A 57,127-nucleotide genomic window follows, 5' to 3' on the forward strand; every position below is an offset into this window, starting at 1 on the left:
CGCCGATGGTACTGCGACCGGGAGGTCGTGGGAGAGTAGGACGCCGCCGGACATTCACACTGTTAAGGGCCACCCCACTAGGGGTGGCCCTTAACATTTGTGGAGGGTCGGCGGGTGCCGACCAGGACGTCACCTCCCGCTGCCGGCGCGGTAACGTTTGTCCGATTACTGCTCTTCAGCATCGTTAGGAGTCACCGTGGCGACGCCACCTCGCAATCCTCGGTCCGGATCAGGGGACCGTCGCGGTTCGTCCGGAGGAGCCGGCCGCTCAGGCGGGTCCGGTGGCGGACGGTCAGACTCCGGTCGTTCGAACTCGTCCGGTCGTTCGGGCTCTGGAGCTGGTCGCTCGGGCTCGGGTGGTGGGCGTTCGGGGTCTGGGAGTTCGGGGTCTGGGGCCGGTCGGTCCGGGTCCGGAGCTGGGCGTGGTGGCTCTGGGGCGGGTCGTTCTGGGTCTGGGGCTGGTTCTGCTGGTGGCGGTGGTCGTGGAGGTTCTGCGGGCCGTAGCGGTGGGGCGCCGGGTCGGCGGGGCGGGATTGCCGGTGGGCGTTCGGGTGGTTCTGGCGGTTCGTCGTACCGGGACCGGGATGAGAGTTCCTCTGAGAACAGGCGGGGGTTTGCCGGCTCTCGGGGTGATGACAAGTCTGCGCGGGACCCGTTCGGTGGGCAGATGTCCGGGCAGGGCGATCGCTCTGGTGGGTACCGTCGCGATGATCGGGGCGGTTCGGGGCGTGGGCCTGGTGCGGGACGCGGCGTAGCCGGCTCCCGGCGAGACGACCGCGGCGGACGGGACGACCGCGGCCGCGACGATCGCAGCGGCTACCGGCGTGACGATCGCGGTGGAGATGACCGCGGTGGGTTCCGTCGGGATGACCGTGGTGACAGCCGTGGTGGTTACCGGCGCGATGAGCGTGAGGGCGGGCGGGATGACCGCGGCCGTGATGACCGCGGTGGGTATCGGCGTGATGACCGTGGCGGTGACAGTCGGGGTGGGTACCGGCGGGACGACCGTGCGGATGGCAGGCGTGACGAGCGCGGGCGTGATGACCGCGGTGGGTTCCGGCGGGATGAGCACGGCGGTGACAGCCGTGGTGGGTACCGGCGCGATGAGCGTGAGGGCGGGCGGGATGACCGCGGCCGTGACGATCGCGGTGGGTATCGGCGCGATGAGCGTGGTGGGGACAGCCGTGGCGGGTTCCGGCGGGACGAGCGTGCGGGTGGAGAGCGCGGCGGGTTCCGGCGGGATGAGCGTGGGGAAACTCGGCGGGATGGTGGGGAGTCGCGGGGGCGTGGGCCTGCTCGGGCCGGTGGGCCTGGGCGGGGGGAGCGTGGTGCGTTCCGGCGTGATGAGCGTGGTGGGTCCGGTGGGCGCGATGAGCGGCGGGGTGGGCCTCGGCGGGAGGAGCGCGAGGAGCGGGTTGGGCCGCGGCGCGACGATCCCAAGATTCCGGAAGGGATCACGGGTGCTGAGCTCGACCGTGGGGTGAAGGCTGAACTGCGGTCCTTGCCGCGGACGTTGGCCGACCTGGTCGCGCAGCATCTGGTGGCGTCTGGGCGTTTCCTCGACGACGATGCGGAGCTCGCGTACCAGCACGCCCGGACCGCGCGGCGATTGGCGGCTCGGCTCGGTGGTGTGCGGGAGGCCGTGGCCATCACGGCGTACCTGGCTGAGCACTACGACGAGGCGTTGACCGAGTTCCGCGCCGTACGGCGGATGACGGGAAACCACGAGGTCATCGCGATGATGGCTGACTGTGAGCGGGCGCTCGGGCGGCCGGACAAGGCGCTGGCGCTGACCAAGGACAAGCACGTTCATGACGTGTCTGAGGCGACGCAGGTCGAGCTGCTGATCGTGGCGGCCGGGGCGCGGCGCGACAAGGGTCAGACGGCGGTGGCGGTCCAGATGCTCGAGGTGCCGGAGCTGACGAAGCGGACGCGCGCCGAGTGGCTGCCGCGGTTGCGGTACGCGTACGCCGATGCGCTGGCGGAGGCTGGGCGGACCGATGACGCGCTCGTCTGGTTCCACCGCGCGGCCGGCGTCGACGGCGACGGTGTGACGGGTGCGGCTGAGCGGGCTGCCGAGCTCGAAGGCCTCGAGTTCACCGATCTCGACGAAGACGACACGGTCGTCGACGACGAGTACTTCGAGGACGAGACCACCGACACCACCACCGACACCACCACAGACGAAGACGCGGACGAAGACGACGACCTGGACGCGGACGCCGAGGACGTGGACCTGGAGGAGGACACCGACGAGGTGGACGACCAGGACGACGACCAGGACGACGTGGTTGATGGTGGGGAGAACAAGGGCGGCGGCGAGTAGGGCGTGGTTGGTGTGGTGGAGGGTGAGGCGGTTGGGGTGCTGGTGGGGGCCGCGCTCGCCAAGGGGGCGCGGCGGCTCGAGAAGTCTGTCGGGATGGTGGAGAACTCCGAGGACGACGCCATCCATCAGGTACGGGTGTCCTGCCGGCGGCTGCGAAGCGATCTGAAGCTGTTCCGCAAGCTGCTGGCCGGCGACTGGGCGACCGAACTGCGCTCCGACCTGGCTGCACTCGCGCAGGCCTGCGGTGAGGCCCGCGACCTCGAGGTGATCGCGGCACTCGTCCGCGAGACCGCCACCAGCGAGGACAACCAGGAACACGTCGACACCATCCTCACCACGCTCACCCTCGGCCTGGAACGCGCCGCGGCCCGCTCAGCCGAGGTCGTCCTGGGGGAGTCCACCAAGGACCTGCTCACGACCATCGACGCCGTCGCAGCAGCCCCCGACCTCAACGCCAAGGCAGAAAAGCCCAGCAGCGAGGTCCTACCGCAGCTCCTCCGGTCGGCCACCGAGAAGTTCACCCAGGCAGCCGACAAGCTCAAGCCCTGGACCTCTGACGACGACTGGCACGAGGTACGGCTGCTGGCGAAGCGAGTCCGGTACGCCGCCGACACCAGCGCCGCCGTACTCGGTGACGAAGCCAGAACGACCGCAGCGCACGCAGCGACGTACCAAGAGCTCTTGGGGCAGCATCAGGACCACTGCGCCGCGGCTGACGCTCTGACAGCCATGGCGGTCGACGCAGCGGCTCAAGACGACCCAGAGCTCTCTTTCACGCTAGGACGGCTCACAGAGCGCCACAGGGCCGCCCGCAAGCCCCTGCGCGAACAGTTCCTCAGCCTGTACCACCGGCCCTGACCTCACAGCGTCCGGAACAGCAGCCCTACCCGCGGCTTCGGGCCGAACGACGTGGCCTTCTGCGGCAGTACGACGCCTTGCGCGGCGGAACGCAGTACCTGGTCCATCCGGGGTGCTGCGAGCTCCACAGCGAGCTGCTGAGGCCCTGCCAGCGCCAATGCGTCTGACAACGTGTGGTGAAAGCTGAGGTCGTCCTCGACCACACCCCACGCCGGAAACAGCACCTCGTGCAGCAACGCGACCGTGGGCACCTCGGACTCAGTGTGGAGAGTCAGCCAGCTGGAACCGTCCGTGACCGAGATGCGGTCCGGGTCGCCCTCTACTCGACCAGGCTGCATCTGCCAGCCGGCCGGCGTACGCGACTGCACAGTCATGAGGTCCAGACCCGGTACGACGCGGTGGATCGGATCCAGCGTCAACGGGTGCCGGATGTAGTCGACCAGCATCGCCAGACCGACCTCTGCGGTCTGCCGGTACGGCTCGCGCAGCTGACGCTCCAGGTACGCCGCATACCGGTGATGACCGTCCGCGATGACCGCCTCGTGCTTGGCCAGCTCCAGCTCGATCGTCTCGAGCACCTCTGGGTCGTCGATCCGCCAGATGCGGTGCTCGGCGCCGTTGTAGGTCTCGGCCTCCACCCACGGCTCACCGGACCGCGCCGCGTCCACGGCATCACTGGCCGCGCCACCGTCGGCGTACGCGAGCAGAATCGGCTCCAGGTCGGCGTCTGTCGCCTCCATGAGCTGCAGCCGGTCGTCGACCCAGTGCGGCATCACCTCTTCGTGTGGGAGCACTACTTGCCGTGCCGGGTCCAGCCGCAGCAAGCCGACCAGTCCGCACAGTACGGCGCTCCCCAGACGCTGCTCGTAGACGTAGAGCGCGGGCTGCTCGTCCTGTACCACCACGCCGTCCCGCTGCCACCCGGCGAGCCGGTGCGCAGGTTCGTTGTACCGGGCGGGGCCGAGGCCCGGATCGCGTGGAAGGATGAGCCTCACCATGTTGTGCAGATCAGAATCAGTCAGCCGCCGGACGATGGCGGGTTCCAGCACGTCGTACGGCGGTGAGGTGACGGCGCCGAGCGCGCTGACCTTGCCCGCCACGAACCGCCAGGCACGCAGTGGGTCGAGGCTCAGTACCCCCCGAGGATCCAGCATGCGCGGAATCGTACGGGGTGAAGCGTGAGCGCGGAACGCACAGCGCCGGAGCCGCTCTCGGCGTGTGACGAACCGCTCGCGACCCGGTACGACGTGGCGCTGCTGGACCTCGACGGCGTCGTGTACGTCGGGCCGGATCCGGTCCCGGACGCGCCGGAGAACCTCCGCAAGGCCGCCAAGGAAGGCATGCGGCTCGGGTACATCACGAACAACGCGAGCCGGCCGGCGGGAATCGTTGCCGAGCACCTCGCGTCGTTCGGGCTGGACGTGATCGCCGAGGACGTGGTGACGTCGGCGCAGGCGGCCGCGAAGCTGATCGCGAGCGAGTTCCCCAAGGGGTCTCCGGTGCTCGTGGTCGGCGGCGAAGGGCTGGTCGTCGCGCTCGAGGAGTACGGCCTGACGCCGGTGCGGAGCAGCGACGCGCGGCCGGTCGCCGTCGTTCAGGGATTCCACCCGGACGTGAACTGGGTGATGCTCGCCGACGGCGCGCACGCGATCCACGAGGGCGCGAAATGGTTCGCGACCAACCTCGACCTGACCATCCCCACCGCGGCCGGCAAGGCGCCGGGGAACGGCACGCTGGTGCAGGCGGTCCGGGCCGCGGTCGACGTGGACCCGGTCGTCGCCGGGAAACCCGAACCGCCGCTGCTGGAGACGAGCATCGAACGGCTGGAAGCCAAGCGCCCGTTGATGATCGGGGACCGGCTGGACTCCGACATCGAGGGTGCGAACGTCGTCGGGATCGCCAGCCTGTGGGTCGCGACCGGTGTCAACGACGCGTACGACCTGGCGCGGGCGCCGAAGCACCAGCGTCCGACGTACATCGGCGCCGGCCTCGGGGCGCTGGCCGAGAAGCACGCCGGCGTGACCGTCAGCGGCTCGAAGCACACGTCGGCCGGGTGGACCGCCGAGGTCGTGAACAACGCGGTCACGGTGAAGGGCGAGGGAGCGCCGTACGACGGACTGCGCGCGATCCTGTCCGCGGTCTGGGCTGCCGTCGACGCCCCTGCCGAACCGCCCAAGCCCACCAAAACCACGCGAGGCCGCCGCCCCCGCCCGAAGCCGGCTCCCACCGCCGAGTCCATCGCCCTGGACGCCGCCCTGCACCGCATCGGCCTCGACAAGTAGCCCCGGCGGGGGTGGGGTGGTGTTGCGGCGCGGAGGCGATACCGTTGCTGGGGACGATGCGAGGAGGCAGTCATGGTGATGGACGCACTGCGCGGCTACGTACAACTGGCGAACGGGTTGACCGAGGTCACCAAGCAGAAGGCCCAGGCGGCTGCGAAGGCGTTGCTGCAGCAGACCGGCGCGGATGCCTTGACGACCAGGGCGAGTGACCTGGCCGACGAGATCGTTGCCACCAGCAAGAGCAACCGTCAGCTGCTGCAGGCGATCGTGTCGAACGAGGTCGAAGGCGCGGTGGCGCGGCTCGGATTCGCCCGCTCGGAGGAGGTCGCGGCGCTGACCCGGCGGGTGAAGGCGCTCGAGACCGAGCTCGCCGAGGCCCACGAGGCCGCGGCTGAGCCCGCCGCTGAGCCGGCTCCTGTGGTCGACGCGGCGCCGGGGGCCGCCAAGAAGGCGGCGAAGAAGGCTGCTGCCAAGAAGGCCGCCGCGAAGAAGGCTGCACCGGCCAAGAAGGCTGTGGCGAAGAAGGCTGCGGCGAAGAAGACGGCGAAGAAGGTCTGAGATGACCGAGCATCCCGGCGAGCAGTTCCCACCGGACGTGGACCCGGACGTCGAGCCCGGCTTCGACCCCTACCAGGGCGAGGAGAAGCAGACCCACCCCGACTACGACACCGAACCCGGCGCCCAGGACACGGCTCAGGAGTCGGTGGAGCATCTTGATCCGGCGGCGGTCGAGTTCGGGCCGGAGTTTGCGCGGGCGCCGGGGCAGGAGCACGAGCATGCCTTCGTGGCCGAGTCCGCCGAGGACCCCGCCCATGAGGACGAGGGCGGGCATCCGTTGGTCGAGGAGACGATGGCTCGGCTGGACGAGTTGCGGGACAAGCCGGTGAGTGAGCACGGTGAGGTGTACGCGGACCTGCACGAGCGGCTGCAGACCGCCTTGGTCGAGGCCGACGCCGAGCAGGGCGACCGGAGCTAGCGACCTCCGAGTGGCCAAGGGAGTCAAGCGGTCGCGGCTCGATGCCGAGCTGGTACGGCGTGGGCTCGCGCGCTCCCGTGAGCACGCGAGCGAGCTGATCGCGGCCGGCAAGGTGAAGGTCTCCGGGACCGTGGCCGGCAAGCCCGCGACCGGTGTCGGTGCGGACGCCCCGATCGTCGTCGACACGTCCGAGCACGAGGACCCCGGGTACGCGAGCCGCGGTGCGCACAAGCTGATCGGCGCCCTCGAAGCATTCCCAGCCGTCCAGGTCACAGGCCGCCGTACGCTCGATGCCGGTGCGTCCACCGGCGGATTCACCGACGTACTGCTGCGCAACGAGGCCGCGCACGTGATCGCCGTCGATGTCGGGTACGGCCAGTTGGTGTGGGCGTTGCAGACCGACGACCGGGTCACGGTGATGGACCGGACCAACGTGCGCACGCTGACGCTCGACGACATCGGTGGTGAACCGGTTGATCTCGTGGTCAGCGACCTGAGTTTCATCAGCCTCACGCTGGTGCTCCCGGCGCTGCTCGGCGTGGTGAAACCGGACGGCGAACTGGTGCTGATGGTGAAGCCGCAGTTCGAGGTCGGCAAGGATCGGCTGGGCAAGGGCGGCGTGGTCCGCGAGCCCGAGTTGCGCGCGGACGCGGTGCGCACCGTCGCCGCCAAGGCCCACGACCTGGGCTGGGGAATCGCCGGCGTCGCGGCCAGCCCGTTACCTGGACCGTCAGGAAATGTCGAATACTTCCTGTGGATACGACGAGTTGCACCGCCTCTCGATGAGACGATGCTGCAAACCGCGATCACTAGCGGACCGCAATAGAGGAGGCTGGGGTGGCTGAGCGCGAGCCGCGGCGCGTGCTGCTGGTGACGCATACCGGCCGGGAGCAGGCGGTCGAGGTCGCCCGGGACGCGCACCGGTTGCTGACCGGCGCCGGGATGCTGGTGCGGCTGCTCGGCGGTGAGGCCGAGGAGCTCAAGCTCGACCCGGTGGAGATCGTCGACGACCCGGAGAAGGCGGCGAACGACGTCGAGCTGATCATGGTGCTCGGCGGCGACGGCTCGATCCTGCGTGGCGCCGAGCTGGCGCGCCCGCACGGTACGCCGGTGCTCGGGGTGAACCTGGGCCACGTCGGGTTCCTGGCCGAGGCCGAGGTCGACGACCTGGAGCGGATCGTCCAGGTGGTGGTGGACCGCACTTACGCGGTCGAGGAGCGGATGACGCTGGCCGTCGATGTCCGGCTGGACGACGACCTGATCTTCGAGACCTGGGCGCTGAACGAGGCGAGTGTCGAGAAGGCGGCCCGGGAGAAGATGCTCGAGGTCCTGGTCGAGGTGGACGACCGGCCGCTGTCCCGCTGGGGCTGCGACGGCGTCGTGGTCGCGACCCCGACCGGGAGTACGGCGTACGCGTTCTCGGCCGGCGGACCGATCGTCTGGCCGGAGGTCGAGGCGATCCTGCTGGTGCCCCTGAGCGCGCACGCGCTGTTCTCCCGGCCGATCGTGGTGGCGCCGACGTCGCGGCTGTCGATCGAGCTGGTTCCGTCCTGGCACGGGCGCGGCGTGCTGTGGTGCGACGGCCGGCGGATGGTCGAGGTGCCGCCCGGCGCCGAGATCCAGGTACGGCGGGGTTCGACGCCGGTCCGGCTGGCTCGGGCCCACGAGGCGCCGTTCACCGACCGGCTGGTGGCGAAGTTCGACCTCCCCGTGCTCGGCTGGCGTGGGGCCGCAGAGCGCAAACGCAACGGAAACGGACACTGACAATGCTTTCGGAGATCCGCATCACTGGGCTGGGCGTGATCGAGGACGCGACGTTGGACCTCGACCCGGGCTTCACCGCGGTCACGGGTGAGACCGGTGCCGGCAAGACGATGGTCGTGACCGGGGTGAACATGCTGCTCGGCGGCCGCGCCGACAGCGGTCTGGTGCGGCACGGGACCCGGCGGGCGCGGGTCGAGGGCCGCGCGAGCGCCGTACCGCGGGCGATCGTGCAGCAGGCCGAGGACCGTGGCGGCGAGCTGGACGACGACGAGCTGCTGATCGCGCGGGAGCTGTCGTCGGAGGGCCGTTCGCGGGCGTTCCTCGGCGGCGCGTCGGTCCCGGTGTCCGTGCTGGGCGAGGTCTCCGGGGACCTCGTCGCGATCCACGGGCAGGCGGACCAGTGGCGGCTGCTGCAGCCGGCGCGGCAGCGCGAAACGCTGGACACCTTCGCCGGTAAGGCGGTTCTGGTGCCGTTGCAGGAGTACGCCGCGGCGTACAAGCGGCACCGCGAGGTCGAGGCCGAGCTGACCGAGCTGACCACCCGCGAGCGGGATCGTCTCGCCGAGGCGGATCTGCTGCGGTTCGGTCTGGACGAGGTCGCGAAGGCGGAGCCGTTGCCCGGCGAGGACACCGAGCTCGCGGCCGAGGAGGATCGGCTCGCGTACGCCGACGGTCTGCGTACGGCGGCCACGACCGCGGCGGACGCACTGGCGTCGGAGGACCTCGACTCCACCCGGCCGAACGACGTACTCGGCCTGCTGGCGTTGACGAAACAGGTCCTGGACGGCGAGCGCGAGCACGACGCGAAGCTCGCCGAGCTGGCCGACCGGGCGGGCGAGCTCGGGTACCTGGCGGCAGATCTGGCGCAGGAGTTGTCGTCGTACGCCGCCGATGTCGACACCGATCCAGCGCGGCTGAGTGTGGTGAGCGAGCGCCGTGCGTTGCTCACCAACCTGGTGCGCAAGTACGGCGCCGATCAGGGCACCGTGGACGAGGTCATCGACTGGACGAAACGGTCGGCCGAGAGGCTGGCCGAGCTCGACGGCAGCGACGAGCGCGTCGAGCAACTGACGGGCGAGCTGGCCGAGCTGGACGCGAAGCTCGCCGACCTCGGTCAGCAGATGCGGGACGCCCGGATCGAGGCGGCCGCGCGGCTCGGCGTCGCGGTGTCCGAGGAGCTGACCGGGCTGGCGATGCCGCACGCGAAGCTGTCGGTCGAGGTGCACGAGACCACGGCCGGGCCGTTCGGCATCGACGAGGTCGAGTTCTGCTTTGCGGCGAACCCGGGAAGCCCGGCGCGTCCGCTGCAGAAGGCCGCGTCCGGCGGTGAGTTGTCCCGGGTGATGCTCGCGCTCGAGGTGATCCTGTCCGACACGCACCCCGTGCCCACGTTGGTGTTCGACGAGATCGACGCCGGGATCGGCGGCCGCGCCGCGGTCGAGGTCGGCAAGCGGCTGGCCCGGCTGGCCGAGAAGGCCCAGGTGATCGTGGTCACGCACCTGCCGCAGGTGGCCGCGTTCGCGGACCGTCATGCGGTCGTCCTGAAGAGCGACGACGGGTCCGTCACCACGAGCGGTCTGGTCGCTCTCGACGACGATGCGCGGCTGAAGGAGCTGTCCCGGATGATGGCCGGTCTGGAGAACTCCGACGCCGCCCAGGCCCACGCCGAGGAGCTGCTCGCCCTCGCCGCCGAACGTCACAAACCGCGCCGGAAGTCTCGTTCCAAAGGATGAAATGACCCACAGTCACTGTTAATTCAGTGCGTGAACGGCGGCCGGGCCGGGTAAATGAGCCGGGAGAGGGCTCTTGACATGGCAGGATGAGGGTGCGATGAAACTGCCCAGCCTGCGGAGAGCACGACCCACTGAACTGCCTGGAGTCACCGGGGTGGTCCGGCTGGATCGACGTACCAAGAATCTCACCAAACGGCTCAAGCCGGGTGAGATCGCCGTCATCGACCATGTCGACCTGGACCGGGTCAGCGCCGAGGCGCTGGTCGACTGCCGGGTCGCGGCGGTGGTGAACGTCGCCGACTCGATCAGCGGCCGGTACCCGAACCTCGGTCCCGAGATTCTCGTCGAGGCCGGGATCCCGCTCGTCGACGGCGTCGGCCGCGAGGTGTTCTCGGTGCTGCACGAGGGTGAGCAGGTCCGGCTCGACGACGGCACGCTGTACCGCGGCCACGAAGCGGTCGCGAAGGGCATGTCCCAGGACAGCAAGTCGGTCGCGGAGCTGATGGACGACGCCCGCGCCGGGCTGTCGACCCAGCTCGAGGCGTTCACCGCGAACACGCTGGAGTACCTGCGCCGCGAGAAGGACCTGCTGCTCGACGGCGTCGGCGTACCGGCGATCCACACGCCGATGGAGGGCAAGCACGTCCTGATCGTGGTCCGCGGGTACGACTACCGCGAGGACCTGGTCGCGCTGAAGTCCTACATCCGCGAGTACCGGCCGGTGCTGATCGGGGTCGACGGCGGCGCGGACGCGCTGGTCGAGAACGGGTACGTCCCGGACCTGATCCTCGGCGACATGGACTCGGTGAAGGACGAGACGCTGAAGAGCGGCGCGGAGGTGGTCGTGCACGCGTACCGCGACGGCCGCGCGCCCGGCGCCGAGCGGCTCGAACGGCTCGGCGTGGAATCGATCGAGTTTCCGGCCACCGGCACCAGCGAGGACATCGCGATGCTGCTGGCCGATTCCAAGGGCGCCTCGCTGATCGTCGCGGTCGGCACCCACAACTCGCTGGTGGAGTTCCTCGACAAGGGGCGCCCCGGGATGGCGAGCACGTTCATCACCCGGTTGCGGGTCGGTGCCAAGCTGGTGGACGCCAAGGGCGTCTCCCGGCTGTACCGCAGCCGGGTCTCGACGTTCCAGGTGGTCGCCTTGATGGTGGCCGGCCTGTTCGCGCTCGGGATGGCGATGGTCGCCATCGGGGCCGATGACGTCGTCTGGTCGATCCTGCGGGCGCGCTGGGGCGACTTCGTCTACTGGATCCGGGAGCTTTTCACGTGATCGACTTTCGCTACCACATCGTCTCTATCGTGGCGATCTTCTTCGCCCTGGGCGCCGGTGTGGTGCTCGGCGCCGGACCGCTGAAGGGCACCGCCAGCGAAGTCGTCGCGAGTCAGGCCGAGAAGGACCGTCAGCAGCTCGCCGACGCACGGGCCGAGCTGGTGCAGGTGAAGGCGCTCGACAAGTACCGCGACGACTACGTCGCCAAGGTGACCGCCGGGATGACCACCGGCAAGCTGACGAACAAGAAGATCGCGATCGTCACGATGCCGAACGCGGACAACGACCTGACCAACAGCGTGCAGGACGAGGTCGAGAAGGCCGGCGCGGTCGTCACCACGAAGGTCGCGCTGGACGCGAAGCTCTTCGACACCGGTCAGCGGCAGTTGGTCGAGTCGCTGGTCAACCAGCTGGTCTCCGCGGACATGCAGATCCCGACCGACAGTACGACGTACCAGCGGGCCGGGCTGCTGCTGGCGCGCGGGATCGCGGCCAAGGAGGACGGCAAGACCGGCGACGCGGACTCCACCAAGGTGATCAGCGGAATGACCGGCGCGAAGCTGCTGTCGCTGAAGCCGTCGCAGATCAAGGACCGGGCGACGCTGGTCCTGGTGATCGCGGCGAAGCCGCCGACGCCGCTGCCGGACAACTCGACGTACAACGACAGCGTCGACTTCCTCGAGGGCCTGGACACCGGCAGCTCCGGTGTTGTGGTCGCGGGGACGCCGGCGACCGCGGTCGACGGCGGAATCATCAAGGCCTTGCGGAGTGACTCCGAGGCCACCAAGATCGTTTCTTCGGTGGACGTGGCCGACATCCCCGCCGGACAGGCGACGGTCGTCTTCTCGCTGGTCGAGCAGGCCGAGGGCAAGGCGGGGCAGTACGGCGCGATCAACGCGAAGAACGGCGTCGCGCCGTCGGCCGTACAGACGAAGGACAACTGACGTGGGAATTCTGAGCGCCGCCATCGCGGCGGCCGCTACTGCCGGGCTCGAGCGCGCGGCGGAGAAGCTGCCGAAGGAGACGCGGGAGCCGTTCGAGCGGACCAACCATCGCGGTGAGCCGGTGACGCTGCTCGAAGGTCCGGTGGCGGTGCTCGGTGCGCTGGCCGGTGTCGCCGGGTCGCGCGGCAGCGGCAAGGTGAAGGCGGCCGCGCTGGTCGCCGGCGCCGTGTCGGGTGCGGTCGGTGCGTACGACGATCTGCGCGGGACCACGCAGGCGAAGGGTTTCCGCGGTCACCTGAGCGCGTTGAAGCGCGGCGAGGTGACGAGCGGCGCGGTGAAGATCCTCGGGGTCGGCGCCGCCGGTCTCGCGGCCGCCGCGTTGCTGCCGCGGAAGTCGCGCGGTGTGAAGGCCGTTGCCGGAGTCGTTGCCGACGGCGCCTTGATCGCCGGTACGGCGAACCTCACGAATCTCCTCGACCTGCGCCCGGGGCGCGCGCTCAAGGCCGTAGCCGCGCTGAATGCTCCGCTGGCTGTGGTGAACGGTCCGGCCGGTGCCGTCGTCGGCGCTGCCGCGGCGTCCGCCCCGTCGGATCTCGGCGAACGCTCGATGCTCGGCGACTGCGGCGCGAACGGCCTCGGCGCGATCACCGGCACGGCGCTCGCCGCGTCGCTCCCGCGCCCGCTGAAGACGCTGGTCCTGGCAGCCGTCGTCGGCCTCAACCTGGCCAGCGAAAAGGTCAGCTTCACCAAGGTCATCGCCGACACCCCGGTCCTCGACAAGATCGACCAGTGGGGCCGACGCCCCAGGTGAACAAGGACGGCCCACCCGACGCCGGGGGAGCCGACGGCTCGTCCACCACGCCCTCCGCGCAGAGCAGTTCCTCGGGTGGGTTCAGTGGCGCGCGGATCGCGCAAGCCGCGTTGCTGGTTGCCGCTGTCACGGTGCTTGCGCGCGTAGTTGGCTTCGGGCGCTGGCTTGTTTTCTCGAAGACTGTCGGTGCGGGGTGTTTGGCTGAGGCGTACACGACGGCCAATCAGCTGCCCAACATTCTCTTCGAAGTGGTGGCCGGTGGGGCGTTGGCGGGTGCTGTGATTCCGGTGCTCGCAGGTCCGGTAGCCCGGGGAGATCGGGCCGCGCAGGGGCGGATTATTGGGGCGTTGCTGTCTTGGTCGTTCGTGCTGCTGGCCCCGGTCGCCTTGCTGGCTTGGGTTCTGGCGGGGCAGTACACCGACGCGATGCTCGACCCCGGCGCCGACTGTGCGAGCTCCACCGCGACCGCGACCAGGATGCTGGCGATCTTCGTCCCGCAGGTCTTCGGGTACGCCGTAGCTGTCATCGCGACCGCGGTTCTCCAGTCCCACAAGCGTTTCGCGGCCGGCGCCTGGGCCCCACTCATCTCGAGCCTGGTCGTAGTCGGCACGTACTTCCTCTTCGCCGCAACAGCACCCAACGCGGACTCGGCCTCGCAAAGCGCCACCGACCTACTGGCCTGGGGCACCACAGCCGGTGTCCTCGCACTAGCCCTAACAGTGCTCGTCCCCATGCTCCTGCTCCGTCTACCGATCAGACCCACCCTCCGCCTGGACCCAGGCGTCGGACCGGTACTCCGGAAGCTCGCACTCGCCGGCCTGGCCGTCCTGGTCGCACAACAGCTCACCTTCGTAGTCACGACGTACCTGGCCAACCACCGCGGCGTAGCAGGCAGCATCGCCGTCTACACCTGGGCCAACGCCGTATACCTCCTGCCGTACGCAGTGCTGGCCGTGCCAATCACCACAGCGGTCTTCCCGCGACTGGCAGTAGCGTTCGAGGCAGGGGAGGGCTTCGACCACTACGCCGCGGCGTCCACCCGCGCGGTGATGCTGGCCGGTGGCGCCGGCGCCGCACTGCTCGTCGGTACGGCGGTACCGGTCGCCAGGATCTTCGCGTACGACGACGGCGCGGTGCAGGAGGCCAAGGCGACCTCACTGGCCAACGGCCTCCTGGCGTTCGCACCAGCCGCCATCGGGTTCGCCGTACTGATGCATGTCGGCCGGGTGCTCTACGCCCGGCACTCCGGACGTGAGGTCGCCGTCGTGACGTCCGCGGCCTGGATACTCGTGGCAGTAGCCGGCGTCATGCTCACAGCTCGGTGGGACGCAGTTCCGGCGCTGGCCGCCGCGATGTCCTTCGGCATGGTCCTGGGCGCGGTGACGCTGCTCCTCGTACTGCGCCGCGAAGCAGGACCAGCTGTACTTGCCGGGGTACCACGCGCTCACCTCACAGCACTGGCAGGCGCTGTGCTGGCCGGTGCGGCCGGTTGGGCGGTCGCACTGCCTTCAGGAGAGGGCGGAGTGGGTAAAGCAGTGGTATTCGCGCTCCTGTCCGGGCTGGCCGCCGTCGTCGTGTACGCCGTGGTCGTGCTTGCATTGGATCGCGCGGACGCTCGCGCACTCGTACGACGGGAGACACCATGAGGATCGGGCTGCTGCTCGCGGAGTCGCGGGGCGGCATCGGGCAGCACGTTGCCTCGTTGGTACCGCGGTTCGTGAGTGCGGGGCACGAGGTGGTGGTGTGTGCTCCACCTGGCACGGCCGAGCATTTCGAGTTCGCCCCGGCGACCGTCGTCTCCCAGGCGGCCGGACTGCGTGACTGCGACGTCATCCACGCGCACGGCTACCGCGCCGGCATGACCGCGCTGCGGGACAGGTCCCGGCTGCGCCCGCTGGTCGTCACCTGGCACAACGCCGTGATCGCGCCGGGCCCACGAGGCCTCGTGATGCGGATGGGGCAGCGGCTGGTTGCCAGAGGCGCCGACCTGACCCTGGGTGCGTCCAGCGACCTCGTGGACCTGGCCAAGAGCCTCGGTGCCCGCAACGCGCAGCTTGCACCCGTGGCCGCGCCGGCGATGCCGCGGATCCGGGCACGGCGAGCCCACGTACGGCGGGAACTCGGACTCGGTGACCAGCCCGTGGTGCTCACTGTGGGGCGTCTGGCGCCGCAGAAGGACTACCCGACGTTGCTGTCCGTCGCGTCCCGTGTCCACGAGTCGACGCCGGACGCGGTGTTCGTGGTCGTCGGTGACGGGCCGCTGCGGGACAACCTGCAGGCGCGGATCGACGCGGAGGGTTTGCCGGTCCGGCTGCTCGGTCATCGCAACGATGTGGCCGATCTGCTCGGTGCGGCCGATGTGTTTCTGCTCACATCGCACTGGGAGGCGCGTGCCCTCGTCCTGCAGGAGGCGATGCAGGTCGGCGTACCGGTGGTCGCCACCGCCGTCGGCGGCATACCGGAGCTGGTCGGGGACAGCGCGATCCTGGCGTTTCCCGCTGACGCGGACGGGCTCGCGGACGGAGTACGGGCCGTACTGGCGGAGCCCGAGACCGCGAACGCTATGCGGACACGCGGCCGGGAGTTGGCCTCCAGATGGATGGACGAAGACGGTGTGGCGAAGAATCTGCTCGACATCTACGCGGGTCTCGTCGCGGCCGGTGGTTGACAAGAGGTAGGCTGGAGACCCGTGGACAGGGCTTCCAATTCGCAGCAGACCAAGCACGTATTCGTCACCGGTGGCGTGGCATCCAGTCTCGGTAAGGGACTGACAGCGTCCAGCCTCGGCAGTCTGCTGACGGCACGGGGCATCCGCGTCACGATGCAGAAGCTGGATCCGTATCTCAACGTGGATCCCGGCACGATGAACCCGTTCCAGCACGGCGAGGTGTTCGTCACCAACGACGGCGCCGAGACCGACCTGGACATCGGCCACTACGAGCGCTTCCTCGACCGGGACCTCTCCCAGGTCGCGAACGTGACCACCGGCCAGATCTACTCGAGCGTGATCGCCAAGGAGCGTCGCGGTGAGTACCTGGGCGACACCGTCCAGGTGATCCCGCACATCACCAACGAGATCAAGGAACGGATGCTCGCGATGGCGGGCCCAGAATCAAGCACTGCCGTCGACGTTGTTATCCACGAGATCGGCGGCACGGTCGGCGACATCGAGTCGCTGCCGTTCCTCGAGGCGGCCCGGCAGGTCCGGCACGACGTCGGCCGCGACAACGTGTTCTTCCTGCACATCTCGCTGGTGCCGTACATGGCGCCCAGCGGTGAGCTGAAGACCAAGCCGACCCAGCACTCGGTCGCCGCGCTGCGCTCGATCGGTATCCAGCCGGACGCGATCGTGTGCCGCGCCGACCGGCCGATCCCGGACAACGTGAAGCGCAAGATCTCGCTGATGTGCGACGTGGACGTCGAGGCCGTCGTGGCCGCGGTCGACGCGCCGTCGATCTACGACATCCCGAAGGTGGTGCACGCCGAGGGCCTGGACGCGTACGTCGTGCGCCGGCTGAACCTGCAGTTCCGCGATGTCGACTGGACTCGCTGGGACGAGCTGCTGCGGGTCGTGCACCACCCGAAGGACGAGGTCACGGTCGCGCTGGTCGGTAAGTACATCGACCTCCCGGACGCGTACCTGTCGGTCGCCGAGGCACTGCGCGCGGGCGGGTTCGACAACGACGCCCGGGTGAACCTGCGCTGGATCGCCTCCGACGACTGCGCCACGCCCGAGGCCGCGGCCCGGCTGCTCGGTGACGTCGACGCGGTCTGCATCCCGGGCGGGTTCGGGGTGCGCGGGATCGAGGGCAAGATCGGCGCGATCCGGTACGCCCGCGAGCAGGGCGTCCCGATCCTCGGGCTCTGCCTCGGCCTGCAGTGCATGGTGATCGAGGTGGCGCGGGACCTCGCCGGTCTCGACCAGGCGAACTCCAGCGAGTTCGACCCGGACGCGGAGCAGCCGGTGATCGCGACGATGGAGGAGCAGAAGCACATCGTCTCCGGCACCGGGGACATGGGCGGCACGATGCGGCTCGGGCTGTACCCGGCGAACCTGGCCGACGGCTCGATCGTCCGTTCGCTGTACGGCGCCCCGTCGGTGCAGGAGCGGCACCGGCACCGCTACGAGGTCAACAACGCGTACCGGGACAAGCTGGAGACCGCCGGGCTGGTGTTCAGCGGGCTGTCGCCGGACAACGAACTGGTCGAGTTCATCGAGCTGGACCGCTCCGTGCACCCGTACTTCGTGGCGACGCAGGCGCACCCGGAGCTGCGGTCACGGCCGACGAAGCCGCACCCGCTGTTCTCCGGGCTGGTCGCGGCCGCCATCGAGCGGCAGCGCGAGTCCCGGCTCCCGGTCGAGGACCCGAAGCCGGTCGCCAAGAAGACCGGTGACAAGCCGGCCGCTGAGAAGGCCAAGGCCGAGACGGTCAAGGCTCGATGACCGACTACCCCGAGCTCCGGTTCGGCGCCGGGCTGGCGGATCAGCCCGAGCGCTGGCCGGTCTCCGCCTCGGAGACCGTGCACGAGACCGGTCGCGTGATCTCGGTACGCCGGGACTCCATCGAGCCGCCCAGCGGTACGTCGTTCGTTCGCGATGTCGTCGTACATCCCGGAGCGGTCGGCGTGGTCGCGCTCGACGAGAACAACCGGATGCTGCTCGTCCGTCAGTACCGGCACCCGGTCGGCTACAAGCTGCTCGAGGCGCCGGCCGGGCTGCTCGACGTCCAGGGGGAGCAATACCGCCTGGGTGGCGAGCGCGAACTGTGGGAGGAGACCGCGACCAAGGCCGCCGACTGGCGGATCCTGGTCGACGCGTTCACCTCTCCCGGCCTGACGAACGAGGCGGTCCGGATCTTCCTGGCCCGCGACCTGTCGCCGGCTCCGGAGTCGTTCGAGCGGGTGCACGAGGAGGCCGACATGGAAACCGTCTGGGCCCCGCTCCTCGACGTCGTGGCCGCCGCCCTGGCCGGCCACCTCCAGAACCCGATCCTGATCATGGGCGCCCTGGCCGCCTGGACCGCCCTCAACGGCCCCGGCTTCGAAACCCTCCGCCCCGCCGACTCCCCCTGGCCGGCCAAGGACAACTGAACTGAAGGGGAGGAGGAGCGGTGGGCGCCGACTCCCCTGGCCGGCCAAGGACAGTTGAGGTTCCGGAACTTCGTGTAGTTCTTGACGTGCGTTCTGTAGTTGGGTATTTGTTGGTGACAACGATGTCACCTCCTCCGCCCAAGGTTGGTCCCGCCCATGCGTCGTTCCGTCCTGTCCTTCGCGCTCACCGGCGCTCTGATCGCCTCTCTCGCGCCTGCGGCTCACGCCATACCCACGCCGGCACCGCCAGGCTCGAGTGACCATCCGACAACTGCCACGCCACCCGATCCAGCGACCGCCGGCTTCCGGGCCGAGGCAGTCGGGAGCACCCGGATCACCAGCAGTTCGTCGGACCCGACCGAGCACGTAGACCCGTTGATCGGCACGACCAACGCCGGAAACGTGTTTCCGGGGGCCGTAGTGCCGTTCGGGATGTTGTCGTTCAGCCCGGAGACCAGCCGGGGCAATGCCTACCGGACAGCCGCCCCGGGTGGCTACCTCTACTCGGCGACCAAGATCCGCGGCTTCAGCCTGACCCACATGAGCGGGACCGGATGCGCGGGCGGTTCCGGAGACATCCCGATCTTCCCGTTGGCAGGTGACGTGACGACATCACCGCAGAGCGACGCGAAGGACGAGCTCTACGCCTCGACCTACAGCCACGCGAACGAGATCGCGAAGCCAGGCTCCTACAAGGTCGGGCTCGACTCTGGCGTAACGGCCGAGCTCGCCGCGACCACACGGACCGGCTCGGCGGCGTTCACCTTCCCGGCCGACAAGGCCAAGACGCTGATGTTCCGGACCTCGAACTCCGAGGTCGGATCGAGCGACGCGCAGGTCAGCATCGACGCGGCGCACCGCACGGTCAGCGGGTCAGTAACGAGCGGGAACTTCTGCGGCTACCTGGCCAGCGTCGGGCAGCGCAGCTACTACACGCTGCACTTCGTCGCCGAGTTCGACCAGCCCTTCAAGAACCAGGGCACCTGGACCGACACCACGGTGACCCCGGGCAGCACGAGCGCCCGCGGCGGTACGACGTACGGCACCGACGGATGGATGCCGCCGAACAAGGGATCCGGTGGGTACGTCGGGTTCGACAGCGACCGGGTGACGATGCGGATCGGCATCTCGTACGTCAGCGCCGCCAACGCGCTCGCGAACCTGCGCGCCGAGAACCCGCGCGGTACGTCGGTCGCCGTCACGGCCGCGAAAGCCAAGCAGACGTGGCGAAAGCAGCTCGACCGCATCGAGATCACCGGCGGTACGACGGACCAGCGCACCACGTTCTACACCGCGCTGTACCACACTCTGCTGCACCCGAACGTGTTCAGCGACGTCAACCGCCAGTACTGGGGATTCGACCAGAAACCGCACTACCTGTCGCGCGGACAGCAAGCGCAGTACGCGACGTTCTCCGGCTGGGACGTCTACCGGTCGCAACTGCAACTAGTTACATTGCTCGAACCCGAGCGGGCCGGAGACATCGCGCAGTCGTTGTTCAACCAGGCCACGCAGAACGACGGCATCTGGGACCGGTGGACGCACGCGTCCGGCAGTACGGCGGTGATGACCGGCGACCCGTCCGCACCGGCTGTGGCCGGCATCTACGCGTTCGGCGGCACGAACTTCGATGCGCGACAAGCACTGAAGTCACTGGTGAAGGCAGCGACCGTACCGACCGCGAAGGACCTCAGCTCGGCCGGTAAGCCGGTCATGTCGATCGGCCAGCGGCCCTCGCTCGACAAGTACCTGGCACTCCACTACATCCCCACGAAGTCCAACGCCTGGGGCGGTGCGGTCGAGACGCTCGAGGACGTGACGGACGACTTCGCACTCGCTCAGCTCGCACAGCGCACCGGCGACAAGGCGACGTACCAGAAGTTCCTCACCAGGTCGCAGTACTGGCAGAACGTGTTCAACCCGGCCAACGGCGGCTACATCCAGAACCGGGACGACAACGGCGCCTGGCCCGCGTTCACGCCGTCGACGTACGACGGGTTCGCGGAGGGGAGCAGTGCGCAGTACAGCTGGATGGTGCCGCACAACCGGGCCGGTCTGGTCGACGCGATGGGCGGCACGGACGTCGTGAACCAGCGGCTGGACGCGTTCTTCAAGAACCCGGACGGGACCTGGGCGCTGACCGGTGCGGGTGAGCTGCACGCCGAGATGGACAACGAGCCGTCGATCAACACGCCCTGGATCTACAACTACACCGGCCGCCCGTACCAGACGCAGGAGACGTTGCGGCAGGCAATGAACCAGCTGTGGAACACCAGCACCGGTGGGATCCCGGGGAACGACGACCTTGGTGCGATGTCGTCCTGGTACGTGTGGACCGCTCTCGGGCTCTACCCCGACGTACCGAGCCGTGCGGAGCTCCAGGTCGCCGCACCGCTGTTCCCGCGGGCGGTGATCCACCGCGACGGCAAGACCATCCGGATCAACGCTCCGGGCGCGGACGCGCAGTACGTGCAGTCGCTGAAGGTGAACGGGAAGAGCTCGGCGAAGCCGTGGCTGCCGGAGTCGTTCGTGCAGCGCGGCGGGACGTTGGACTTCACGCTCGGTACGACGCCCAACAAGACCTGGGGTGCGAAGGACGCGCCGCCGTCGTGGCGGACCGGTGAGATCCCGTTCCAGACCTCTACGGACACCAGCCGCGTAGTGATCGCGCCTGGCACCACCAGTGCACCTGTAGCCCTGCAGGCCCACCGACTGAGTGGAACCGCGCAGGACGTCAGCTACACGCTGGCAACGCCTGCTGGTCTCACAGCGACACCTCCTACCGGCACGTTCCACGTCGACATGGTCGGTAGCGCGTCAGTGACGATCACAGCCGCCGCTGGTACGCCGGACGGCCGCTACCCCGTCACAGTGCAGATGAAGGCAGCTGACGGAACCGCCTTGCCACAGGTCGGTTTCACCGTCGTCGTGGGTCAGCCGAACTCGTTCTTCGTACTCCGTGAAGGCGTGGGCATCTCTGATGACAACAGCGACCACACCGAGGCGGACTACGACGGTGGCGGTGTGAGCTACTCACGTCAGGCACTGGCCGCGGCCGGTCTGACTGCGGGCGGCACAGGTACTGTCCAGGGCCTCAGCTTCACGTGGCCCGACGTACCCGCTGGCGACCCCGACAACGTGCCGGCCGACGAGCAGCTGCTCAACCTGGACCTGCCCGCCGGTACGACCAAGCTGTCGTTCGTCGGCAGTGCCGTCAACGGCAACCAGCAGACGACCGCGACGCTGAACTACGCGGACGGTACGACGTCGCAGATCGACCTGTCGTTCAGTGATTGGACCCTGGGCGGTGGCGGCGACACGCTGCACTACGGCAACGTGATCGTCGCAACCACGCCGTACCGCAACGAATCGGGCGGCGGGAAGGACAACGTCACCACGCACATCTTCGCCACGGCGCCTGTGACGTTGACGCAGGCCCCGGTCAGCATCACGCTACCGAAGAATCGTGATCTGAGGATCTTCACTGTCGCAACTGGAGGGAACGCGCAATGAGGAAAGCCATCGTGATCGCGGCGCTGACCGTGGCCAGTCTGCTGGTCGCCACCGCGCCGGCCGAGGCTGCTGGTACGCCGACGACTACCAACGGGCCGTGCGGCTACACAACGACGCCCGACGACCCGCCGGCCCGTCCGGTGTCGCTGCCGCCCGACCCCGCACACACGCCGGACAAGGGGATCGTCAAGGTCATGGTCGTGACCAACCAGGGGCTGATGCTGCTGTCCCTGGACCGTGCGAAGGCGCCGTGCACGGTGCAGAGCTTCCTGCACCTGGCGAAGAGCAGGTTCTACGACTTCACCACCTGCCACCGGCTCACGCTGTACCCGACGCTGAAGGTGCTGCAGTGCGGTGACCCGAGCGGTACGGGCGAGGGCGGGCCGGGCTACTCGTACAAGGACGAACTGCCCACCGACCTGCCGAACTGGCCGGACGACCCGACCGGGACGCGGAAGGTGTACGCCCGCGGCACGCTGGCGATGGCGAACGCCGGCCCGAACACCAACGGGTCGCAGTTCTTCCTGGTCTTCGGGGACTCGCGGCTGCGACCGGACTACACCGTCTTCGGTTCGGTGGACCGTCTCGGGCTCGCCACGCTCGACCGGGTGGCGGCCGGCGGGATCGCGCCGACCCCCGACGACCCGGCGCCGGTCGACGGCCCGCCGGTGCGCAAGACCGACATCATCGTCGCGCGGTCACTCGGCTCCCGCTGATCCGACGGCCTCGCCGCCGTCCTCCGCGAGGGCGGCGGCGACCTGCCGCGTGGTCGCGGCGAACTCCTCGTCCGGGATCGCGGGCAGCATGTCGTCCCAGGCCGCGATCATCGCGCCGCGGAGCTGCATCATCCCGAGCGGCCGCGCCTGGAACCACAGGTGGAAGTGCTCGCTGCCGTCACCCCAGCGGTTGAAGTGCGTCCGCGCGACGCTGTCGAGGTCCTGGACCGCCTTCGCGACCCGCTGAATCATCGCGCCGAGCGTCGCGGTCAGCTCCGGCGGCAGATTGTCCAGCCGGTAGTGCTCGCGCGGCTCGAGGATCCCGACGAACGGCAGCCCGCTCGGCTTGGGCGCCTTCAGCTTCCACTGCGCGTCCTGCCAGATCACGCCCTGTTCCGGATGCGAGCAGGACCAGCAGTCCGCGCCGTTCGCGCCGCCCCGGGCCGGCTCCGGCAGGATCGGGTCGTTCAGCGGCTCCACCTGCACTTCGCCGTGGAACGGGAAGAACGGGGAACCGATCAACGGTTCGGGAGAGATGCGTTCGCCGTACGGCAGCCGGCGGTGGTACTCGGAAGGCAGCTCGGTCATGGACCGCACTCTGCCCGAGAATCGGGGCATGGAGAAGCCGGAACTGGCGACGCTGCTGGATCTCGAACCGCATCCGGAGGGCGGGTGGTACCGGCAGACGTGGCGCTCGCCGGTCGAGTTCGCACCGGAGGGGTACGACGGAACGCGGGCCAGCGCGACCGCGATCTACTTCCTGCTCGCGCCGGGGGAGGAGTCGCGGTCGCACCGGGTGCGGTCGACGGAGCTCTGGCTGTGGCACTCGGGCGGGCCGTTGACGCTGGAGTACGACGGCCAGACAGTCACCCTCGGGCCGGACGTGCGGGCCGGCCAGCGTCCGCAGGTGGTGATCCCTGCGGGCGCGTGGCAGGCGGCCCGGCCGGTGGGCGACGAGGCCGTGCTGGTGTCGTGCATCGTGTCACCGGGTTTCGACTTCGCCGACTTCACGATGCGGTAGATCCCCTACACCTGCGGTACGGCGGCATCTCCGGTCGTGAGTTCGGGCAGGTGTTCGCGGACCATGTAGCCGCTCGCGCCGATGATCCAGACCGCGGAAAGCAGCAACGGGATCGTGGTCATCAACATGCCACCGGCAACGAACGTGCCGCTGTCGGCGAACACGCCGAACGCGCCGGCGAACGAGACCACGGCCGCCAGCAGGCCGAGGTAGCCGAGCCAGTTCGGCATCAGGTGCGTGCGCAGGACGCCGATCCCGGCCGCGGCCAGCGGCAGGACCGCGGCGAAGCCGATCATCGTCGTCATCACCGCGCTGAGCTCGTACATCGCCATCGTCAACCCGGCGTCCCGGCCGTCGATGGCGAAGGCGGTCGCACCGGTGATGGCTGCGTTGATGAAGATCGCAGCACCCACCAGCACCGACCCGGCGAGCAGCGCCAGGTGCACGTCACTGCGTTCGTCCCGCTCGCGCATCGCCTCGGCGAACGCGGACGCGAACCAGATCACCAACCCGCCCGCTGCCGCCCACATCAGCGCGCTGGTCAGGATCATGCTGCGGTTGTCGCTCAGCCACGCCGTGATCGTGCTCTGCGAGTCGTCGACGGTCGGTGGATTGCCGGGCAGGAACCTGCCCAGGAGTGCCAGGACGACGAAGGCCAACCCGGCGAAGCCGCCCCAACGCAACTCGTGTCGCTCAGTCATGGGGAAACACCTCCAGTGTGCGCACCACGAAATATGGTGCGTCTACTGCTGATGTTCCCTCGTTCCGCGCCGGAATCAAGACCTACCCGAGAACGGTTGCCAGCGCCTCGTAACCGGGGAGGAGGTCGATGCCTTCGTGGCCCAGTTGCTGGATCGCGACGTGGTCCGCGCCGGCGTCCAGATGGGCCTTCAGGCCGGCCGCGACCTCGACCGCGGAGCCGTGCAGGACCATCGCGTCGACGAGCCGGTCGCTGCCGCCGTCGGCGAGGTCATCGTCGGTGAAACCGAGCCGCCGGAAGCTCGCCGTGTAGTTGCTCAGCGCCAGGTACGACGCCAGCCGGTCACGGGCTGTTGCGCGCGCGATCTCCGGATCGGTCTCCAGGACGACCATCTGCTCCGGCGCGAGCAGCACTCCGCCGCCGAGCGTCCGCCTGGCCTCCCGGGTGTGCTCCGGGGTGGTCAGGTAGGGCAGTGCTCCGGCCGTCCTGGCGCCGGACAGTTGCAGCACCTTCGGGCCAAGCGCGGCCAGAGCCCGCCGGTCGGTAGGCACCTTCGCATCGTCCAACTCGTCGAGGTACCCGACGATCGTCTGGTACGGCGACTTGTACTCGCCGGTGGCCTCTCGGTGCCCGATCCCGACGCCGAGCAGGAACCGTCCCGGGTGCTCGTCCTCCAACCGGTGGTACGACGCCGCGACGTCGGCCGCCGGCGACTTCCACATGTTGACGATGCTGGTGCCGACGGCAACCGAACTCGTTGCGGCCAGCAACACCTCGGCGTCACGCAGATCGGACTCCGGCGAACTACCCAGCCACAGCGTGCCGTACCCCGCCTGCTCCAGCCCGGCCGCGAGCTCCGGGCCGTAATGCTGGCCGCCGTGCCAGATCCCGTACCGTCCCAGTTCCATCGCCACTGCGTACTCCTGTTCGTCGGACGTCCCTCACCGTGCAACCCGGGGCGGACGGGCACCGTTCCAAGCATCTCTGACGCCCACGAATGCCCGTCAATGATCGTTGCCCCGTCAGTCTGAGTCAGAGGTGCGCGGCAATCTCCGGAATGCGGGTGCGAAGGTCCGCCAGCCGCCGTACGCCTCGGCCATCAACCGAATCCGCGCGGCCTGGTCCGCCGGGTCCGCCGGGATCGCCAGCGGGGCGGTGTTCCAGGCGGTGAACGCGATGTCGTCGAGTGGTACGCCGGGCCCGGCCAGGTCCCAGTCGATGACGCCGCTGAACCCGTCCGCGGTGCCGATCCAGTTGTAGTACCCGTAGTCGTGCATACAGATGATCTGGTCCGCAGCGAGTTCGGCCGGGCCGGCACGCCACCTGATCACACCGGGTGGGCGGTACGAGGCAACGACCTGGTGATACCCCGCGAGCCAGCGCATCGCGTCCGCCAGCACGCCGTCCGGCACTTCCGGGCCGTACGCCGTACCCGGAAGGTAGTCGAGAACTTCCCGTCCGCGTTCGTCGTGCCCGTGCACCCGCGGTACGCCGGTCAGCCCGGCGCCGGCGAGGTAGTTGAGAAGTCCATGAATCGCAGGGGTCCACGGGCCGGTGGCACGGCGCACGGTGTCGCCGATCCGGACCGCTCCGCCGATGTTTCCGCCCGGGAGTTCCACCTCGTTCTGCATACCGGCATTTTTGCCGGAATGCTTCCATTGGATTAATGCCGGGCTACTCACAGGGTGTCGCGTGACGATCAGACCATCCGGTCGGCTGGTATGAACCCTGCGGGCTTACACTCGGCAGCGACCTAGCGGCACTCCCCTCAACCGCCGGGCCGCGGACACAACGACGTGGGCCGCACTCCTGGAGCGTGAAAGAAGGGCGAGTTGTGAAGGTCGGAGTACCGAAGGAAGTCAAGAACCACGAGTACCGGGTGGCGATCACCCCGTCCGGTGTGCACGAGTTCGTACGCAGCGGGCACGAGGTTCTGATCGAGCAGGGGGCGGGCGCCGGTTCGCTGATCCCGGACGACGAGTTCGTCGCCGCCGGGGCGCGGATCGTGCCGGAGGCGGACGATGTCTGGGCCGACGCGGAGCTGGTGCTCAAGGTCAAGGAGCCGGTGGCGGAGGAGTACCACCGGATGCGGCGGGACCAGGTGCTGTTCACGTATCTGCACCTCGCCGCCAGCCAGGACTGCACCGACGCGCTGCTGAAGTCGGGTACCACCGGAATCGCCTACGAGACAGTGCAGCTGCCGGACGGCACTCTGCCGCTGCTGGCGCCGATGAGCGAGGTAGCCGGCCGGCTGGCGCCGCAGTCCGGTGCGTACCACCTGATGGCGCAGGGCGGCGGCCGTGGCGTGCTGCTCGGCGGCGTGTCCGGCGTACACCCGGCGCGCGTGGTCATCCTCGGCGCCGGTGTCTCCGGGATGAACGCGGCCGCGATCGCGCTCGGTATGCAGGCGCAGGTGCAGCTGTTCGACCGCAACATCGCACGGCTGCGGCAGGCCGACCAGATCTACCAGGGGCACCTGCTCACGATCGCGTCGAACGCGTTCGAGATCGAGAAGGCGGTCCTCGAGGCCGACCTGGTCATCGGCGCGGTGCTGGTGGTGGGCGCCAAGGCGCCGAAGCTGGTCACCAACGACATGGTCAGCCGGATGAAGCCGGGGAGCGTGCTCGTCGACATCGCGATCGACCAGGGCGGCTGCTTCGAGGACTCGCGGCCGACCACGCACGCCGACCCGGTCTACAAGGTGCACAACTCGCTGTTCTACTGCGTCGCGAACATGCCCGGCGCGGTGCCGAACACGTCGACGTACGCGCTCACCAACGTGACGCTGCCGTACGCGATCGAGCTGGCGAACCTCGGGTGGCGGGAGGCGCTGAAGCAGGACCACAGCCTGGCGCTCGGCCTGAACACGTTCGACGGGCACGTCACCTACGGTCCGGTCGCCGAAGCGCACGACCTGTCGCAGCTGAAGCTCGACGAGGTGCTGGTCTGAGCATCACCAGAGCGGTTGGCGCTTACCTGGACCACCTGACGGTGGAACGCGGCCTGGCCGCCAACACTTTGGCGTCGTACCGGCGTGATCTGCGCCGGTACGGCGGCTACCTGGCAAGCGTCGACGTCGACGACCTCGGCCGGATCACGGAGGCCGTGGTCAGCGACTTCCTGATGCGTTTGCGCGAGGGCGACGCCGACCACCCGCCACTGACCGCATCCAGTGCGGGCCGGACCGTGGTGGCGGTCCGTGGCTTCCACAAGTTCTGTGTGCGCGAGGGACTGACCGCAGTGGACCCGGCTGCGGCTGTGAAGCCACCTGTGCCGCCGCAGCGGCTGCCCAAGGCTTTGTCTGTCGACGAGGTGACCAGGATCCTCTCAGCGGCCGCAGGGGCCGAGGCGGAGCCTGCTGTGCTGGCAACACGGGATGCGGCGTTGCTCGAGTTCCTGTACGGCACGGGCGCCCGTATCTCGGAGGCGGTCGGGCTGGACGTCGACGACATCGACCTGGACGCCGGTGCGGTGCTGCTACGCGGTAAGGGCAGCAAGGAGCGGGTCGTACCGGTCGGCACCTATGCCCGCGAGGCGCTGTCGGCGTACCTGGTCCGTGGACGCCCCGACCTGGTGTCACGCGGTCGCGGCACCCCTGCGCTCTTCCTGCACGCCCGCGGCGGCCGCCTGTCCCGGCAAAGCGCTTGGACGGTACTGCGTCGCGCTGCCCAGCGGGCCGGGATCTCGAAGGAGATCTCCCCGCACACGCTGCGGCACTCGTACGCGACACATCTGCTCGACGGCGGAGCCGACGTACGCGTGGTCCAGGAGCTGCTGGGACATGCGTCCGTGACGACGACTCAGGTCTACACGCTGGTGACGGTCGACAAGCTCCGCGAGGTCTACGCCACCTCACACCCCCGGGCGCTCTCCTCCTGAGGGCTACCCCGGTGACCGGGGCGCGTGGACGGTGTGCGATCATCTCGTCACGGGCGGTGATCCGGCGAGGGTGATCGGCCGAGTTCGGAGCTTTGTCGACAAACAGCCCCACCCCGGTGCGGAGTGGCTGGTTGAGAGTGCTTGAATGCACGCTTACAGTCGCTGGGATCGCCCGTATCGGTTGAAAGGTTTGACGAGTCATGAACGAGTCGACATTCCCGGGCACCGAACACGTGATGGGCCACCTTCCGGTATCAGAGCCGGCCGGGCCGGCCCAGCCGATCAGCATGCCACCGACGACCCCACCCAGCAGCCCGCCGCGGCCGGCGCCCACAGCGCCGCGGGGCCTGCCCGACAACTATGCGGAGATGCCGAAGCCGACGGCCAAGCTCACCGCGGAGGACCTCGCACCCGTGAACGACCCGAACGGTCCGCGTCACAAGATCGGGCCGACCGGCCGGCCGCAGCCGGACCTGCCGGTGCCGCAGCCACCGACCAAGACCGGCCCGGCGCAGGTGATCGCGATGTGCAACCAGAAGGGCGGCGTGGGCAAGACCACCACCACGATCAACCTCGGCGCGGCGATCGCCGAGACCGGTCGCAAGGTGCTGCTGATCGACTTCGACCCGCAGGGCTCCGCCTCGATCGGTCTCGGCGTCCAGCCGCACGACCTCGAGCTGTCGGTCTACAACCTGCTGATGCAGCGCGACATCACCCCGGACGAGGTGATCCAGCCGACCCGGGTGGAGAACCTCGACCTGCTGCCGGCCAACATCGACCTGTCGGCGGCCGAGGTCCAGCTGGTCCAGGAGGTGGCCCGCGAGTACACGCTGCAGCGGGTGCTGGACCCGATCATCCCGCTGTACGACGTGATCCTGATCGACTGCGCCCCGTCGCTCGGACTGCTCACCGTGAACGCGCTGACCGCGTCGAACGGCATCGTCGTACCGCTCGAGTGCGAGTTCTTCGCGCTCCGCGGCCTGGCGATGCTCACCGACACGATCGCCAAGGTGCAGGACCGGCTGAACCCCAAGCTGGAGATCGTCGGGATCCTCGGCACCATGTTCGACGGGCGGACGACGCACGCCCGGGAGGTCCTCGACCGGGTGGTCCAGGCCTTCGACGAACGCGTCTTCCACACCGTCATCCGGCGTACCGTCAAGTTCCCCGAGACCACGGTCGTCGGCGAACCGATCACGACGTACGCGCCCTCGTCCCAAGCGGCTACGCAGTACCGCGACCTTGCCAAGGAGGTGCTGGCGCGTTGTCCCGCCGGGTGAGCCTGCCAGGTGCCAGTGAACTCTTCGGGGGTGCGGCACCGAAGCAGACCAGACCCGAGAAGCGCACCACCACCGACGGACCGTCCTCGACTGTGCGGTCCAGTACCGCGGTCGTCGACGACCGGAAGTCGAGTGGTCGGATCCGGCACGACACGAAGATCACCGTGTACGTGACGGAAGAAGAGCTGCTCGGATTGGAACAGACCAGACTCGCGCTGCGCGCGGAGCACGGCCTGACGGCCGACCGGGGCCGGATCGTCCGGGAGGCGATCGACGTCCTGCTCGCCGACTTCGTCGACCACGGGCCGGACTCGGTGCTGGTACGGCGGCTGAAGGCGTCGGAGTGACCGTGTCCTCCTCGGACTCGTTGCCTTTGGACCTCGGAACCGACACTGCTCCGGCTGTTGCTGAGGGCAAAGGGTTCAGTGTTCACCTGGTGAACTTCGAGGGGCCGTTCGACCTGCTGCTGCAGCTGATCTCGAAGCACAAGCTGGACATCACCGAGATCGCGCTCTCGGTGATCACCGACGACTTCATCGCGCACATCAAGGCGCTGGGGTCGGAGTGGGACCTCGACCAGACCTCGGAGTTCCTGCTGATCGCGGCGACCCTGCTCGACCTGAAGGCGGCGCGGCTGCTGCCGAAGGGCGAGGTCGAGGACGACGAGGACCTGGCGCTGCTCGAGGCGCGGGACCTGCTGTTCGCGCGGCTGCTGCAGTACCGGGCGTTCAAGCAGATCGCGGCGCTGGTGCAGGAGCGGATGGCGGTCGAGTCGCGCCGGTTCCCGCGCGCGGTGGGGGTGGAGCCGCGGTTCGCTGAGCTGCTGCCTGAGGTGTTGCTCGGGCTTGACCCGGCTGGGTTGGCGGCGCTGGCGGCGAAGGCGATGGCGCCCAAGGACGACGTACCTCCTGGGGTTTCGCTGGCTCACCTGCACGCGCCGGCTGTGACGGTGCGGGAGCAGGCTGAGGTGATCGTCGATCGGTTGCGGCGGCAGCGGAGCACTACGTTCCGGTCGCTGGTGGCTGACTCGCCGGACACTGTCACCACGGTGTGCCGGTTCTTGGCGTTGCTGGAGCTGTTCCGCGAGGCTGCTGTGACGTTTGATCAGGTCACGCCGTTGGGGGAACTGACCATTCGGTGGACCGGGACCGACGAAGGCGAGATCGCGGTCAGCGACGAGTTCGACGAGGAACAGCAACCCGCCGACGAATCCGGCGAGGCCCCGGTCGTCGAGGACGACACGCACTTCCTCGAACCCGGTGAGAGCCTCACCGACGAATCCGACATCCAACCCCCCGCCCCAGACGAACCCGAGACGGCAACCCAGTGACCAACACCCACGACCCCTCCACCACCACCCCGGCATCGTCCGACGAGGAGGTTGGGGAGGGTTTTACCCCCGAATCGGCCAGCAATCCTCCCCAGCCCGAGGAGGCCGTCGCGACCGAGTCGACCGATGACGCGGGCACCGCAGAGGCGGTGGATGCCGAGAGCGCCGACGCGGTGGAGGAGGCTGCTGACGAGGCGGGTGCTGATGAGGAGCATTTGCCGCCGGGGCAGACGGCGGTGCCGGTGGGGGACGAGGTTGTTGTCGACGACGAGACGATGCGGCGGGCGCTCGAGGCGATTCTGATGGTGACGGACGAGCCGTTGCCGGTGCTGACGATGGCTCGTGCGGTTGGCCGTCCGACGGGGGATGTGGCTGGGGCGCTGGAGGAGCTGGCGGCGGAGTACACCGAGCAGGGGCGTGGATTCGACCTGCGTGAGGTGGGCGGCGGCTGGCGGTACTACACCCGCGTCGAGGCCGCGCCGTATGTCGAACGCTTCGTCCTCGACGGTCAGCAGGCGCGCCTCACCCAGGCTGCGCTCGAAACCCTCGCCGTGGTCGCGTACAAGCAACCGGTCAGCCGGGCCCGGGTCTCCGCGATCCGCGGAGTGAACGTGGACGGCGTGATGCGGACGCTCGTCGCCCGCGGCCTGGTGGAGGAAGCCGGCTCGGATACCGAGTCGCAAGCGACCCTGTACCGGACGACGACGTACTTCCTGGAACGCATGGGCATGCAGTCCCTCGACGACCTCCCCGAACTGGCCCCGTACCTCCCCGACATGGACGACATCGAGGACGAACTGGCCGCCCAAACCCTCCCACCCACCTCAGACCCAGAACCAGAAACAAAAGCAGCAGAAGACGCCGAGCACGAGACAGATGAGGAAGCCACCACACCTGCAACCAGCAGCAGCTCGGCCAAGGGTGGGGACGCGCTGGACGCCGAGGACGGGGCAGGCGAGGACGCCGCCGTACCTGCGACCGACAGCAGCTCCGCCGAAGGCGAAGACGCGCAGGACGCCAAGGATGAGGTGAGTGAGGAAGCCGCCGCGCCCGTGAGCAGCAGCAGCTCCGTCGTGGGCGGGGACGCGCTAAACGCGGAGGACGGGGTAGGCGAGGACGCCGCCGTACCTGCGATCGACAGCAGCACCGCCGAAGGCGAGGACGGGGCGGGTGCGGACGCGGGGGCAGCTGCGGTCAACAGCTCTGTCGGCGAGGGTGAGGTCGGGGACGACGACTCCGCGGACGAGGACTTCGGGGACTCCGAGGACGGGGACTCCGAGGACGGGGACTCCGAGGATGTAGACGTGGAGGCTGGGGTGCGGGATGGGGGATGACGGTGGGGTTCGGTTGCAGAAGGTTTTGGCTCGGGCGGGGGTGGCCTCTCGGCGGAGCGCGGAGATTTTGATTGAGGAGGGGCGGGTCGAGGTCGACGGGCGGGTGGTGACGGAGTTCGGGGTCCGGGTGGATCCTGAGACGGCGGTCATCCGGGTCGACGGTGCGCGGATTCCGCCGGTGAGTGCGCACGTCTACCTCGTGCTGAACAAGCCCCGCGGCGTCGTGACCACGATGTCCGACCCGCAAGGGCGGCCGTGTATCACCGACTTCGTGGAGGACCGTCCCGAGCGGCTGTTCCACATCGGCCGGCTCGACACCGACACCGAGGGTCTGCTGCTGCTCACCAACCACGGCGAGTTCGCACACCGCCTCGCGCACCCGTCGTACGAGGTCTCCAAGACGTACGTCGCCGAGGTCGAGGGCAACGTCAAACCGGCGGTACTGCGCACGCTCCTGGACGGTGTCGAGCTCGACGACGGCCCGGCCCGCGCGGACACCGTGAAGATCGTCTCGACGGTGCCCGGCCGGACCCTCGTGGAGATGTCGCTCCACGAGGGCCGCAACCGGATCGTCCGCCGGATGTTCGACGCGGTCGGTCACCCGGTGAAGCGGCTGACCCGGACCGCGATCGGCCCCGTCCGCCGCGGAAACCTCCACACCGGCCAGCTCCGCGAACTCGACCCACCCGAACTAGGCCAGCTCCTCGACCTCGTAGACCTCTGACACGGTCTACTCGCCGAACAGCTGCTCGTACTCCTGGTTGTCGGCGAAGACCCGCGAGTACGCCACCTCGTTGAACGTCCGCGGCACCTTACCGAGCGCCTTGATCACGGTCGCCGTCCCGTTGGCGTGCCCGAACTCGTACAGGTACGGCGTACCGGTCTCCTTGTCCACGCCCACCACGATCGTGTTGTCGCCGCAGGTGATGCCGTCCGCGACCAGCGCCTCGAACCCTTGCCACGTGGAGCGCCGCACGACCTTCACCACCGGCTTCCCCGTGAGCGGGATCCGGATCGTGTAGAGCGCCCCCAGGCGTGTGCTGGCGAGGAACGTGTCGTACGTCGCGGTCTGGCTGATCAGCGTCATCGTCTTCACCGCGCTGAACCCGGCGTACGTCGTCTTCTGGGCGAACGACGTCCCGTTGACGACGTTCCAGCGCAGGATGGTGTCGCCCAGGACGGCGTACATGTTCTGGCGGACCAGTGTGGTGCCGCGGTTGAAGCGGGAGCTCTCCAGGTAACGGACGTCGCCCCAGCCGCCGCCGATCGCGGTCCGCTTCACGGTGGCCGGATCGACCTCGCCCCAGAACCCGTTCACCGTGTAGGTCAGCAGGTTGAGGGTGGACCCGAGTACGACGTACTGCCGGCGGCTCTCACCGGTCTGGTCGGCGTTCGTCTGGGTGCCGATCCCGCTGGCCACCCGGAGTTGGTTGTCCGGCAGCAGGTCCTTGCCGCCCCACCTGCTCGGGCTGGCGCCCGGCGGGGTCACACCGTACATGGTCCGCAGGATGAGGTCGCCTTCGCTAGTGGTCGAGCCCAGTGACAGCTGGCAGAACCCTGGACCTTCAGTCGGAGCAGCAGTGGCGGGCTCTGCTTGCACGAGCGCTCCGGCGGCCAGCGCCAGTCCGACCAGCCCTGCTGCACGCTTCCTGATCATGTAGTCACTCTCCGTAGAGTTGGAGGTTGGCCTCTGCGCTGCCGGGGTAGCGGCGGAAGTACGTCTTGTCCTCAGGTGCGGCCAGCTGATCCCCGATACGCCCTAGTCCCTTGATGACCGTGGCGGTCCCGTTGGCGTGGCTGACGGCGTACAGGTAGCCGCGCCGGGTGTCCCTGTCGATGGCCAGCAGCAGTGTGCTCTGGGAGCCGCACTTCTCGGCGATCAGCGTCTCGAACGTCTGCCACGTCGACGCACGCACCTTCTTGACCACCGGCTTGCCGCTCAGCGGGATCCGGATCGTGTACAGCGCCCCGCCGCGGGTGTTGGCGAGGAACGTGTCGTACGTCGCGGTCTGGCTGATCAGCGTCAGCGTCTTCACCGCTGAGAACCCGGTGTACGTCGCTCTGCTGCGCCAGACGGACCCCTCCACGGTCCAGCGCGTGACGACGTCGCCCTGCAACGCGTAGGCATTGGAGCGTGTCTTGGTGCCGTAGTAGGTCGACTGCTCCAGGTACGTCTGGTGGATCCAGCCGCCACCCACCTTCGACTTCTGCACCGAGTCAGGGTCGAGTTGACCGCCGACGGTGGCGTAGCTAAACCGGTACAGGTCCGTCCCCATCACCACGTACCCGCGATCGAGCATGGCGACCGGCGGATCCGGCTCCCATCCGACCGAGGTCGCGAGCCGCACCTGGTCGACCGGGAACAACCCCTTCGGCCCGACGCTCGGCGTACCCGCCGTCACCGGTGTGGTCGCGGTGATCTTCTGGAACTTGTGATCGCCCTGCACGGTCACCGTGCCCAGCGTCATGGAACAGGCCGCGCTCGCCTGCCCGGCCGCAGCCTGTACCGGTACCGGCACCAGCGCTGCCGCCGTCATCGCCGCGCCCAGCGCACCCGCGGCGATCCGCCCTCTGTTCATGCAGCCCCCTTCGAGGAGTCGTGTCATCCACTCGATGCCGACTGTCCCGGAAAGGTTAGGAACCGATCGAAGAACTCCCGAACCAGCCGTCGTACGGCGGGTACGCCGCAGCTCGACGCACCGATTAGCTTGGCCCGCGCGGCCGGCGTCATCAGGCCGGCGGACTGCAGTTGCGGCGCGAGTGTGGCGTAGTCCGTCCAGATCCAGTGGTTCGCGTCGGACAGCTGCACACGCCGTACCGGGCCGCCGTGGGAGAGCACCGCCGACCAGGTGCGGTCGAAACGGTCGTCCCGGAACCCGTCCGTGCCGGCGAGCAGCAGCGGCTTGCGGGTGCCGTGCTGGGCGATCGGATAGAGCTCACCGTCGAGTGTGTCCAGGTAGCCCTCCAGATTGGCGGCTGCACGAACCTGTGGGTGCTCCAGGGACACTGCGGCGGTCGCACCACCAGCTGAGTGCCCATAGACACCGACACGACGCAGGTCGATCGACTCGTGCACATCCGACAGGTGGTCGAGTACGAACCGCAGGTCGGCGAAGCGCGTGTCCATCATCAGCCGCGACCGCACTGGGTCCGTCTGCACGTCCGGTCCGATCTCGATGACCCGGAGCCGTCCGTCCGGGAACACCACCTCACTCGCCTCACCCGGGTGGTCAAGCGTGAGTACGACGTACCCGTGGCTGGCCAGCTCCTCGGCCAGAGAGGTGCCGATGGTCCGCGGGTCCGCACCACCCGGGCTGTAGAGCAGCGTGGGCCGTCGTCCGGGCAGAGGCGGCGCGTCGACGTACGAATGGGTCAGGGTGGCGGCCCAGTTCACGCCACTGGTCGGGAGCTCCGGGTGGAGCACACCGGCGTCCAGGCCCTTGAAGACCTCTGCTGCGGCCGGTGCGAGCTGGGGCGCGCGTTGGTACCCGCGTACGACGGTGGCCGGGTAGAAGACCGTTAGCGCGACCTCACGGGTGGGTGCGCCGTTCCACGGGTCGGAGCGGTTCGGGTCGACCAGTGCGCGGGTCGTCGTACCCACGTGCCGGCGGCCGGTGGGAGCGGGCAGTCGGAGTGTCAGGTCGGTCGCCGCGGACGCCGGGAGAGCACCTGTCAGGGCGGAGGCGGCGGTGGCGGTGGCGGTGAGGAAGGTTCGTCGTCTCATGACGACGACGCTGGCACGCTGCACAGCACAGGTCAGCTGAACCAGCAGCATCTCCACCCGGACTTCCAGCTCCGGGTGGAGACGCCGGTGGCGGTCAGGCGCCGGTCAGCTGGGTGCCGGCGTTGTAGTAGCGGAAGTACGAGTCCTCGGCCGGGAAGGTGGTCGGGACCTTGCCCAGGCCCTTGATGACCGTGGCGGCGCCGTTGGCGTGGCCGACGGCGTACAGGTAGCCGGTGCCGGTGTCCTTGTCGATACCGAGCAGCAGAGTCCCGTTGTTGCCGCACTTCTCCGCGATGAGCGTCTCGAAGCCCTGCCAGGTCGAGGTGCGGACCTTCGTCACCACCGGCTTCCCGGAGCCCGTGGGAACCTGAACCGTGTAGAGCGCGCCGCCGTTCGTCGTCGCCAGGAACGTGTCGTACGTACGCCCCTGACCGATCAGCGTCATCGTCTTGACCGAGCTGAAGCCGCCGAAGGTGGTGTAGTACTTCCAGCCGCTCGGGGTGACGGTCCAGCGAGCGATCAGGCCGTCGGTGAACTGGTTGATCAGTGAGTAGACGTTGGACCGGCTGAAGCCCGTCGTGGAGTACCGGCTGAGCTCGACGTACTTGTGCAGCTCGTCCCAGCCGCCACCGACCAGCGTCTCCTTGACGGTGCCCGGTACGACGGAGACTCCGGTGCCGTCGGTCATGTAGCTGGTGCCGTACATGCGCGGTCCGAGAGCCACCAGGCCGGTGCGCTGCTCGCCGGCCGGTACCACGAGCTCAGTGCGCACCGAAGTGGGCAGATGTGCCTGCCCGTCCGGGTAGAGATTCATCGGGCCCAGCCGCCGGACAGTGGCGGAAGGAGCCGCGGTAATGGTTTGCAAGGTGTGGTCACCACCAGGAGTGACCGAGCCCAGCCGCAGCGAGCACACAGCGGAGGGGGTTGCCGGTGCCGCACTGGCGGGTGCAGCCGCGAACCCTGCTGCCAGCAGCCCCCCGGCGGCGAGCATTCGCCCGTATTTGAGCATCTGAAATCCTTTCGTCAGTGGTCACGATGCGGGCGGACACCCGATTGTTGCGGGCATCAAAGGGATAACGCCGTACGACGGCGCGCCTGAGACACCCCCCGGTTGTCGGAAGTGCGCCGTAGTGTGGGTGATGTGAACCGGCGAATCTTCGGTCTGGAGAACGAGTACGGCGTCACCTGTACGTTCCGCGGGCAGCGGCGACTGACCCCGGACGAGGTGGCGCGGTACCTGTTTCGGCGGGTCGTGTCCTGGGGGCGGAGCAGCAACGTCTTCCTCCGCAACGGGGCCCGGCTCTACCTCGACGTGGGCTCCCACCCGGAGTACGCGACCGGGGAGTGCGATTCGGTCACCGACCTGATCGCGCACGACAAGGCCGGCGAGCGAATCCTCGAAGGCCTGCTGGTGGACGCGCAGAAGCGGCTGCACGACGAAGGCATCTTCGGCGACGTCTACCTGTTCAAGAACAACACCGACTCGGCCGGCAACAGCTACGGCTGCCACGAGAACTACCTGGTCAGCCGGCACGGCGACTTCGCCAAGCTGGCCGACGTGCTGATCCCGTTCCTGGTCACCCGGCAGCTGATCTGCGGCGCCGGCAAGGTGCTGCAGACGCCGCGCGGCGCGGTGTACTCCGTGTCGCAGCGCGCCGAGCACATCTGGGAAGGCGTTTCCAGCGCGACCACCCGGTCCCGGCCGATCATCAACACCCGTGACGAGCCGCACGCGGACGCCGAGCGGTTCCGCCGGCTGCACGTGATCGTCGGCGACTCGAACATGTCCGAGACCACGATGCTGCTCAAGGTGGCCAGCACGGACCTGGTGCTGCGGATGATCGAGGCCGGCATCGTGATGCGCGACCTGACCCTGGACAACCCGATCCGGGCGATCCGCGAGATCAGCCACGACATGACCGGCCGCCGCGAGGTCCGGCTGGCGAACGGGCGCGAGGCGTCGGCGCTGGACATCCAGACGGAGTACCTGACCAAGGCGCGCGACTTCGTCGACCGCCGCGAGCTCGGGACACCGGCCGTCGAGCGGGCGCTGTCGCTGTGGGAGCGGACGCTGAAGGCGATCGAGTCCGGCGACCTGTCCGGGATCGAGCGCGAGATCGACTGGGTGATCAAGTACCGGCTGATCGAGCGGTACCGGTCGCAGAACAACCTCGGTCTGGCCAGCCCGCGGGTCGCGCAGCTCGACCTGGCGTACCACGACATCCACCGGCCGCGCGGGTTGTACTACCTGCTCGAGCGCCGGGGCGCGGTCACCCGGGTGGTCGACGACCTGCGGGTCTTCGAGGCCAAGTCGGTGCCGCCGCAGACCACGCGGGCGCGGCTGCGCGGCGAGTTCATCAAGCGGGCCCAGGAGCGGCGCCGGGACTTCACCGTCGACTGGGTGCACCTGAAGCTCAACGACCAGGCACAGCGCACAGTCCTGTGCAAAGACCCCTTCAAGAGCCACGACGAAAGAGTCGAAAAGCTGATCGCCAGTATGTGAGCTGAGCGCCCGGCGTCGCGAACGTCACTCGTCGCCGTGGCGCTTCCGGCCGGGCTGTTCGTCGGGAGCGAACTTGATCCCGAGCGCGGCGGTGAGGATCAGCGCCAGGCAGGCGATGATGGCGAAGTTGTCTCCCATCATCCCGTGCGGGGTCTGAATCGCCGGCCGGATCAGCAACGACATGATCAGCAGACCGATGCCGATCCGCAGCAGGACCCTGGCCGCCGTTCTCGTCATGGCCGAACCCTACGACCGCGCCGCTTGCGGGCTCGCCCCGTCGGCGGCGAGGTGCTTCAGCGGTGGGATTTCGTCGTGGAAGAAACAGGCGGTCCGGTGCCCCGTGCCGATGTCCTCGAGCGGCGGAGCCTCCTTGCGGCAGACGTCCTGGACCAGCGGACACCGGTTGGAGAACACACAACCCTTCGTCGCGGGCTCGCCGACCAGACGCTCGGAGCCGCCGCCCTCGGCGTCTCGTTTGCGGACCAGGACCGGGTCCGGGACGGGGATCGCCTGGAGCAGCATGTGCGTGTACGGGTGGCTGGGGGTCTTGATCAGCTCCTCGACCGGGCCTTCTTCGACGATGTGGCCGTAGAACATGACCGCGATGCGCCCGCCCTGCGCGAAGTACCGAACCACCCCGAAGTCGTGGCTGATGAACACGAATCCGATGCCACGCTCGCGCTGGAACGAGAGCAGCAGGTCGAGGATCGCGACGCGCATCGACACGTCCAGCATGCTGGTCACCTCGTCGGCGACGATCAGCTTCGGCTGCAAGCTGATCGCGCGAGCGATCGACGCCCGCTGTCGCTGGCCACCGGACAGCTGGTGCGGATACCGCTGCAGGAACGCCGGTGTGGCGTCCAGCCCGACCTGCTGCAGCAACGTGATCATCTCGGCCTGGACGGTACGGCGGTTCGCCAGCTTGTGCCGCAGGAGGCCGGGCGCCAACGTACTGCCGATGGTCAGTCCCGGGTTCAGCGAACCGTACGGATCCTGGTGCACCATCTGGACCTGACGCCGCCACTCCGTGCGCCGCTTGCCCTTCAGGCCCGCGATGTCGCTGCCTTCGAAGGAGATGCTGCCGCCGCTGGGTTCGTGCAGTCCGGCGATCAGCCGACCCAGCGTGGTCTTGCCGCAGCCGGACTCGCCCACCAGGGCCACGATCTCGCCCTCCTGGGTGGACAGCTCGACGTTGTGCAGTACCGGCCGGCCGTTGCCCGTGTCGTAGGTGTGCGTCACGTTCTGCACGTCGAGCAGGCTCATGCCTTCGACACCTCCATCGGTACGATTTCGCGGTTCGCGACGTGGCAGGCCACGAGGTGGCCACCTCCGTCGCCGAGCAGTGGGGGCTCGGTCTGCCGGCAGAGGTCCTCCACCGACCTGCACCTCGGAGCGAACCGGCACCCGGCCGGCAGGTCGGCGAGATTCGGCACCGCGCCGCCGATCGGCCGCACCGTGAGGCCGGCGTCCAGCACGCTCGGGATCGCGTTGATCAGCGCCTCGACGTACGGATGGCGGCGTTCGGCCTTGAAGATCTCCTCGACCGTTCCGGTCTCGACCAGCCGCCCGGCGTACATCACCGCGACGCGGGTGGCCACCTCGGCGACGACCGCGAGGTCGTGCGTGACGAAGACGATCGTCACCCCGAGGTCGCGATGGAGATCCTTGAGGATGTCGATCACCAGGCGCTGGTTGAGCACGTCCAGGGCCGTGGTCGGTTCGTCGAGGATCACCACGGACGGCTTCAGCAACAAGGCGACGGCGATCGCCACGCGCTGCTTCATCCCGCCCGACAGCTGGCTCTCGAACGCCTTCCAGATCCGCTTCGGTGACAGCTGGACGAGCTCGAGCAGGTGGTCGAAGTGTTCGCGGCCCTCCTTGAGGTCGGAGAACACCTCAGGATGCGCCTGCAGGATGTGGTCCACCTGCGCACCGATGGTCACGACCGGGTTGAACGCGTTCATCGCGCCCTGGAAGACCATCGCCAGTTCGGCACCGCGCAGGGCGTTGAGATCGCGCTTCGGCATCGCGACCATGCCACGGCCGCGGAACCTGATGTCGCCGCCGATCACCCGGCCGGGCTGCGGCACGATCTGCAACATCGAGTACGCCAGGGTGGACTTGCCACAGCCGGACTCACCGACCAGGGCGTAGATCTCACCGGCGGCGACCGAGAGGCTGACGTTCTCGACGGCACGCACCGAGCCGGCGCCGTCGCCGAAGGCGACCGTCAGGTCGTCGATCTCGAGCAGGGTCTGGTCTTCGATGTGCATGCTGTTCACTGGACACGCAGCCTCGGGTTGAACACGCTGTCAAGCGCTCGGGAGAAGAACACGAAGGCAACCTGCAAGATGACGATCGCGGCCATCGGGGAGAACAGGTAGAACGCGCTGTCGGTGGTGTACAACGCTCCTTGGGCCATCGCCAAGTTGATCATGATGCCCCAGTTGTTGCCGCTGATCGGAGCGATACCGAGCAGGAACAGACCCACCGACGCGTAGATGGCCCCGGTGATGGCCAGCAGGAAGTGGATCGCGACGTACGGCCCGACGTTCGGCAGCAGTTGCCGTCCGATCATGTTGCTGAGCGAGACGCCCTGCAGCTTGGCGGCTTCGACGAACTCCCTGCTGCGCAGACTCATCGCCTGGGACCGGATCGCCCGGGCCAGCCCGGCCCAGGCGGTGATCGACAGGATGAGGGCCAGTACGACCGGGTTGGTCGTGTTGATCACGCTGGCGAGCACGATGATCAGCGGCAGGCCGGGGATCGTCAGGAAGATGTCGGTGATGCGCATGATGACCGTGTCGGCCGCTCCGCCGACGTACCCGGTCAGCAGGCCGATCGCCACGCCGATGAAGACCGTGATCACCGCGGACAGCACGCCGACGATCATGATCGGCCGGGTGCCCACGATGATCTGGGACAGCACACCCTGACCGAGCGAGTCGGTGCCGAGCGGGTGCTCCCACGACGGCGCCAGGTACGCCTGGCTCGCGTCCTGCTCGTTGCCCACCTCGACGAAGATCGGGCCGAAGATCGCCGCCAGGCAGTAGAGCAGCACGATCGCGCCGCCGATCAGGGCCCCCTTGTCGTGGCGCAGGATCCGCCACAGGTCGCTGAGAAATCTCATGCCATCGAACCTCCTGCCGGCAGCACTTCCTGATCGGGGTCGGCGGCCTGGTCGGTGGCGCGGGCGCGCGCGGCCGGATTGGCGATCCGGGGGTCGACCAGCGGGTAGAGCAGGTCGACCAGCAGATTGGTGATGATCACCGACACGGTGATCAGCACGAAGCAGCCCATCATCAACGAGTAGTCGCGCTGGCCGACCGACTGGATCATGTAGAACCCGATGCCCGGGTACTGGAAGTAGGTCTCGATGAAGACCGAACCGCCGAACATGAAGCCCACGGACAGGGCCAGTTGCGTCACCATCGGCAGCATCGAGTTGCGTCCGACGTAGGACTGGGTGATGCGGCGATCGCTCAGGCCGCGGGACTCGGCCGCTCGGACGTACTCCGCGCCGAGCACCGAGACCGCGCTGCCCTTCATGCCCAGAGCCCAGCCGCCGAACGACGTGATCACCGACGCGGCGATCGGAAGGATGGCGTGATAGAGCACGCTGAGCAGGTACTGGCCGTTGAACCCTGGCGTGACGTCGACGCCGTACGCGCCACCGGACGGGAACACCTGATAGACGCTGGTGAGGACGTAGAGCAGCGCGATCGCCACCAGATAGCTCGGTACGGCGCTCAGGAACGAGACGACGAAGGTCATCGCCTGGGAGAACCGGCTGTTCTGGAAGGCGGCCATCACCGCCCCGACCGCGATGCCGATGATGAAGCTGATGATCAGCGACACCGCGACCACCATGATCGTCCAGGGCAGGGCCTCGGCGATCACCGCCACCACCGTGGTGCCCGGGTTGGTGATCGGGCGGCCGAGGTCGCCGCGGACCGCGCCCCACACGTACCGGAGGTACTGCTCCCAGACCGGAGCGTCCGGCGTCACGCTGTAGATGGCGTTGATCCGTTGCTGGATCTCGACCTCGCTCAGGCCGCCCTGCATCCGCAACTGGGATTCCAGTGCCGCCATCGGGTTGCCGGGCATCATCCGGATCATGAAGAACGACAAGGAGATGACGATGTAGATGATCAGCAACGACATCGCCAGTCGTTTCAGGACGTAGGAAACCATCAGCGCCTTCCGGGGTCGGGGGAGTACCGATCGGCACCCGCGGGCGGGTGCCGATCGGAGGCGTGAAGGACTACTTGGGGGTGATGTAGCCCTGCTGCATCGCCAGCGAGAGGCCACCGTTCATGTCCGCGCTGATGATGTCCCACAGTTCACTGGACTTGTTGTCGCCCAGCGGCGGCCAGTTCGTGAACTCCTTGGTGGAGAACGGGAACTGGTAGACCTTGGTCGCGTACCAGATGTAGGGCACCTCTTCGTTGACCAGTTGCGCCCAGTTCCAGACCTGCTTGTTCATCTCGTCGCCCGGTTCGACGGTGCGCGCCTGCCGGTCGATGGTGCTGGCCAGGTCGACCTCACCGAGACCAGGGACGTTCTTCTTCGGACCGAACCCGATTCCGCGCTTGCCGGCGTAGTTGCCCAGCCGGGTGAAGTTGTAGCCGGGGCCGAGCAGGGAGTTGTACATCGCGATCGGGTTGCTGCCACCGACGAACGCCATGCCGGCCTGGAAGTCGCCGTTGTGCTGGTCGGCGTCCTGCTGCGCCCCCGAGGTCGCGTTCACCTCGGACTTGATCCCGAACGCGGTCAGTGCCTTGGCCGCGGAGTTGAACGACGTGACGATGTCGGTGGTTTCGGCGTTGGCGGTGAAGGTCAGCGTGAACGGCTTGCCGTCCGGCTTGATCCACTGATCGCCCTTCTTGGTGAAGCCCTCGCCCTGCAGCAGTGCGGTCGCCTTGGCCGGGTCGACCGGGTACTTGTTCAGCTTCTCGAGCTGCTCGGGCTTGAGGTAGATCTGCTCCAGTGTCGGCGAGATGCCCGTGTTGACTTCCTTCCAGGTACCACCGGCCGCCTCGTCGGTGCCGTACGCCGCCTCGCTGATCTGCTGCCGCGGAATCACGTACGCGAGTGCCTGGCGGACCGCCTTGGAGTCGAGTGGCTTCTGGTTGCTGTTGAAGACGATGGTGAACCCGAAGCCGAGCGGGAGAGCCGTGTTGGAGTCGGGGGTCGTCTTCCAGCGGTTCAGGATCGGCGGCGGCATGTACACGTTGGACAGGTGCACGTTGCCACTGAACAACTGCGGGTAGACGGTCTGCGTGGCCCCGTTCAGGTACCGGATGCCGGCGAACTTGATCTTGTCCGCGTCCCAGAAGTCGGTCCACTTGACCAGCTTGGCTTCCTTGGTGGTGATGTTCTCCAGCCGGAACGGCCCGTTGCCGATCAGCTTGTCGACCTTCAGCTGGGCCAGGTTCTTGAACGCGTCGCCCATCCGCTTGAACTCCGGAAGCTTCGCTGCCTGCTCCGGACTCTGCTGCAGCGTGCGGAAGTACTTGACCACGTCCTGCTTCAGCCCGTCGGTGACGAGCTTGCCGTAGACGCTGGAGGGGTACGGACGGATCGAGTTCAGGATGTCCAGTTTCGCCAGTGACTCCGGCTGCCCTTCCTTGAGGGTGAAGGCGACCGTCTTCTCGTCCACGACGTCGACGCCGGTGATGTCGCTCCAGAACCCGTCACCGCGCAGCCCGTTCAGGATGGCGGTGTCGTGCAGGTCCTTGCTCGTCACCGGGGTGCCGTCCTGCCACTTTGCGTCGTCGCGCAGGTGAACGTTGAGCTTGCCGTTCTCGACGGCCCACTTGTCGGCCAGCTGTGGAATGAACTCGGTCAGGCTCGGTGACTTCACGATCGCCAGCCGCATCGAGATGAAGTCGTTCTGGATGCCGAGCTGGTTCACGTTGTACGGGTTGTAGGACCACGTCGTACCCCAGCTGCAGCACGGGAAGAACGTGAGGAACTTGCTGGAGTCGCCTGCCGCGGCGGTGCCGGCGGCGTCTCCGCCGGAGTTCCCGGCAGGGCTTCCGCCACCCGCCGTGCCGGCGGTGCAGGCGACCACCAAGGTGAACACCAGGAAGACCGAGACCAAGGCTAGCAAGCGCTTTCCAGCGCGACAGATCACTCGCGGCAACGTCATTGTCGATCCTCTCGACCGGGGCGGGGCGTCCGCTGCCGATCTTGTCGAGGTTGAGCGGTTTAGTAAAGAGGATGGGCAAAGTCCGTTGTTCGCGAAACGGTCATGTTTGTTCGAGCAACTGCCATCCCGTCGCTGATCGTGACGTGGGAAGCGCCGGCCGGACCGCGGCTGTCGACGTTGCGTGACGTGACCGAACGGTGACGCCGGTGGCTGATCCCGGGCTTGGTGGTGCCCGCTAGGGTGGTCCGCGTTGTTGACCGGAGGCAATCGGCGCACCACCGCGCCGGGATGGTTCGAGGTGCTGGTTTCGTGCGCAAGTTGTTGAGTTTCGTTGTAGTCGCGGCGCTGGGGGCGTCCCTGGTCGCGTGTGGCGACAACGGGTTCGGGGCCGGCGGTATCAAGGTGACCTCGGACTTCGGGCAGAAGCCGACCATCACCCACCGCGAAGGCGACCCGGAGAAGCAGCTGGTGACCGAGGTCCTCAAGGAGGGCGACGGTCCCGAGGTGAAGAAGGGCGAGCTGCTCACCGCGAACTACCTCGGCCAGATCTGGCGCGACGGCAAGGTCTTCGACAACTCCTACGACCGCGGCGCGCCGTCGTCGTTCCCGATCGGTGTCGGCAGCGTCATCGGCGGCTGGGACAAGGGCCTGGTCGGCAAGAAGATCGGCAGCCGCGTGCTGCTCTCCGTCCCGTCCGACGACGGCTACAAGTCCGAAGGCAGTGAGAAGGCCGGCATCAAGGGCGACGACACCCTGATCTTCGTCGTCGACCTGGTCGGCGCGGCCGGTAACGACACTCCGTTGAACGCCGACCCGGTCACCCCGTCGACGACCACCAAGATCCAGGTGTCCGGCCCGCTGAACGCCGCGCCGAAGGTGACGGTCCCGGCCGGTACCAAGCCGCCGGCGAAGCCGGGCAAGCCGGTCGTGTTCGCGCAGGGCAAGGGCAAGCCGATCGAGAAGGGCGACCAGCTGGTCGGCCGGTTCGTGATCTACGACTACACCGGCAAGAAGCAGGCCAGCACCTGGGACGCTCAGCCCGCCACCGCGCAGAGCCCCGCGCAGCCGGCCGCACCGACGGACCAGCTCCCGACGGTCGGCGGCGCCCAGGCCGGCCCGCTCGACGGCTTCGTCGGCATCCCGGTCGGCAGCCGCGTGCTGGTCGAGCTCCCGGCCTCCAAGGACCAGGCGGGCAAGGCCGTCAACGCGTTCGCCGTGATCGACGTCCTGAACGCCTTCCCGGCCCCGAAGCAGACCGGCCAGTAGTCCACGACGCCGAAGGACCCGCCCCCGAGGCGGGTCCTTCGGCGTTTCAGCGGGTACGCCGCACCGGGCGGCCGCTGAACCAGCGGTTCGCGTCCGCGTGGAAGCTGAGGACGATCGCCGTGATCACCGCGGTGACATGGACGCAGCGGACCGCGCCGAACGCGATGAAGGACGCGGACCAGTCGAGCGCGCCGAAGTCTCCGTCGCGGAGGAACCAGCTGACCGGCCCGACCGCCAGCGAGGCGATGCCGACGGTGCCGAGCAGGCCGGTGAGCAGCCAGCGGGACCAGCGGACACCCGGGCGGAAGTAGCGGTCGATGACCACGAACAGGCCGCCGTACACGATCGCCCGGAAGGCGATCTGGACGAGCAGCCCGAGGACGGAGGAGCCGTCGGCAATCGCGCCGGCCAGTCCGAGCACGGACTCGGCGACACCGGCACCGACGGCTGCGAACCACAGCGTCGTCGCGCCCCGGACAGCCAGCGGCGGCTGCGGCCGGGCGACGTCGTGAATCGTGAGATCGCGGTGCTTGGTCCTGTTCATACCACCACTGTCGCCGCGCGAGCCCGTCCGATCAGGAGTACTGCGACCCCACTCCAGGTGGTGGTACGTCCACCAGACGCGCTGCGTGCCGGCCCGCGGCCGCGGCAGCCTCGAAGTAGGCGCGGTCCTCGTCGAGGGCGCGGCCCATGGTCGACAGCTTGACGGGGGCCGCCTGTAGCGCGTCGTACAGTCCGTCGATCCCCACGCGCACTACGCGGTGCCGCGCCTTCAGCGGCTCGGCAGCATCCCGTACGGCGTCGCCGAAGTCACCGGACAGGTCTGGTACGACGACATCGGCCGGCTGGAGCGCCACGCGGCCGTAGGCGGTGAGGCTATGGTGGGAGATACCGCGGTGGCGTGGACGCGGGTCCGCCTCCGAGATCCGGAGCGAGGCGACGGCTCGGCCGCCCAGTGTGCCGATCGCGTTGACCGCCTCACCTGACTGCACGCCGGAGAAGCCCCAGCGAGTACCAGTACCCAGGTTGCCCGGGCCCTGAGTGATGACGACCAGCTCAGCCGCCAGGACCTGTACGGCGGTCAGCAACCCGGTGTGGACAGTCACTGCCTCGCGGTCACCGCCGTACGCCTGGCCGACCGTCACAGTGCCGCTGAGCCAGCCCGCGTCGCGCAAGGTCGCAACACTCCGCGAGAACGCCAGCGGCAGCGCGCCGCCGTCCGTCATCACGTAGACGACCCGCGTGGTCGGCCGTGCCTCGTACACACCTGCCAGCACCGCCGGGAGGGCGGAGTGCAGGTCCGCGACCACAACCGGCGTACCGAAGAGGTCGTCCGCGTCCCGCAGTACGTCGTGATCGGGGGAGTCCTGCTCGTCGGCGCCCAGCACCATCGCCTGCAGCGGCGTGTACCGCGCCTTCACCAGGTGCCCGCGCTCCGGCGGGTCCTCCGGCAACCGGTCCGGTACGGCGACCACGAGCGCGTACCCGCCTGTCCCCAGACCGCGGTCCAGCGCGCCCACGTTGAGCAGCACGCGGTCACCGGCCATCGGCGTACCGACCAGGTCCGGGTAGGCCAGCGCGCGCACAGGCTGCTCTCCGACCATCACTGTCAGTTCCAGCGCACCGGCCCAGCTCCGACCGACCTGCGCCACCACACCGTCCCGCCACCGAATCACACGCCGACACTAGCGGGTCGAACCGGTGTTCGAAGTTCTGGTGCGAAAAGGCGGGGTTTGGACGCCCGGAGGCCGTAAGGTGGTCGGGTGTCGGCGCGGAAGAGTGAGCGACTGCTCAACGTGGTCATCTGCCTCCTGGTCGCGCGCACCTATGTGACCAAGGAACGGATCCGCGAGGTCGTCGAGGGGTACGCGGGACAGACCGACGACGCCTTCGAGAAGATGTTCGAGCGCGACAAGGACGAGCTGCGCGACCTCGGCATCCCGATCGAGATGGGCACGATCGACAAGTTCTTCTCCGACGACGTCGGCTACCGGATCCGCCGGGACGTCTTCGAGCTGCCCGAAGTGCACCTGGAGCCGGACGAGGCCGCCGTGCTCGGCGTCGCCGCGCGGGTCTGGCAGCACGCCGGTCTGTCCGAGGCGACCACGTCGGCGGTGCTGAAGCTGAAGGCGGCCGGGATCCAGACCGACCAGTCGGCGCTCAGCGCGATCGAGCCGCACGTCGGGGCGTCGGAGCCGGCCTTCGACCCGCTGTGGGCCGCTGTCGTGGCCCGGCAGGCGGTGCGGTTCCAGCATCTGCGTAGCGGGGCGTCCGAGCCGATGAGGCGGACGCTCGAGCCGTGGGGGATCGTGTCCTGGCACGGCCGCTGGTACGTCGTCGGCCGGGACCGCGACCGCGAGGCGACCCGGATGTTCCGGATGTCGCGGATCGGCGGGGACGTGAAGACGGTGGGGGAGCCGGGCGCGTTCACGGTGCCGGAGGGGACGGACCTGCGGTCGCTGGTGACCGAGCTGGCCCCGCCGCGGCCGACCTCCGAGGCGAAGGTGCGGGCGCGCACCGGGTCGTGTGTGAGCCTGCGGCGCCGTGCGAACGCCATCGAGCCGTACGAGGAGGGCTGGGACCTGCTGCACGTCCCGTACGCCGACTCCTCGGTGCTGGCCGAGGAGATCGCGTCGTACGGACCGGACGCAGTGGTTGAGGGCCCAGGCGACGTACTGGACGGAGTGCTGTGGCGACTGCGGACGGTGGCAGGCGCATGAGTAACGCACGTGACCAGGTGCAGCGGTTGCTGGCGTTGGTGCCCTATCTGCGGGAGAACGACGGTGCTCGCGTCGACGACGTCGCGAAGGAGTTCGGCGTCCGGCCGAAGCAGATCATCGCGGACCTGAAGGTGCTGTGGTTCTGCGGGCTGCCGGGTGCGCAGATGGGCGATCTGATCGAGATCGACATCGAGGCGGCCGAGGGTGACGGGGTCATCCACATCAACAACGCGGACTACCTCGCCCGGCCGTTGCGGCTGGCCGCGGCGGAGGCGCTGGCGCTGCTGACCGCGCTGCGGACCCTGCGCGAGGTGACGGCCGGCTCCGACCGGGACGCCGTCGACCGCGCGATCGCGAAGCTGGAGCGGGCCGCCGGTGAGGCAGCCGCGGCGAGTGAGGGTGCGGCCGCGCACGTTCACGTCGAGCCGGCCGCGCCGGAGATCGCCGAGATCGTCAACCGCGGGCTGGCCACGAAGCGGCGGCTGCACCTGACGTACGACGTACCGTCACGCGACGAGACGACCGAGCGCGACGTGGATCCGATGCGGCTCGTCGTGTCGGAGGGACGCACCTACCTGGAAGCCTGGTGCCGTCTGGCCGAGGACGTCCGGCTGTTCCGCCTGGACCGGATCGCGGCGGTCAAGCTCCTCGACCTCCCGAGCGAGCCGCCCCCGGAGGCGACGCCGCGCGACCTGTCCAATGGCATGTTCCAGCCGTCGGAGTACGACCTGCTGGCGACCCTGAGACTTGCGCCGCCGGCCCGCTGGGTCGCCGAGTACTACCCGAACGAGTCCGTCGAAGAGGGGCCCGAGAACTCGCTCATCGTCAAGCTCCGCGTCGCCGACACCGCCTGGCTCCAGCGCCTGGTCCTCCGCCTCGGCGGAGCCGCCACGGTCCTGGACCCCGAAGACCTCACCACCCAGATCGCCGCCACAGCCCGCGATGCGCTGTCGGCGTACGACGACTAGCCCTGGCTGAGCTGCTTCTCGAGGGGTGAGCGGAAGCGGGGTGTGACGCGGACGCCTGCCAGCCACGTGGTCCAGCGGGCGGCCTCGGACTCGACGAGCGCCGTGGTGTCCGCGCCGACGTCCTCCAGTAGCTGGTAGCGGACCTCGCCGGACTCGGGCTGACCCCAGGCGCCGATGATGCGGCCGTCGGACCAGATGCTGGGGCCGATGTTGCCGGTGTTGTCGAAGAGCTTCGACTTGTGCGGGCCCAGGAACCACTCGCGTTCCTTCCAGCCCATCGGGGTCGGGTCGAGACCTGGCAGGAACGCCACCCACGGGTCGACCGGGACCTCCGGCGCCTCGTCTCCCGGGAGCACGTACCCCGCCTGACCGTCCAGATCCACCTCGACCGCCTCGACAGCCGCCAGCGCTTTCCGCGTCTGGCCCAGCGTCCACCCGGCCCACCACTGCAGGTCAGCCGTCGTACCTGGTCCGAACGACTCCAGCCACGCCCGCGCGAGCGTCACGCGCGCCTCCTCCGCAGCCGGCTTGTCGCCGAGCCCACCGGGCAGCCAATCCACAGCAGGTGACCACTGGTGCTGGCCGCTCAACCAGGTCCCCAGCGGACGCCCCCGCACGATCCGTCCCTCAGCTGCCAGCTGGAACAACACGCGGCTCGTCACGTACGGCTGCGCGGCGTACGCCTTCCCGGCCGCCATGTCGAGCCGCGTCCGCAACCGCGGCTCGTCGGCAGACAGCTCCTGCGCTGTCGCGGAGCCCCGCAGCGCCAGCGCGGTCGCCGTCGACTCCTCGACCGCCGCCAGCCACTGCCCGCAGGACTCGGCGCCGTCCGCGATCCCCGACTCGGCCAGGTGCTTGACGAGCAGCTTCCGCTGCTTCACGGCGATGTCGTCCGTGCACGCCGCCTGGATCACGGGCGCGAACGGCGTCGGTACGACGAACACCGTGCGCCGCATGCCCAGCATCCGGATCAGCGACCGATCGTCGTACAGGGCACGCTCCGTGTTCGCGACGTCACTCCCTGGCACGCGGGTGGCGACGCTCAGGTGCACGGTGGCCGGATCGGTCGCGTGCAGCGCCACCATCGACGCGGCCGCGTCGACCGGATCGGCCGCCTGGCAGCCCGCACCGAGCCGATGCCGCCGCCCGAGCCGCGCTCGCCGCTCCTCGACCCCGATCCGCACCATCTACGACCCCTGACCTCGCCTGCGGGACACTCGGTTTTACCATCACGTTCCGACACCGTTGTCCCCTGAGACCCACCGCGGGACGTGGGCGCCGGGCCGGAACCGGCTAGGCTCCTGGGTATGTACTGGTTCCTGCTGTTCCTCGCGGTGGTGGCGGTGTGGCTCCTGGTCCTCGCCCTGCTCGCGATGAAGTTGTGGGGCCAGGTCAAGGCACTGACACGAGAGTTGGTCGCCGCCCAGTCCAAGCTGGATGCCGCGCAGTCCGAGGCCGGGTCTGGACAGACCCGTGAGGACGTGCACGCTCCGGCGTAGTATTCGGCCACGAACTCAGGCTCGAGTCCCGAGTTGATGTTGGCAGAGTTTGATGGTGGAAAGGGAGATCGACATGGCAGCACCGCTCATCGGTATGCCCCAAGGCGCCGAGTGGCTCGTCATCCTTGCGATCGTCGTGCTGCTGTTCGGATCGGCCAAGCTGCCGGCTCTGGTGAAGCAGCTCGGCAAGTCGAAGAAGATCTGGGAGGAAGAGGTCGGCCCGAAGAAGAAGGACGCGGAGCTGACCGAGGAGGCCTCGCAGCCGCCGGCGCAGCAGCCTGTGCAGCAGCAGGCGCAGGCCCAGCCTGCCCAGCAGCAGAACCAGGTGAACGGCCAGGCGCCGGGCGACGGCCTGCCGCCGACGCACACGGCCAACTGAGCCGAACGCGCCACTTGTGTCGATGGTGAAGTTCGGGCGGCGGAAAGAGAAGAAGGAAAGCCACCCGAAAGACCCAGAGGGTCGGATGACCCTGCGCGAGCACATTGTCGAGCTCCGGAACCGGCTGCTCATCAGTGTGCTCGCGATCGTGCTCGGGACCGTCGTCGGCTGGATCTTCTACAACCAGGCCTTCGACTTCCTGACCAGACCGTTCGTGACGAGCGTCGCGGAGATGGCCAAGGACGCCGGCCAGACGAAGACGCCGCAGCTGACGTTCCCGGGTGTCGGTAACGCGCTGACGTTCCGGATCAAGATCTCGGCGCTGTTCGGCCTGGTGCTGGCCGCGCCGGTCTGGCTGTTCCAGATCTGGGCGTTCGTCGCGCCCGGGCTGCACCGCAGCGAGCGCAAGTGGGCCTACATCTTCTCCGCGATCGCGACGCCACTGTTCGCGGCCGGTATCGCGGTGGCGTACTGGACGCTGCCGAAAGGCATCGAGATCCTGCTGGGCTTCACCCCGCTCGACATCCAGAACCTGGTCGAGCTGCCCGACTACCTGGACTTCGTGCTCCGCACGATGCTGGTCTTCGGGGTCGCCTTCCTGATCCCGCTGGTGGTCGTGCTGCTGAACATGGTCGGCGTGGTGCCGGCCGCCGCGCTCGGCAAGTTCCGGCCGTACATCGTGCTGGTGATCTTCGTGTTCGCCGCCGTCGCGACGCCGTCCGGCGACCCGTTCACGATGTGCCTGCTGGCGATCCCGATGTGCGTGCTGTTCTTCGTCGCCGAGGTCATCTCGCGGTTCAACGACCGGCGCCGCGCCCGCCGCAGCCAAGAACTCCTGGCCGACTGATGAGCCGGAGAATCGCGCTGGTGGTCAACCCCACCAGCGGTCGGGGACGTGGCGCGCGGATCGCGCCGGCGGTGCGGGAGCGGCTGGCGGCCGCCGGTCTGACCGTCGACGTGCACACCACCACCTGCGCGGAGGACGTCGGGAAGATCGCGGCCGAGGTGGTCGCGTCCGGGGCGGACGCGGTCACGCTGATCGGCGGCGACGGCACGATCCACCTGGGCGCCCAGGTGCTGGCGAACTCGGGGATGCCGTTCGGCGTCATCCCGGCCGGTACCGGTAACGACTTCGCTCGCGGTATCGGCGTACCGCTCAAGGATCCGGCCGCGGCGGCCGACCTCGTGGTGGCCGGCCGGACCCGGACGATCGACCTCGCGACGGCGAAGGACGAGTTCATCACCACGGTCGTGGCGGGCGGTTTCGACTCCCTCGTCAACAAGCGCGCCAACGCGATGAGCTGGCCGAAGGGCAGTTCCCGCTACACGGTCGCGACCCTCGCCGAGCTGCGCACTTTCACGCCGCTCGAGTACGTCGTGACGGTCGACGACGAGGTGATCGAGACCAAGGCCATGCTGGTCGCGGTCGGCACCGGCCCGACGTACGGCGGCGGACTGCAGATCTGCGCCGGCGCCGAGATCGACGACGGCCTGCTGGACGTGACGATCATCCAGCCGGTGTCCCGGCTGACCCTGCTGCAGCTGTTCCCGAAGCTGTCCAAGGGCACGCACGTCGGCCATCCGGCGGTGCGCACGCTGCGCGGCCGCTCGGTCCGGATCGAGTCGCCCGGCATCACGGCGTACGGCGACGGCGAGGTGCTCGGCCCGCTGCCGATCGACATCGGGATCGCCCCGGGCGCCCTGACCGTCTTCGCCTGAGACACAACTGACATGAACTGAGCTGTTCTCACGACTGGCGTTCGTCTGATAGGAAAGCTTCCTAACAGTTCATTCCTCGGACGCCCCTCGGAGGACCACATGGAGTACCGCCCCACGCGCCGGACCACGCTGCTGCTCGGCCTGTCGCTCGCCGCCGTGCCGGCCACCGGGCTCGCCGTCTCCCGCCTCGCGCCGCACGCCGACGCTGCGGTGCAGGCGACCGGCCTCGACGACCCGGCGAAGAAGGAGATCGCGATGCAGATCGTCTGCAGCGCGGAGAACTCGTCGCTGGACTGGAAGGCGCAGTACAAGTACATCGAGGACATCGACGACGGCCGCGGGTACACCGCGGGCATCATCGGGTTCTGCTCGGGGACCCACGACATGCTCGAGCTGGTCGAGTTGTACGCCGACCGGAAGCCGGGCAACGTGCTGGAGAAGTACCTGCCGGCGCTGCGCAAGGTGGACGGCTCCGACTCGCACAAGGGCCTCGACCCGAACTACACCAAGGACTGGAGGACCGCGGCCAAGGACTCGGTGTTCCAGAAGTGCCAGAACGACGAGCGCGACCGGGTGTACTTCAACCCGGCGGTGAGCCGTGGCAAGTCCGACGGGCTGCGGACCCTCGGGCAGTTCTGCTACTACGACGCGATCGTCATGCACGGCGACGGTGACGACGCGACCAGCTTCGGCGGCATCCGCAAGCGCGCGCTCGCCAAGGCGAAGCCACCGGCGCAGGGCGGCAACGAGACGACCTACCTGAACGCGTTCCTGGACGCACGGGTGTGGGCGATGAAGCAGGAAGAGGCCCACAGCGACACCAGCCGGGTCGACACCGCGCAGCGGGTCTTCCTCCGCAACGGCAACTTCAACCTGAACACCCCGCTGGACTGGAAGGTGTACGGCGACCCGTACCACATCGGCTAGTCACCACAGGCGCGCAGCCGGGCTCTCCTCGGACCACCAGGGAAGAGAGTCCGGCTGCGTCATGTTCTCCTGCTGTGAGATCAGTCACGGCATCCAGTAGCAGGAGAAGCGATGAGCGCTGAAGAACGCGAAGCAGCACGGGGCATGATGCGCAAGGGCGAGCTCGGACGGTCGCCGGGGGAGCAGCGGGCCGAGTTCGACGAGCTGTTCGCGAACCTCCCGCTCGGCGACGACGTCACGCTCAGCGAACGCACACTGGGCGGCGTACCGGCGCTGGATGTGCGCGTGGCGGGCGCCGACCAGGACGGGGTCATTCTCTACCTGCACGGTGGTGCGTACGTCATCGGTTCGGCCCGCACCGGCGCGAACCTGGCCGCCCCGTTGTCGCGTCGCAGCGGTGTCCCGGCGGTCTCGCTGGAGTACCGGCTGGCGCCCGAGCACCCGTTCCCGGCGGGGGTCCATGACGCGTTGGCGGCGTACCGGGAGCTGGCGGGTCAGAACGTCGTGATTGCGGGCGATTCGGCGGGTGGCGGGCTGGCGTTGGCCCTACTGCTTGCCGCTCGGGCAGAGGGGTTGCCGCAGCCTGCGGGGGCGGTGCTGTTCTCGCCGTGGACCGACCTGACGCTGACCGGGCCGAGCATCGACGCTCGGGACGGCTACGACCCGCTCTTCAGCCGCCCGAACATGGCTGAGTCCGCCGAGCTCTACCTGGGCGGTGCGGACCCGCGCAACGAGCTGGCCAGCCCGCTGTTCGCGGACCTGACGGGTCTGCCGCCGCTGCTCGTCCAGGTCGGTACGGCGGAGGTCCTGCTCGACGACTCGCTCCGCCTGGTGGCACGGGCCGCGGAGCAGGACGTGGACGTCAGCCTCGACGTGGTCGCCGGTGCGCCGCACGTGTACCAGTACTTCGCCGGGCTCCTGCCCGAGGCGGACGAGGCCCTCGACCACGCCGCGACTTTCCTCCAGAACCGGCTCCGCGACAAATCTGTAGGAGCCGTCGCATAGATTGGAGTCCATGAGTACCCCGTCCGAGAAGTACGCCTCGTTTCGCTCGGACCAGGAGCATCCTGCGGTCAAGGAGTTCCGAGGGCTCTACGACTTCGCGCTGGACGAGTTCCAGCTGCGCGCCTGCGCCGCCCTGGAGGACGGCCACCAGGTGCTGGTCGCGGCGCCGACCGGCTCCGGGAAGACGCTGGTCGGCGAGTTCGCCGTCCACCTGGCGCTCGAGCGCGGCCAGAAGTGCTTCTACACCACCCCGATCAAGGCCCTGAGCAACCAGAAGTACGGCGACCTCGTCAGCCGGTACGGCGCGGACAAGGTCGGCCTGCTCACCGGTGACAACTCGGTCAACTCCGAGGCCCCGATCGTCGTCATGACGACCGAGGTGCTGCGAAACATGCTGTACGCCGGATCGCAGACGCTGCTCGGCCTGTCGTACGTCGTGATGGACGAGGTGCACTACCTGGCCGACCGGTCCAGGGGCGCGGTCTGGGAAGAGGTGCTGATCCACCTGCCGGACTCGGTGTCGGTGGTGTCGCTGTCGGCGACTGTCAGCAACGCGGAGGAGTTCGGCGACTGGCTGGAGACCGTCCGCGGCAACACGGTCGTCGTGCTGGAGGAGAAGCGGCCGGTGCCGCTGTTCCAGCACGTGATGGTGGGGAAGCGGCTGCACGACCTGTTCGCCGGTGAAGCGCCGACCGCGAGGGTCGGCGCTCCCGCGAAGGCGTCCAGGTCCGGCAACCCCGCGAAGGAGGTCAAGGCCGACGTCCGGGATCTGGTGAACCCGCAGCTGGTCCGGATCGCGCGGGACGACAACCGGATCTTCCGCGACGACTCACGCAAACCACGCCGGCGCCGCGACCTCCCGAAGGGGCGGCCGGCGCGGACCCACTTCACGCCGTACCGCTCGGACGTGGTGGAGGAGCTGGACGCGGGCGCGCTGCTGCCGGCGATCTTCTTCATCTTCTCCCGCAAGGGCTGTGAGGACGCGGTCGTGCAGTGCCTGCGGTCCGGTCTGCGGCTGACGAAGCCGTCGGAGCGCGACGAGATCAAGCGCGTGGTGGCCGAGCGTACGGCGGACCTCCCGGACGAGGACCTCGGCGTCCTCGGGTACCACGACTTCGCCGAGGCTCTGTCGCGCGGGATCGCGGCGCACCACGCGGGCATGCTGGCCGCGTTCAAGGAGGTCGTCGAGGAGCTGTTCGAGCGCGGCCTGATCAAGGTCGTGTTCGCCACCGAGACGCTTGCCCTGGGCATCAACATGCCGGCGCGCACCGTCGTGCTGGAGAAGCTGTCGAAGTGGAACGGCGAGGCGCACGTCGACATCACGCCGGGGGAGTACACGCAGCTCACCGGCCGCGCCGGGCGGCGCGGGATCGACATCGAGGGGCACGCGGTCGTGCTCTGGCAGCCTGGGTTCGACCCGCGGGAGGTCGCGGGGCTCGCGTCGACGCGTACGTACCCGCTGCGGTCGTCGTTCTCCCCGTCGTACAACATGGCCGTCAACCTGGTGCGTCAGGTCGGGCGGACGCGGGCGCGGGACATGCTCGAGCTGTCGTTCGCGCAGTTCCAGTCCGACCAGGCCGTCGTCGGGCTGGCGCGGCAGGTGCAGCGCAACACCGAGGCGCTGGAGGGGTACAAGGAGTCGATCGAGTGCCACCTCGGCGACTTCCTGGAGTACGCCGCTCTGCGCCGGCGGATCGGTGACCGCGAGGCGTCCGGCTCGAAGCGGCGCAAGCTCGACCGCCGGGTCGAGGCGCAGGAGTCGATCGAGAAGCTGAAGACCGGCGACATCATCCGGATCCCGGCCGGCCGGAGCGCTGGCTGGGCGCTGGTGCTCGACCCGGGGATGCGGTCGGAGCGGGAAGGGCCGCGGCCGACCGTGCTGACGCTGGACCGGCAGGTGCGGAAACTGTCGATGGTCGACTTCCCGACGCCGGTCGAGGCGATCGGGGTGTTGCGGATCCCGCGGAAGTTCAACCCGCGCAACCCGCAGCAGCGCCGCGAGCTGGCGCAGGTGCTGCGGACCCGGACCGATCTGCTCGGTGAGGACGGGCCGCCGTCGCGCTCCCGCGGCAAGGACGTCGTCAGCCACGCGGACGACCCGGAACTGCAGGAGATGCGGGCGGAGCTGCGCGCGCACCCGTGCCACGGGTGCTCCGATCGTGAGGACCACGCCCGCTGGGCCGAGCGGTACTTCCGGCTCGACCGGGAGAACCGCGACGTGCAGCGCAAGATCGAGCAGCGGACGAACACGATCGCCCGCCAGTTCGACCGGGTCTGCCAGGTGCTGGACGCGTTGCACTACCTCGACGGCGACAAGACGACCGAGGCCGGCGATCGGCTGGCGCGGATCTACACCGAGCTCGACCTGGTCGCGGCTGAGTGCCTGCGGCAAGGAGTTTTCGACGACCTGACCGTTCCGGAGCTGG

The 57,127-nt window shown here is 68.7% G+C and carries 55 protein-coding genes (1 of these 55 cut by a window edge); 37 read left to right on the plus strand and 18 right to left on the minus strand.

The window, feature by feature from the left end:
• Positions 1 to 824: 824 nt before the first annotated feature.
• The 3 genes from E0H92_RS28140 to E0H92_RS28150 are packed head-to-tail and all read left to right on the plus strand — an operon-like array spanning position 825 to position 3,184.
• Positions 825 to 1,484 (plus strand): hypothetical protein, encoded by a 660-nt coding sequence (locus E0H92_RS28140; protein WP_131498416.1) that lies wholly within the window; start codon positions 825 to 827, stop codon positions 1,482 to 1,484.
• Positions 1,481 to 2,326 (plus strand): hypothetical protein, encoded by an 846-nt coding sequence (locus tag E0H92_RS28145; RefSeq protein ID WP_238153528.1) that lies wholly within the window; start codon positions 1,481 to 1,483, stop codon positions 2,324 to 2,326. Before E0H92_RS28140 ends, E0H92_RS28145 begins: the two co-directional genes overlap by 4 nt.
• Before the next feature lie 3 nt (positions 2,327 to 2,329).
• The gene (locus E0H92_RS28150) at positions 2,330 to 3,184 is read left to right on the plus strand and encodes a CHAD domain-containing protein (protein ID WP_131498417.1); all 855 of its coding nucleotides are present in this window, start codon (positions 2,330 to 2,332) and stop codon (positions 3,182 to 3,184) included.
• A gap of 2 nt (positions 3,185 to 3,186) precedes the next feature.
• Here E0H92_RS28150 and E0H92_RS28155 read toward each other — a convergent pair whose 3' ends face one another.
• On the minus strand, positions 3,187 to 4,338 hold the full coding sequence (locus tag E0H92_RS28155) for a DUF1015 family protein (RefSeq protein ID WP_131469339.1): 1,152 nt from the start codon (positions 4,336 to 4,338) through the stop codon (positions 3,187 to 3,189).
• A 24-nt stretch (positions 4,339 to 4,362) separates the two neighbouring features.
• On the opposite strand from E0H92_RS28155, the gene E0H92_RS28160 reads away from it, so the two are divergent.
• From E0H92_RS28160 to E0H92_RS28230, 15 genes are all read left to right on the plus strand, one after another.
• On the plus strand, positions 4,363 to 5,466 hold the full coding sequence (locus E0H92_RS28160) for an HAD-IIA family hydrolase (RefSeq protein ID WP_131469337.1): 1,104 nt from the start codon (positions 4,363 to 4,365) through the stop codon (positions 5,464 to 5,466).
• A gap of 72 nt (positions 5,467 to 5,538) precedes the next feature.
• Positions 5,539 to 6,024, plus strand: a complete 486-nt coding sequence (locus E0H92_RS28165) for a phasin family protein (RefSeq protein WP_131469335.1) — start codon at positions 5,539 to 5,541, stop codon at positions 6,022 to 6,024.
• Between the two features lies 1 nt (position 6,025).
• Positions 6,026 to 6,442, plus strand: a complete 417-nt coding sequence (locus E0H92_RS28170) for a hypothetical protein (RefSeq protein ID WP_131469333.1) — start codon at positions 6,026 to 6,028, stop codon at positions 6,440 to 6,442.
• A gap of 10 nt (positions 6,443 to 6,452) precedes the next feature.
• Positions 6,453 to 7,268 (plus strand): TlyA family RNA methyltransferase, encoded by an 816-nt coding sequence (locus E0H92_RS28175; RefSeq protein ID WP_131469331.1) that lies wholly within the window; start codon positions 6,453 to 6,455, stop codon positions 7,266 to 7,268.
• 11 nt (positions 7,269 to 7,279) lie between these two features.
• Positions 7,280 to 8,206, plus strand: coding sequence for an NAD kinase (locus E0H92_RS28180; protein ID WP_131469329.1), 927 nt, complete (start codon positions 7,280 to 7,282; stop codon positions 8,204 to 8,206).
• Between the two features lie 2 nt (positions 8,207 to 8,208).
• Entirely contained in the window at positions 8,209 to 9,939 is a 1,731-nt protein-coding gene (recN, locus tag E0H92_RS28185) for a DNA repair protein RecN (protein ID WP_131469328.1), read from the plus strand.
• Between the two features lie 97 nt (positions 9,940 to 10,036).
• Positions 10,037 to 11,218, plus strand: a complete 1,182-nt coding sequence (gene steA / locus E0H92_RS28190) for a putative cytokinetic ring protein SteA (RefSeq protein ID WP_131498418.1) — start codon at positions 10,037 to 10,039, stop codon at positions 11,216 to 11,218.
• On the plus strand, positions 11,215 to 12,162 hold the full coding sequence (locus E0H92_RS28195; RefSeq protein ID WP_131498419.1) for a copper transporter: 948 nt from the start codon (positions 11,215 to 11,217) through the stop codon (positions 12,160 to 12,162). Before steA ends, E0H92_RS28195 begins: the two co-directional genes overlap by 4 nt.
• A 1-nt stretch (position 12,163) precedes the next feature.
• Positions 12,164 to 12,973, plus strand: coding sequence for a hypothetical protein (locus E0H92_RS28200; RefSeq protein WP_131498420.1), 810 nt, complete (start codon positions 12,164 to 12,166; stop codon positions 12,971 to 12,973).
• Positions 12,952 to 14,619, plus strand: coding sequence for a murein biosynthesis integral membrane protein MurJ (murJ, locus tag E0H92_RS28205; RefSeq protein ID WP_238173637.1), 1,668 nt, complete (start codon positions 12,952 to 12,954; stop codon positions 14,617 to 14,619). Before E0H92_RS28200 ends, murJ begins: the two co-directional genes overlap by 22 nt.
• Entirely contained in the window at positions 14,616 to 15,641 is a 1,026-nt protein-coding gene (locus E0H92_RS28210) for a glycosyltransferase family 4 protein (RefSeq protein WP_131498421.1), read from the plus strand. Before murJ ends, E0H92_RS28210 begins: the two co-directional genes overlap by 4 nt.
• Positions 15,642 to 15,662: 21 nt before the next feature.
• Positions 15,663 to 17,417 carry a CTP synthase gene (locus tag E0H92_RS28215; RefSeq protein ID WP_131498422.1) on the plus strand — a complete coding sequence of 585 codons (1,755 nt, stop codon included), beginning with the start codon at positions 15,663 to 15,665 and terminating at the stop codon, positions 17,415 to 17,417.
• Positions 17,414 to 18,064, plus strand: coding sequence for an NUDIX domain-containing protein (locus E0H92_RS28220; RefSeq protein ID WP_131498423.1), 651 nt, complete (start codon positions 17,414 to 17,416; stop codon positions 18,062 to 18,064). The genes E0H92_RS28215 and E0H92_RS28220 overlap by 4 nt, the downstream gene beginning before the upstream one ends.
• A gap of 156 nt (positions 18,065 to 18,220) precedes the next feature.
• Positions 18,221 to 21,577: a GH92 family glycosyl hydrolase gene (locus E0H92_RS28225; RefSeq protein WP_202873884.1), complete on the plus strand. Its 3,357-nt coding sequence runs from the start codon at positions 18,221 to 18,223 to the stop codon at positions 21,575 to 21,577.
• Positions 21,574 to 22,293 (plus strand): peptidylprolyl isomerase, encoded by a 720-nt coding sequence (locus E0H92_RS28230; RefSeq protein WP_131469314.1) that lies wholly within the window; start codon positions 21,574 to 21,576, stop codon positions 22,291 to 22,293. Before E0H92_RS28225 ends, E0H92_RS28230 begins: the two co-directional genes overlap by 4 nt.
• Here the strand turns inward: E0H92_RS28230 and E0H92_RS28235 are convergent.
• Complete coding sequence (locus E0H92_RS28235; protein WP_131498424.1) at positions 22,276 to 22,881, minus strand: HIT family protein; 606 nt, start codon at positions 22,879 to 22,881, stop codon at positions 22,276 to 22,278. The genes E0H92_RS28230 and E0H92_RS28235 overlap by 18 nt on opposite strands.
• A 28-nt stretch (positions 22,882 to 22,909) precedes the next feature.
• Between E0H92_RS28235 and E0H92_RS28240 the strand changes: the two genes are divergently transcribed.
• On the plus strand, positions 22,910 to 23,314 hold the full coding sequence (locus tag E0H92_RS28240; protein ID WP_131498425.1) for a cupin domain-containing protein: 405 nt from the start codon (positions 22,910 to 22,912) through the stop codon (positions 23,312 to 23,314).
• A gap of 5 nt (positions 23,315 to 23,319) precedes the next feature.
• Here E0H92_RS28240 and E0H92_RS28245 read toward each other — a convergent pair whose 3' ends face one another.
• The 3 genes from E0H92_RS28245 to E0H92_RS28255 form a co-directional block, all read right to left on the minus strand.
• Positions 23,320 to 24,015 (minus strand): DUF4386 family protein, encoded by a 696-nt coding sequence (locus tag E0H92_RS28245; RefSeq protein ID WP_131469308.1) that lies wholly within the window; start codon positions 24,013 to 24,015, stop codon positions 23,320 to 23,322.
• 82 nt (positions 24,016 to 24,097) lie between these two features.
• Positions 24,098 to 24,922, minus strand: a complete 825-nt coding sequence (locus E0H92_RS28250) for an LLM class F420-dependent oxidoreductase (protein ID WP_131498426.1) — start codon at positions 24,920 to 24,922, stop codon at positions 24,098 to 24,100.
• Between the two features lie 114 nt (positions 24,923 to 25,036).
• A complete protein-coding gene (locus tag E0H92_RS28255; RefSeq protein ID WP_131498427.1) occupies positions 25,037 to 25,645 on the minus strand; it encodes a phosphotransferase in 609 nt (202 codons plus the stop codon).
• Between the two features lie 203 nt (positions 25,646 to 25,848).
• On the opposite strand from E0H92_RS28255, the gene ald reads away from it, so the two are divergent.
• The 7 genes from ald (at position 25,849) to E0H92_RS28290 (ending at position 32,561) form a co-directional block, all read left to right on the plus strand.
• Positions 25,849 to 26,964, plus strand: coding sequence for an alanine dehydrogenase (ald, locus tag E0H92_RS28260; protein ID WP_131469302.1), 1,116 nt, complete (start codon positions 25,849 to 25,851; stop codon positions 26,962 to 26,964).
• Positions 26,961 to 27,893, plus strand: coding sequence for a site-specific tyrosine recombinase XerD (gene xerD / locus E0H92_RS28265; protein ID WP_131498755.1), 933 nt, complete (start codon positions 26,961 to 26,963; stop codon positions 27,891 to 27,893). Before ald ends, xerD begins: the two co-directional genes overlap by 4 nt.
• Before the next feature lie 200 nt (positions 27,894 to 28,093).
• Complete coding sequence (locus tag E0H92_RS28270) at positions 28,094 to 29,173, plus strand: ParA family protein (RefSeq protein WP_238151109.1); 1,080 nt, start codon at positions 28,094 to 28,096, stop codon at positions 29,171 to 29,173.
• Between the two features lie 92 nt (positions 29,174 to 29,265).
• On the plus strand, positions 29,266 to 29,520 hold the full coding sequence (locus E0H92_RS28275; protein WP_420323253.1) for a hypothetical protein: 255 nt from the start codon (positions 29,266 to 29,268) through the stop codon (positions 29,518 to 29,520).
• Between the two features lie 89 nt (positions 29,521 to 29,609).
• On the plus strand, positions 29,610 to 30,503 hold the full coding sequence (locus E0H92_RS28280; RefSeq protein ID WP_420323497.1) for a segregation and condensation protein A: 894 nt from the start codon (positions 29,610 to 29,612) through the stop codon (positions 30,501 to 30,503).
• Positions 30,500 to 31,837 (plus strand): SMC-Scp complex subunit ScpB, encoded by a 1,338-nt coding sequence (gene scpB, locus E0H92_RS28285; protein ID WP_238173639.1) that lies wholly within the window; start codon positions 30,500 to 30,502, stop codon positions 31,835 to 31,837. The genes E0H92_RS28280 and scpB overlap by 4 nt, the downstream gene beginning before the upstream one ends.
• Positions 31,827 to 32,561 carry a pseudouridine synthase gene (locus E0H92_RS28290; protein WP_131498428.1) on the plus strand — a complete coding sequence of 245 codons (735 nt, stop codon included), beginning with the start codon at positions 31,827 to 31,829 and terminating at the stop codon, positions 32,559 to 32,561. The genes scpB and E0H92_RS28290 overlap by 11 nt, the downstream gene beginning before the upstream one ends.
• A 6-nt stretch (positions 32,562 to 32,567) precedes the next feature.
• On the opposite strand, the gene E0H92_RS28295 is transcribed toward E0H92_RS28290, so the two are convergent.
• The 4 genes from E0H92_RS28295 to E0H92_RS28310 all read right to left on the minus strand — a co-directional run bounded on the left by E0H92_RS28295 (position 32,568) and on the right by E0H92_RS28310 (position 36,570).
• On the minus strand, positions 32,568 to 33,494 hold the full coding sequence (locus E0H92_RS28295; RefSeq protein ID WP_131498429.1) for a hypothetical protein: 927 nt from the start codon (positions 33,492 to 33,494) through the stop codon (positions 32,568 to 32,570).
• 4 nt (positions 33,495 to 33,498) lie between these two features.
• The gene (locus E0H92_RS28300; protein WP_131469294.1) at positions 33,499 to 34,416 is read right to left on the minus strand and encodes a hypothetical protein; all 918 of its coding nucleotides are present in this window, start codon (positions 34,414 to 34,416) and stop codon (positions 33,499 to 33,501) included.
• A 23-nt stretch (positions 34,417 to 34,439) separates the two neighbouring features.
• Entirely contained in the window at positions 34,440 to 35,561 is a 1,122-nt protein-coding gene (locus tag E0H92_RS28305) for an alpha/beta hydrolase (protein ID WP_202873886.1), read from the minus strand.
• 94 nt (positions 35,562 to 35,655) lie between these two features.
• Positions 35,656 to 36,570, minus strand: coding sequence for a hypothetical protein (locus E0H92_RS28310; protein WP_238153524.1), 915 nt, complete (start codon positions 36,568 to 36,570; stop codon positions 35,656 to 35,658).
• 132 nt (positions 36,571 to 36,702) lie between these two features.
• Here E0H92_RS28310 and pafA point away from each other — a divergent pair, with 132 nt between their 5' ends.
• Complete coding sequence (pafA, locus tag E0H92_RS28315; RefSeq protein ID WP_131291073.1) at positions 36,703 to 38,064, plus strand: Pup--protein ligase; 1,362 nt, start codon at positions 36,703 to 36,705, stop codon at positions 38,062 to 38,064.
• Positions 38,065 to 38,088: 24 nt separating this feature from the next.
• Here pafA and E0H92_RS28320 read toward each other — a convergent pair whose 3' ends face one another.
• The 6 genes from E0H92_RS28320 to E0H92_RS28345 form a co-directional block, all read right to left on the minus strand.
• Positions 38,089 to 38,301, minus strand: a complete 213-nt coding sequence (locus E0H92_RS28320; RefSeq protein WP_131498430.1) for a hypothetical protein — start codon at positions 38,299 to 38,301, stop codon at positions 38,089 to 38,091.
• Between the two features lie 9 nt (positions 38,302 to 38,310).
• A complete protein-coding gene (locus E0H92_RS28325; protein ID WP_131469290.1) occupies positions 38,311 to 39,327 on the minus strand; it encodes an ABC transporter ATP-binding protein in 1,017 nt (338 codons plus the stop codon).
• Positions 39,324 to 40,337 carry an ABC transporter ATP-binding protein gene (locus E0H92_RS28330; RefSeq protein ID WP_131469288.1) on the minus strand — a complete coding sequence of 338 codons (1,014 nt, stop codon included), beginning with the start codon at positions 40,335 to 40,337 and terminating at the stop codon, positions 39,324 to 39,326. Before E0H92_RS28330 ends, E0H92_RS28325 begins: the two co-directional genes overlap by 4 nt.
• Before the next feature lie 5 nt (positions 40,338 to 40,342).
• A complete protein-coding gene (locus E0H92_RS28335) occupies positions 40,343 to 41,194 on the minus strand; it encodes an ABC transporter permease (protein ID WP_131469286.1) in 852 nt (283 codons plus the stop codon).
• A complete protein-coding gene (locus E0H92_RS28340; RefSeq protein ID WP_131469284.1) occupies positions 41,191 to 42,258 on the minus strand; it encodes an ABC transporter permease in 1,068 nt (355 codons plus the stop codon). Before E0H92_RS28340 ends, E0H92_RS28335 begins: the two co-directional genes overlap by 4 nt.
• 70 nt (positions 42,259 to 42,328) lie before the next feature.
• Positions 42,329 to 44,218 (minus strand): ABC transporter substrate-binding protein, encoded by a 1,890-nt coding sequence (locus E0H92_RS28345; protein WP_131469282.1) that lies wholly within the window; start codon positions 44,216 to 44,218, stop codon positions 42,329 to 42,331.
• A gap of 309 nt (positions 44,219 to 44,527) precedes the next feature.
• Between E0H92_RS28345 and E0H92_RS28350 the strand changes: the two genes are divergently transcribed.
• The gene (locus tag E0H92_RS28350) at positions 44,528 to 45,484 is read left to right on the plus strand and encodes an FKBP-type peptidyl-prolyl cis-trans isomerase (RefSeq protein WP_131498431.1); all 957 of its coding nucleotides are present in this window, start codon (positions 44,528 to 44,530) and stop codon (positions 45,482 to 45,484) included.
• 46 nt (positions 45,485 to 45,530) lie between these two features.
• On the opposite strand, the gene E0H92_RS28355 is transcribed toward E0H92_RS28350, so the two are convergent.
• Both E0H92_RS28355 and E0H92_RS28360 read right to left on the minus strand, forming a co-directional pair.
• A complete protein-coding gene (locus E0H92_RS28355; protein WP_131498432.1) occupies positions 45,531 to 46,028 on the minus strand; it encodes a hypothetical protein in 498 nt (165 codons plus the stop codon).
• 31 nt (positions 46,029 to 46,059) lie between these two features.
• A complete protein-coding gene (locus E0H92_RS28360) occupies positions 46,060 to 47,160 on the minus strand; it encodes a DUF3866 family protein (protein WP_131498433.1) in 1,101 nt (366 codons plus the stop codon).
• Positions 47,161 to 47,247: 87 nt separating this feature from the next.
• Between E0H92_RS28360 and E0H92_RS28365 the strand changes: the two genes are divergently transcribed.
• Positions 47,248 to 48,204, plus strand: coding sequence for a helix-turn-helix transcriptional regulator (locus E0H92_RS28365; protein WP_131469274.1), 957 nt, complete (start codon positions 47,248 to 47,250; stop codon positions 48,202 to 48,204).
• Entirely contained in the window at positions 48,201 to 49,172 is a 972-nt protein-coding gene (locus tag E0H92_RS28370) for a helix-turn-helix transcriptional regulator (protein WP_131469272.1), read from the plus strand. The genes E0H92_RS28365 and E0H92_RS28370 overlap by 4 nt, the downstream gene beginning before the upstream one ends.
• On the opposite strand, the gene E0H92_RS28375 is transcribed toward E0H92_RS28370, so the two are convergent.
• Positions 49,169 to 50,359 carry a winged helix DNA-binding domain-containing protein gene (locus E0H92_RS28375; protein WP_131498434.1) on the minus strand — a complete coding sequence of 397 codons (1,191 nt, stop codon included), beginning with the start codon at positions 50,357 to 50,359 and terminating at the stop codon, positions 49,169 to 49,171. The genes E0H92_RS28370 and E0H92_RS28375 overlap by 4 nt on opposite strands.
• Before the next feature lie 120 nt (positions 50,360 to 50,479).
• On the opposite strand from E0H92_RS28375, the gene E0H92_RS28380 reads away from it, so the two are divergent.
• The 7 genes from E0H92_RS28380 to E0H92_RS28410 all read left to right on the plus strand — a co-directional run.
• On the plus strand, positions 50,480 to 50,671 hold the full coding sequence (locus E0H92_RS28380) for a hypothetical protein (protein WP_131498435.1): 192 nt from the start codon (positions 50,480 to 50,482) through the stop codon (positions 50,669 to 50,671).
• 73 nt (positions 50,672 to 50,744) lie between these two features.
• Positions 50,745 to 51,050 carry a twin-arginine translocase TatA/TatE family subunit gene (locus tag E0H92_RS28385; RefSeq protein ID WP_131469266.1) on the plus strand — a complete coding sequence of 102 codons (306 nt, stop codon included), beginning with the start codon at positions 50,745 to 50,747 and terminating at the stop codon, positions 51,048 to 51,050.
• 85 nt (positions 51,051 to 51,135) lie between these two features.
• Positions 51,136 to 51,897: a twin-arginine translocase subunit TatC gene (tatC, locus tag E0H92_RS28390; protein WP_131498436.1), complete on the plus strand. Its 762-nt coding sequence runs from the start codon at positions 51,136 to 51,138 to the stop codon at positions 51,895 to 51,897.
• Positions 51,897 to 52,769 (plus strand): diacylglycerol/lipid kinase family protein, encoded by an 873-nt coding sequence (locus tag E0H92_RS28395; RefSeq protein ID WP_131469262.1) that lies wholly within the window; start codon positions 51,897 to 51,899, stop codon positions 52,767 to 52,769. Before tatC ends, E0H92_RS28395 begins: the two co-directional genes overlap by 1 nt.
• 99 nt (positions 52,770 to 52,868) lie before the next feature.
• A complete protein-coding gene (locus E0H92_RS28400) occupies positions 52,869 to 53,696 on the plus strand; it encodes a chitosanase (protein ID WP_131469260.1) in 828 nt (275 codons plus the stop codon).
• A 111-nt stretch (positions 53,697 to 53,807) separates the two neighbouring features.
• Positions 53,808 to 54,701 (plus strand): alpha/beta hydrolase, encoded by an 894-nt coding sequence (locus E0H92_RS28405; RefSeq protein WP_131498437.1) that lies wholly within the window; start codon positions 53,808 to 53,810, stop codon positions 54,699 to 54,701.
• 10 nt (positions 54,702 to 54,711) lie between these two features.
• On the plus strand, positions 54,712 to 57,127 hold the 5' portion of the coding sequence (locus E0H92_RS28410) for a DEAD/DEAH box helicase (RefSeq protein ID WP_131498438.1). 401 nt of this gene lie beyond the right edge of the window; the window shows 2,416 of its 2,817 coding nt (coding positions 1-2,416); the start codon lies at positions 54,712 to 54,714; its stop codon lies beyond the right edge, outside the window.

Origin of the sequence: Kribbella speibonae (assembly GCF_004331375.1) — a bacterium.
Lineage (GTDB): Bacteria > Actinomycetota > Actinomycetes > Propionibacteriales > Kribbellaceae > Kribbella > Kribbella sindirgiensis.

Excerpts from the sequence above, each read along its gene's own strand:
- E0H92_RS28245 (WP_131469308.1), bottom strand. The coding sequence starts at position 24,015 with ATGACTGAGCGACACGAGTTGCGTTGGGGCGGCTTCGCCGGGTTGGCC.
- E0H92_RS28385 (WP_131469266.1), top strand. The coding sequence starts at position 50,745 with ATGGCAGCACCGCTCATCGGTATGCCCCAAGGCGCCGAGTGGCTCGTC.
- E0H92_RS28255 (WP_131498427.1), bottom strand. The coding sequence starts at position 25,645 with ATGCAGAACGAGGTGGAACTCCCGGGCGGAAACATCGGCGGAGCGGTC.
- E0H92_RS28320 (WP_131498430.1), bottom strand. The coding sequence starts at position 38,301 with ATGACGAGAACGGCGGCCAGGGTCCTGCTGCGGATCGGCATCGGTCTG.
- E0H92_RS28370 (WP_131469272.1), top strand. The coding sequence starts at position 48,201 with ATGAGTAACGCACGTGACCAGGTGCAGCGGTTGCTGGCGTTGGTGCCC.
- E0H92_RS28375 (WP_131498434.1), bottom strand. The coding sequence starts at position 50,359 with ATGGTGCGGATCGGGGTCGAGGAGCGGCGAGCGCGGCTCGGGCGGCGG.
- E0H92_RS28305 (WP_202873886.1), bottom strand. The coding sequence starts at position 35,561 with ATGAGACGACGAACCTTCCTCACCGCCACCGCCACCGCCGCCTCCGCC.
- tatC (WP_131498436.1), top strand. The coding sequence starts at position 51,136 with ATGACCCTGCGCGAGCACATTGTCGAGCTCCGGAACCGGCTGCTCATC.
- E0H92_RS28335 (WP_131469286.1), bottom strand. The coding sequence starts at position 41,194 with ATGAGATTTCTCAGCGACCTGTGGCGGATCCTGCGCCACGACAAGGGG.
- E0H92_RS28235 (WP_131498424.1), bottom strand. The coding sequence starts at position 22,881 with ATGACCGAGCTGCCTTCCGAGTACCACCGCCGGCTGCCGTACGGCGAA.
- E0H92_RS28395 (WP_131469262.1), top strand. The coding sequence starts at position 51,897 with ATGAGCCGGAGAATCGCGCTGGTGGTCAACCCCACCAGCGGTCGGGGA.
- E0H92_RS28325 (WP_131469290.1), bottom strand. The coding sequence starts at position 39,327 with ATGAGCCTGCTCGACGTGCAGAACGTGACGCACACCTACGACACGGGC.
- E0H92_RS28345 (WP_131469282.1), bottom strand. The coding sequence starts at position 44,218 with ATGACGTTGCCGCGAGTGATCTGTCGCGCTGGAAAGCGCTTGCTAGCC.
- E0H92_RS28220 (WP_131498423.1), top strand. The coding sequence starts at position 17,414 with ATGACCGACTACCCCGAGCTCCGGTTCGGCGCCGGGCTGGCGGATCAG.
- E0H92_RS28155 (WP_131469339.1), bottom strand. The coding sequence starts at position 4,338 with ATGCTGGATCCTCGGGGGGTACTGAGCCTCGACCCACTGCGTGCCTGG.
- E0H92_RS28290 (WP_131498428.1), top strand. The coding sequence starts at position 31,827 with ATGGGGGATGACGGTGGGGTTCGGTTGCAGAAGGTTTTGGCTCGGGCG.
- E0H92_RS28330 (WP_131469288.1), bottom strand. The coding sequence starts at position 40,337 with ATGCACATCGAAGACCAGACCCTGCTCGAGATCGACGACCTGACGGTC.
- E0H92_RS28165 (WP_131469335.1), top strand. The coding sequence starts at position 5,539 with ATGGTGATGGACGCACTGCGCGGCTACGTACAACTGGCGAACGGGTTG.
- steA (WP_131498418.1), top strand. The coding sequence starts at position 10,037 with ATGAAACTGCCCAGCCTGCGGAGAGCACGACCCACTGAACTGCCTGGA.
- E0H92_RS28340 (WP_131469284.1), bottom strand. The coding sequence starts at position 42,258 with ATGGTTTCCTACGTCCTGAAACGACTGGCGATGTCGTTGCTGATCATC.
- E0H92_RS28310 (WP_238153524.1), bottom strand. The coding sequence starts at position 36,570 with ATGCTCAAATACGGGCGAATGCTCGCCGCCGGGGGGCTGCTGGCAGCA.
- E0H92_RS28230 (WP_131469314.1), top strand. The coding sequence starts at position 21,574 with ATGAGGAAAGCCATCGTGATCGCGGCGCTGACCGTGGCCAGTCTGCTG.
- E0H92_RS28250 (WP_131498426.1), bottom strand. The coding sequence starts at position 24,922 with ATGGAACTGGGACGGTACGGGATCTGGCACGGCGGCCAGCATTACGGC.
- E0H92_RS28270 (WP_238151109.1), top strand. The coding sequence starts at position 28,094 with ATGAACGAGTCGACATTCCCGGGCACCGAACACGTGATGGGCCACCTT.
- E0H92_RS28300 (WP_131469294.1), bottom strand. The coding sequence starts at position 34,416 with ATGAACAGAGGGCGGATCGCCGCGGGTGCGCTGGGCGCGGCGATGACG.
- recN (WP_131469328.1), top strand. The coding sequence starts at position 8,209 with ATGCTTTCGGAGATCCGCATCACTGGGCTGGGCGTGATCGAGGACGCG.
- E0H92_RS28405 (WP_131498437.1), top strand. The coding sequence starts at position 53,808 with ATGAGCGCTGAAGAACGCGAAGCAGCACGGGGCATGATGCGCAAGGGC.
- E0H92_RS28400 (WP_131469260.1), top strand. The coding sequence starts at position 52,869 with ATGGAGTACCGCCCCACGCGCCGGACCACGCTGCTGCTCGGCCTGTCG.
- E0H92_RS28295 (WP_131498429.1), bottom strand. The coding sequence starts at position 33,494 with ATGATCAGGAAGCGTGCAGCAGGGCTGGTCGGACTGGCGCTGGCCGCC.
- E0H92_RS28380 (WP_131498435.1), top strand. The coding sequence starts at position 50,480 with ATGTACTGGTTCCTGCTGTTCCTCGCGGTGGTGGCGGTGTGGCTCCTG.
- E0H92_RS28210 (WP_131498421.1), top strand. The coding sequence starts at position 14,616 with ATGAGGATCGGGCTGCTGCTCGCGGAGTCGCGGGGCGGCATCGGGCAG.
- E0H92_RS28225 (WP_202873884.1), top strand. The coding sequence starts at position 18,221 with ATGCGTCGTTCCGTCCTGTCCTTCGCGCTCACCGGCGCTCTGATCGCC.
- E0H92_RS28170 (WP_131469333.1), top strand. The coding sequence starts at position 6,026 with ATGACCGAGCATCCCGGCGAGCAGTTCCCACCGGACGTGGACCCGGAC.
- E0H92_RS28240 (WP_131498425.1), top strand. The coding sequence starts at position 22,910 with ATGGAGAAGCCGGAACTGGCGACGCTGCTGGATCTCGAACCGCATCCG.
- E0H92_RS28355 (WP_131498432.1), bottom strand. The coding sequence starts at position 46,028 with ATGAACAGGACCAAGCACCGCGATCTCACGATTCACGACGTCGCCCGG.